This window comes from Cobetia sp. MC34 (assembly GCF_018340035.1).
In the GTDB taxonomy this organism is placed as follows: Bacteria; Pseudomonadota; Gammaproteobacteria; order Pseudomonadales; family Halomonadaceae; genus Cobetia; species Cobetia amphilecti.
Genome location: NZ_JADPPY010000004.1, coordinates 115,343 through 171,863, shown reverse-complemented (window position 1 = coordinate 171,863; position 56,521 = coordinate 115,343). Strand labels below are relative to the sequence as shown.

General features: G+C 64.3%; 52 protein-coding genes (2 of these 52 cut by a window edge). 18 read left to right on the top strand and 34 right to left on the bottom strand.

The features are described from left to right. The 12 genes from ligA to ccmA form a co-directional block, all read right to left on the bottom strand. Positions 1 to 982, bottom strand: the start of a protein-coding gene (ligA, locus tag IZU87_RS03935; protein WP_249330427.1) for an NAD-dependent DNA ligase LigA. Its footprint begins 1,133 nt before the window's first position; 982 of the gene's 2,115 nt are visible here — the first part of the coding sequence; it begins with the start codon at positions 980 to 982; its stop codon lies beyond the left edge, outside the window. 432 nt (positions 983 to 1,414) lie between these two features. Further along, a complete protein-coding gene (locus IZU87_RS03930) occupies positions 1,415 to 2,668 on the bottom strand; it encodes a cell division protein ZipA (protein WP_213113728.1) in 1,254 nt (417 codons plus the stop codon). Between the two features lie 260 nt (positions 2,669 to 2,928). Continuing rightward, entirely contained in the window at positions 2,929 to 6,450 is a 3,522-nt protein-coding gene (gene smc, locus IZU87_RS03925; RefSeq protein WP_213113727.1) for a chromosome segregation protein SMC, read from the bottom strand. Positions 6,451 to 6,745: 295 nt separating this feature from the next. Further along, on the bottom strand, positions 6,746 to 8,098 hold the full coding sequence (ccmI, locus tag IZU87_RS03920; RefSeq protein WP_213113726.1) for a c-type cytochrome biogenesis protein CcmI: 1,353 nt from the start codon (positions 8,096 to 8,098) through the stop codon (positions 6,746 to 6,748). After that, entirely contained in the window at positions 8,095 to 8,673 is a 579-nt protein-coding gene (locus tag IZU87_RS03915) for a cytochrome c-type biogenesis protein (protein WP_339926765.1), read from the bottom strand. Before IZU87_RS03915 ends, ccmI begins: the two co-directional genes overlap by 4 nt. After that, entirely contained in the window at positions 8,670 to 9,248 is a 579-nt protein-coding gene (locus tag IZU87_RS03910; protein ID WP_213113725.1) for a DsbE family thiol:disulfide interchange protein, read from the bottom strand. The genes IZU87_RS03915 and IZU87_RS03910 overlap by 4 nt, the downstream gene beginning before the upstream one ends. Continuing rightward, positions 9,245 to 11,245, bottom strand: a complete 2,001-nt coding sequence (locus tag IZU87_RS03905; protein WP_283248866.1) for a heme lyase CcmF/NrfE family subunit — start codon at positions 11,243 to 11,245, stop codon at positions 9,245 to 9,247. The genes IZU87_RS03910 and IZU87_RS03905 overlap by 4 nt, the downstream gene beginning before the upstream one ends. After that, the gene (gene ccmE / locus IZU87_RS03900; RefSeq protein ID WP_213113724.1) at positions 11,245 to 11,751 is read right to left on the bottom strand and encodes a cytochrome c maturation protein CcmE; all 507 of its coding nucleotides are present in this window, start codon (positions 11,749 to 11,751) and stop codon (positions 11,245 to 11,247) included. Before ccmE ends, IZU87_RS03905 begins: the two co-directional genes overlap by 1 nt. 81 nt (positions 11,752 to 11,832) lie before the next feature. After that, complete coding sequence (gene ccmD, locus IZU87_RS03895; protein WP_217485884.1) at positions 11,833 to 12,099, bottom strand: heme exporter protein CcmD; 267 nt, start codon at positions 12,097 to 12,099, stop codon at positions 11,833 to 11,835. Beyond that, on the bottom strand, positions 12,096 to 12,863 hold the full coding sequence (locus IZU87_RS03890; RefSeq protein ID WP_213113760.1) for a heme ABC transporter permease: 768 nt from the start codon (positions 12,861 to 12,863) through the stop codon (positions 12,096 to 12,098). The genes ccmD and IZU87_RS03890 overlap by 4 nt, the downstream gene beginning before the upstream one ends. A gap of 165 nt (positions 12,864 to 13,028) precedes the next feature. Beyond that, a complete protein-coding gene (ccmB, locus tag IZU87_RS03885) occupies positions 13,029 to 13,751 on the bottom strand; it encodes a heme exporter protein CcmB (RefSeq protein WP_043333704.1) in 723 nt (240 codons plus the stop codon). Next, positions 13,748 to 14,503 carry a cytochrome c biogenesis heme-transporting ATPase CcmA gene (gene ccmA, locus IZU87_RS03880; RefSeq protein WP_213113723.1) on the bottom strand — a complete coding sequence of 252 codons (756 nt, stop codon included), beginning with the start codon at positions 14,501 to 14,503 and terminating at the stop codon, positions 13,748 to 13,750. The genes ccmB and ccmA overlap by 4 nt, the downstream gene beginning before the upstream one ends. Before the next feature lie 474 nt (positions 14,504 to 14,977). Between ccmA and IZU87_RS03875 the strand changes: the two genes are divergently transcribed. Both IZU87_RS03875 and IZU87_RS03870 read left to right on the top strand, forming a co-directional pair. Further along, a complete protein-coding gene (locus IZU87_RS03875; protein WP_043333703.1) occupies positions 14,978 to 15,454 on the top strand; it encodes a LexA family protein in 477 nt (158 codons plus the stop codon). Positions 15,455 to 15,480: 26 nt separating this feature from the next. After that, positions 15,481 to 16,107 carry an IMPACT family protein gene (locus IZU87_RS03870; RefSeq protein ID WP_043333702.1) on the top strand — a complete coding sequence of 209 codons (627 nt, stop codon included), beginning with the start codon at positions 15,481 to 15,483 and terminating at the stop codon, positions 16,105 to 16,107. 110 nt (positions 16,108 to 16,217) lie between these two features. Here the strand turns inward: IZU87_RS03870 and IZU87_RS03865 are convergent, their stop codons facing one another. Beyond that, complete coding sequence (locus IZU87_RS03865) at positions 16,218 to 16,847, bottom strand: FMN-dependent NADH-azoreductase (RefSeq protein ID WP_213113722.1); 630 nt, start codon at positions 16,845 to 16,847, stop codon at positions 16,218 to 16,220. 153 nt (positions 16,848 to 17,000) lie between these two features. After that, on the bottom strand, positions 17,001 to 17,981 hold the full coding sequence (locus IZU87_RS03860; protein ID WP_213113721.1) for an MliC family protein: 981 nt from the start codon (positions 17,979 to 17,981) through the stop codon (positions 17,001 to 17,003). A 630-nt stretch (positions 17,982 to 18,611) separates the two neighbouring features. Here IZU87_RS03860 and IZU87_RS03855 point away from each other — a divergent pair. Then, positions 18,612 to 19,523, top strand: a complete 912-nt coding sequence (locus IZU87_RS03855) for a LysR family transcriptional regulator (protein ID WP_054555293.1) — start codon at positions 18,612 to 18,614, stop codon at positions 19,521 to 19,523. 239 nt (positions 19,524 to 19,762) lie between these two features. Here the strand turns inward: IZU87_RS03855 and IZU87_RS03850 are convergent, their stop codons facing one another. From IZU87_RS03850 to IZU87_RS03835, 4 genes are all read right to left on the bottom strand, one after another. Further along, positions 19,763 to 19,969 (bottom strand): cold-shock protein, encoded by a 207-nt coding sequence (locus tag IZU87_RS03850; RefSeq protein ID WP_043333698.1) that lies wholly within the window; start codon positions 19,967 to 19,969, stop codon positions 19,763 to 19,765. Between the two features lie 214 nt (positions 19,970 to 20,183). Further along, entirely contained in the window at positions 20,184 to 20,543 is a 360-nt protein-coding gene (locus tag IZU87_RS03845; RefSeq protein ID WP_474373081.1) for a lipocalin-like domain-containing protein, read from the bottom strand. Between the two features lie 114 nt (positions 20,544 to 20,657). Continuing rightward, on the bottom strand, positions 20,658 to 22,319 hold the full coding sequence (locus tag IZU87_RS03840) for an ATP-binding protein (protein ID WP_213113720.1): 1,662 nt from the start codon (positions 22,317 to 22,319) through the stop codon (positions 20,658 to 20,660). A gap of 3 nt (positions 22,320 to 22,322) precedes the next feature. Further along, entirely contained in the window at positions 22,323 to 23,033 is a 711-nt protein-coding gene (locus IZU87_RS03835) for a winged helix-turn-helix domain-containing protein (RefSeq protein ID WP_213113719.1), read from the bottom strand. Positions 23,034 to 23,632: 599 nt separating this feature from the next. Here IZU87_RS03835 and IZU87_RS03830 point away from each other — a divergent pair. The 3 genes from IZU87_RS03830 to gnd all read left to right on the top strand — a co-directional run bounded on the left by IZU87_RS03830 (position 23,633) and on the right by gnd (position 29,216). Then, on the top strand, positions 23,633 to 26,533 hold the full coding sequence (locus tag IZU87_RS03830; protein ID WP_054555290.1) for a ribonucleoside-diphosphate reductase subunit alpha: 2,901 nt from the start codon (positions 23,633 to 23,635) through the stop codon (positions 26,531 to 26,533). 277 nt (positions 26,534 to 26,810) lie between these two features. Continuing rightward, on the top strand, positions 26,811 to 28,064 hold the full coding sequence (locus IZU87_RS03825; protein ID WP_043334709.1) for a ribonucleotide-diphosphate reductase subunit beta: 1,254 nt from the start codon (positions 26,811 to 26,813) through the stop codon (positions 28,062 to 28,064). A 168-nt stretch (positions 28,065 to 28,232) separates the two neighbouring features. Continuing rightward, entirely contained in the window at positions 28,233 to 29,216 is a 984-nt protein-coding gene (gene gnd / locus IZU87_RS03820) for a phosphogluconate dehydrogenase (NAD(+)-dependent, decarboxylating) (RefSeq protein ID WP_043334711.1), read from the top strand. 133 nt (positions 29,217 to 29,349) lie between these two features. Here gnd and IZU87_RS03815 read toward each other — a convergent pair whose 3' ends face one another. The 6 genes from IZU87_RS03815 to IZU87_RS03790 form a co-directional block, all read right to left on the bottom strand. Then, the gene (locus IZU87_RS03815; RefSeq protein ID WP_213113718.1) at positions 29,350 to 29,892 is read right to left on the bottom strand and encodes a retropepsin-like aspartic protease family protein; all 543 of its coding nucleotides are present in this window, start codon (positions 29,890 to 29,892) and stop codon (positions 29,350 to 29,352) included. Then, positions 29,889 to 30,386 (bottom strand): hypothetical protein, encoded by a 498-nt coding sequence (locus IZU87_RS03810; protein WP_213113717.1) that lies wholly within the window; start codon positions 30,384 to 30,386, stop codon positions 29,889 to 29,891. The genes IZU87_RS03815 and IZU87_RS03810 overlap by 4 nt, the downstream gene beginning before the upstream one ends. Before the next feature lie 26 nt (positions 30,387 to 30,412). Next, on the bottom strand, positions 30,413 to 31,078 hold the full coding sequence (locus IZU87_RS03805) for an ankyrin repeat domain-containing protein (RefSeq protein WP_052384714.1): 666 nt from the start codon (positions 31,076 to 31,078) through the stop codon (positions 30,413 to 30,415). A 342-nt stretch (positions 31,079 to 31,420) separates the two neighbouring features. Beyond that, positions 31,421 to 32,785 (bottom strand): sensor histidine kinase, encoded by a 1,365-nt coding sequence (locus tag IZU87_RS03800; RefSeq protein WP_043334721.1) that lies wholly within the window; start codon positions 32,783 to 32,785, stop codon positions 31,421 to 31,423. Then, entirely contained in the window at positions 32,782 to 33,480 is a 699-nt protein-coding gene (locus IZU87_RS03795) for a response regulator transcription factor (RefSeq protein WP_043334723.1), read from the bottom strand. The genes IZU87_RS03800 and IZU87_RS03795 overlap by 4 nt, the downstream gene beginning before the upstream one ends. 136 nt (positions 33,481 to 33,616) lie before the next feature. Beyond that, positions 33,617 to 34,114 (bottom strand): PepSY domain-containing protein, encoded by a 498-nt coding sequence (locus tag IZU87_RS03790; RefSeq protein WP_213113716.1) that lies wholly within the window; start codon positions 34,112 to 34,114, stop codon positions 33,617 to 33,619. A gap of 471 nt (positions 34,115 to 34,585) precedes the next feature. On the opposite strand from IZU87_RS03790, the gene IZU87_RS03785 reads away from it, so the two are divergent. Further along, positions 34,586 to 35,209, top strand: a complete 624-nt coding sequence (locus IZU87_RS03785) for a hypothetical protein (RefSeq protein ID WP_213113715.1) — start codon at positions 34,586 to 34,588, stop codon at positions 35,207 to 35,209. A gap of 336 nt (positions 35,210 to 35,545) precedes the next feature. Then, complete coding sequence (locus tag IZU87_RS03780; protein ID WP_052384715.1) at positions 35,546 to 35,899, top strand: hypothetical protein; 354 nt, start codon at positions 35,546 to 35,548, stop codon at positions 35,897 to 35,899. A gap of 166 nt (positions 35,900 to 36,065) precedes the next feature. Here the strand turns inward: IZU87_RS03780 and coq7 are convergent, their stop codons facing one another. Both coq7 and IZU87_RS03770 read right to left on the bottom strand, forming a co-directional pair. Beyond that, positions 36,066 to 36,731: a 2-polyprenyl-3-methyl-6-methoxy-1,4-benzoquinone monooxygenase gene (gene coq7 / locus IZU87_RS03775; RefSeq protein ID WP_205700843.1), complete on the bottom strand. Its 666-nt coding sequence runs from the start codon at positions 36,729 to 36,731 to the stop codon at positions 36,066 to 36,068. A gap of 242 nt (positions 36,732 to 36,973) precedes the next feature. Beyond that, positions 36,974 to 37,315, bottom strand: a complete 342-nt coding sequence (locus IZU87_RS03770; protein ID WP_043334727.1) for a histidine triad nucleotide-binding protein — start codon at positions 37,313 to 37,315, stop codon at positions 36,974 to 36,976. 221 nt (positions 37,316 to 37,536) lie between these two features. On the opposite strand from IZU87_RS03770, the gene IZU87_RS03765 reads away from it, so the two are divergent. Then, the gene (locus IZU87_RS03765; RefSeq protein ID WP_213113714.1) at positions 37,537 to 38,367 is read left to right on the top strand and encodes an RIO1 family regulatory kinase/ATPase domain-containing protein; all 831 of its coding nucleotides are present in this window, start codon (positions 37,537 to 37,539) and stop codon (positions 38,365 to 38,367) included. A 34-nt stretch (positions 38,368 to 38,401) separates the two neighbouring features. On the opposite strand, the gene IZU87_RS03760 is transcribed toward IZU87_RS03765, so the two are convergent. From IZU87_RS03760 to phaR, 4 genes are all read right to left on the bottom strand, one after another. After that, positions 38,402 to 39,274, bottom strand: coding sequence for a phosphoribulokinase (locus IZU87_RS03760; protein ID WP_043334728.1), 873 nt, complete (start codon positions 39,272 to 39,274; stop codon positions 38,402 to 38,404). Beyond that, on the bottom strand, positions 39,274 to 39,729 hold the full coding sequence (locus IZU87_RS03755; RefSeq protein WP_192838638.1) for an acyl-CoA thioesterase: 456 nt from the start codon (positions 39,727 to 39,729) through the stop codon (positions 39,274 to 39,276). The genes IZU87_RS03760 and IZU87_RS03755 overlap by 1 nt, the downstream gene beginning before the upstream one ends. A gap of 259 nt (positions 39,730 to 39,988) precedes the next feature. Next, the gene (gene purD, locus IZU87_RS03750; RefSeq protein ID WP_213113713.1) at positions 39,989 to 41,281 is read right to left on the bottom strand and encodes a phosphoribosylamine--glycine ligase; all 1,293 of its coding nucleotides are present in this window, start codon (positions 41,279 to 41,281) and stop codon (positions 39,989 to 39,991) included. Positions 41,282 to 41,446: 165 nt separating this feature from the next. After that, complete coding sequence (phaR, locus tag IZU87_RS03745; RefSeq protein WP_043334733.1) at positions 41,447 to 41,965, bottom strand: polyhydroxyalkanoate synthesis repressor PhaR; 519 nt, start codon at positions 41,963 to 41,965, stop codon at positions 41,447 to 41,449. A 197-nt stretch (positions 41,966 to 42,162) separates the two neighbouring features. Between phaR and IZU87_RS03740 the strand changes: the two genes are divergently transcribed. Continuing rightward, positions 42,163 to 42,888, top strand: coding sequence for a 16S rRNA (uracil(1498)-N(3))-methyltransferase (locus IZU87_RS03740; RefSeq protein WP_213113712.1), 726 nt, complete (start codon positions 42,163 to 42,165; stop codon positions 42,886 to 42,888). Between the two features lie 91 nt (positions 42,889 to 42,979). Here the strand turns inward: IZU87_RS03740 and IZU87_RS03735 are convergent, their stop codons facing one another. Further along, entirely contained in the window at positions 42,980 to 44,623 is a 1,644-nt protein-coding gene (locus IZU87_RS03735) for a deoxyribodipyrimidine photo-lyase (protein ID WP_213113711.1), read from the bottom strand. A 715-nt stretch (positions 44,624 to 45,338) separates the two neighbouring features. Between IZU87_RS03735 and IZU87_RS03730 the strand changes: the two genes are divergently transcribed. Genes IZU87_RS03730 through IZU87_RS03705 form a run of 6 tightly spaced genes read left to right on the top strand, consistent with a single transcriptional unit; the run spans position 45,339 to position 51,208 of the window. Then, a complete protein-coding gene (locus tag IZU87_RS03730; protein WP_043334738.1) occupies positions 45,339 to 48,131 on the top strand; it encodes a monovalent cation/H+ antiporter subunit A in 2,793 nt (930 codons plus the stop codon). Next, complete coding sequence (locus IZU87_RS03725; RefSeq protein WP_043334740.1) at positions 48,131 to 48,487, top strand: Na+/H+ antiporter subunit C; 357 nt, start codon at positions 48,131 to 48,133, stop codon at positions 48,485 to 48,487. Before IZU87_RS03730 ends, IZU87_RS03725 begins: the two co-directional genes overlap by 1 nt. Further along, positions 48,487 to 50,028 carry a monovalent cation/H+ antiporter subunit D gene (locus IZU87_RS03720; RefSeq protein WP_052384719.1) on the top strand — a complete coding sequence of 514 codons (1,542 nt, stop codon included), beginning with the start codon at positions 48,487 to 48,489 and terminating at the stop codon, positions 50,026 to 50,028. Before IZU87_RS03725 ends, IZU87_RS03720 begins: the two co-directional genes overlap by 1 nt. Beyond that, positions 50,025 to 50,525, top strand: coding sequence for a Na+/H+ antiporter subunit E (locus tag IZU87_RS03715; protein ID WP_043334742.1), 501 nt, complete (start codon positions 50,025 to 50,027; stop codon positions 50,523 to 50,525). The genes IZU87_RS03720 and IZU87_RS03715 overlap by 4 nt, the downstream gene beginning before the upstream one ends. Further along, complete coding sequence (locus tag IZU87_RS03710; protein WP_043334744.1) at positions 50,519 to 50,788, top strand: K+/H+ antiporter subunit F; 270 nt, start codon at positions 50,519 to 50,521, stop codon at positions 50,786 to 50,788. The genes IZU87_RS03715 and IZU87_RS03710 overlap by 7 nt, the downstream gene beginning before the upstream one ends. 18 nt (positions 50,789 to 50,806) lie before the next feature. Continuing rightward, positions 50,807 to 51,208, top strand: a complete 402-nt coding sequence (locus tag IZU87_RS03705) for a Na+/H+ antiporter subunit G (RefSeq protein WP_213113710.1) — start codon at positions 50,807 to 50,809, stop codon at positions 51,206 to 51,208. A gap of 187 nt (positions 51,209 to 51,395) precedes the next feature. On the opposite strand, the gene hemH is transcribed toward IZU87_RS03705, so the two are convergent. Next, positions 51,396 to 52,385, bottom strand: a complete 990-nt coding sequence (gene hemH / locus IZU87_RS03700; RefSeq protein ID WP_054555275.1) for a ferrochelatase — start codon at positions 52,383 to 52,385, stop codon at positions 51,396 to 51,398. 195 nt (positions 52,386 to 52,580) lie between these two features. Here hemH and IZU87_RS03695 point away from each other — a divergent pair, with 195 nt between their 5' ends. Then, positions 52,581 to 54,257, top strand: coding sequence for a cryptochrome/photolyase family protein (locus tag IZU87_RS03695; RefSeq protein WP_339926976.1), 1,677 nt, complete (start codon positions 52,581 to 52,583; stop codon positions 54,255 to 54,257). Continuing rightward, positions 54,254 to 54,640, top strand: a complete 387-nt coding sequence (locus IZU87_RS03690) for a thiol-disulfide oxidoreductase DCC family protein (protein WP_213113709.1) — start codon at positions 54,254 to 54,256, stop codon at positions 54,638 to 54,640. Before IZU87_RS03695 ends, IZU87_RS03690 begins: the two co-directional genes overlap by 4 nt. A gap of 16 nt (positions 54,641 to 54,656) precedes the next feature. On the opposite strand, the gene IZU87_RS03685 is transcribed toward IZU87_RS03690, so the two are convergent. Continuing rightward, a complete protein-coding gene (locus IZU87_RS03685) occupies positions 54,657 to 55,013 on the bottom strand; it encodes a DUF6482 family protein (RefSeq protein ID WP_249330419.1) in 357 nt (118 codons plus the stop codon). A gap of 215 nt (positions 55,014 to 55,228) precedes the next feature. Beyond that, a protein-coding gene (locus tag IZU87_RS03680; RefSeq protein ID WP_213113708.1) for a bifunctional diguanylate cyclase/phosphodiesterase crosses the window boundary here: on the bottom strand, positions 55,229 to 56,521 show its 3' portion. The gene runs 582 nt beyond the window's last position; 1,293 of the gene's 1,875 nt are visible here — the last part of the coding sequence; its start codon lies off the right edge, out of view; it ends in the stop codon at positions 55,229 to 55,231.

Genomic DNA, 56,521 nt, shown 5'->3' with positions numbered 1-56,521 from the left:
TTTCCTGCTCCTGCGCCGGGTACTTGTAGGCGATGGCCCAGCGCGGTGCGCGCGCCACGAAGCCCAGTTCACGCTGCAGACGCAGTGCATCGAGCTTGATGACCGCGCCATCGATGTCGTGATCGAGGCCATCACGCTGCTCGCCGAGGCGGCGGGTGTAGTCGATGATGCCCTGAGCACCGCGCACCACCTCAAGCTGCGGGCTGGTGCGGAAGCCATAGTCGTTGAGCAGCGCCATCAGACCGGAATGATTCTGGCCGGCCTCGCTGGCGAGCAGCGCATCATCCACCCGCGCGACCTGATAGGCGCAGAATTCCAGCGGACGCGAGGCGGCGATGTTGGAATCCAGCTGGCGCAGGCTACCGGCGGCGGCATTGCGCGGGTTGGCGAACACCTTGCCATCCTCGTCGCGGCCGCGCGCGTTCAGCGCCTCGAAGCCAGCGTGGCTCATGTAGACCTCGCCGCGCACTTCCAGCAGATCCGGCAGATCATCACCCCGCAGCTTGAGCGGGATCGAGCGGATGGTGCGCAGATTGGTGGTAATGCCTTCGCCGGTGCGGCCATCGCCGCGCGTCACGCCCTGCACCAGCACGCCATTCTCGTAGATGAGCGACACGGCCAGGCCATCGAGCTTGGGCTCGCAGCAGAAGCTCAGCTCGTCACCCGCGTCCTGAGCGTCTCCCAGCTCCAGCGTTTTCGCCGCACGTTGCACGAAGGCGCGCAGCTCATCGTCATCGAAGGCGTTGTTGAGCGACAGCATCGGTACCGCATGCTGCACTTCTTCAAAGCCGCTGGCCGGCGCGGCTCCGACACGCTGGGTGGGTGATTCCGAGCTGATCAGCTGGGGATATTCGGCTTCCAGCGCCTCGAGGCGACGCAGGCGCGTGTCGTAGTCGGCATCGGTCAGCGTCGGATCATCCAGCACGTAATAGCGGTGGCTGGCCTCAAGCAGCTCGCGATGCAGCTGCGCGACCTCCTCCATCACCTTGGCAGGCACGCCTTCCACCACGGCCGGTTCAGCGGAGCGGGAAGCACTCGAGGCGTTGGAATCATCGGCAGGCGCCGAAAACAGATCATCCTGGGCTGACATGACACTCACTCGAAACAGTGGCTCGCCAGCACTGCCAGAAGGCAGCGCTGAGCGACCTGAAAACGGGTGGCGAACCCTCCGACCTGACGCACTTGCAAGAGCTTGCAAAGGCTTGCAGGCGGAGGGGTCGCCTTGATGCTGCCATTGTACTCAATGTGATCGACAGGCCACACATTCAAGCACTTCGGGCGACAGTCGGGGGCCGGCCCGGAACGTTAGAGGCTGCAAGAGGTCGGCAGGACACGCAAACGCCAACGGCGACCCGAAGGTCGCCGTTGGCGTTCTGGCATGACTGGTCGACTCAGAGAATGGCTGGGGAGTCGATCAGTTGGCCTGGTAGCGATGCAGACGATTGCGACGCTCGAACTCGTGCACCTGCTGGCGCTTGAACTCGATGGTCTGGGCCGTCATCACGCTGTGGTTCTCGTCTTTCAACTCACCGCCCAGACGACGCACCAGCAGCATGGCGATCTCGACCATGGTCTCGAAGGCGGCAGAGGTGTCATCCGCGCCCGGCAGCGGCATCAGGAAGGTGACGCCATCCAGCTGGCTGTCCACCATCTCGGCCGGCTTGAAGATGCCCGGCTTGACCACGTTGGCCATCGCGAACTGCAGCGGGCTGTCGTCGTCATCTTCCTCGTGGCGCAGGAACAGCCCCATCTCGGAATGACGCAGACCACAGGCCAGCGAGATGCCCAGCACGTCTTCACCGCTGAAGCCTTCATCGCCACGCGCCATCACCGAGATGATGATGACTTCACTGGCATCGGCCAGGGTGTCACGTGCGAGCTGGTCATCGACCTGATTGCGTTCGGCACGCAGCACCAGCGGATGACGATCATCCTCGGGCGCTGTGGCATCGGCAGCCGCTTCCAGTGAAGGTTCCTGGCGCTGGGAAGCACTGCCGGCGACATCGGCCGGCTTGCCAGCGGAGGACGCCTCAGTGCTGGCATCCTGACCTTCCTCGATCTCGGCCATCGGCTCGAGATCATCGGCCTGGGTGGAGGAGACGCTGATGCTGTCGTCCTCGGCGGTGATCACCGGCTTCTCATGGAAGTCGTCTTCGCGCGCCGTCTCGGCCTGCTCACTGGAGGCGCTGCCGAGCACGGGCTCACGATGCGCATCGTCGTGCTCGTGCTCGTCATCACGCCGTGCGCCCAGACTGGCCGTCACGTCGCGCATTGACTGGCTGGCACGTGCACCGAAGGCAGCCGCACGCTCGCCGAAGCCCTTGCGCTCCGGCGCTTCACGACGCTCCATGGGCTGCGCCGGACGACTCGGCTGAGTCACCCGCGAGGCCTTGATGCCGTGCGCATTGTCGAGCACGACATCTTCCTCGGCTTCGGCATGCGTCTCGGAATCGCCAACCACCCGGTAGCCGCCGTTCGGCAGCTCCCAGTTGTCACGTTCTTCCTCTTCTTCCACCGCGGGATTGCCCGCATCGTCGGTGGAATCCTCTATACCCGCTCGATCCAGTCGGGGTACTCGACGTTGACGTTGGAGCCTGCGCACACCGTCAACGACGATGATTGCGACCAGCACCAACCCCAACAAGATGAGCCACTCTCTCAATTCCATGGGTCATTAGCCTGTTTGCTTGGGCACCATGCACGTGAACAGCATAGCGCGATTGCAGAAAAAGGGGACATTTTTTCGAATGTCAATCCTGTGGTGGTGACCTGCGCAATCGCCCTTCAATTATCCCTGACTGACACTATGACGCAAACTCGTAGTGCTTTCGATCTCTAGATGCAACACGATCTTGCCAACTAGGCCGCCAAGGCGGCCACTGGCTACCGCGCCGGAGGATGACCTTGCCCTCCTGAACGGCTTTTCCCTCACGCTTCGGCAAGCACGGCAGCTTCTTCTATCCCTACAGAGACAAGGCGCGAGACGCCGGGTTCCTGCATGGTGACACCCATCAGCCGATCTGCCGCTTCCATGGCGATCTTGTTATGGGTGATATAGATGAACTGTACGCTTTCCGACATCTCCTTCACCAGCCTTGCATAGCGTCCGACGTTGGCATCATCCAGCGGTGCATCCACCTCATCGAGCATGCAGAACGGGGCCGGATTGAGCTGGAAGATGGCGAAGACCAGCGCCAGTGCCGTCAGTGCCTTCTCGCCGCCTGACAGCAGGTGAATGGTGGAGTTTTTCTTGCCCGGTGGCCGCGCCATAATCGCGACTCCCGTCTCCAGCAAATCATCACCAGTCAGCGTCAACCATGCGGTTCCGCCCCCGAAGATCTTGGGGAAAAGCGCCTGGATTCCGGCATTGACCTTGTCGAAGGTGTCCTTGAAGCGCACCCGTGTTTCCTGATCAATCTTGCGGATGGCGCGCTCGAGGGTCTCCAGCGCTTCGCTCAGCTCGGCATGCTGGGCTTCCAGATAGTTGCGACGCTCGGCCTGCTGGTCGTATTCCTCGATGGCCGCCAGGTTGATGGCCCCCAGCCGCTTGATGCGTTCGCCGATCTGCTCAAGGTTGTGGCTCCAGGCCGATTCGGTGGCATTGGGGTCCAGCTCGTCCTCGAGCTGCGCGATCGCCGCCTCGTCATAGCCCAGTTCCGCCAGCTGCTCGTCCTGCGCATCGCCCTTGAGGGTCAGCGCCTGCACCTGCATGCGGCCTTCCTCGAGGCGCTGGCGAATCCCCTCGAGATTGCGCTCATGAGTCTGACGCGACTGTTCCGCCTGACGCATCTGTTCGACCAATTCATGAGTCTTGTCACGACAGGCGTTGAGCTTGGTTTCCTGATACAGACGTGTCTCGAGCAGCATCTCGAGCTTTTCGCGCTCTTCTTCCTGCGGCAGTGAGGCTTCTTCGCGGCTGGCCTCGAGCATCTCGATGCGCTCGGCGAGCTTCTCGCGCTGCTCGACGGCTCGCATGCGCTGGCCCTGCATGCCGTCACGCTCGGTGGTCAGGCGCTGACGCTCCATGTCGAGACGGTTGACCTGCTCACGCGCGGGCGCCAGCTGGGCACGCAGCCCGGCCAGCGCCTCCTGATGTTCGCGCCGTGAACGCTCCAGCGACTCGCGCGACTTGGCATTGTTCTCGACCGCCTCCAATGCCTGCTGCCAGCGCTCACGCGCCTCCTCCAGCGTCAGGGCCTGAGTTTCGCGCGTTTCCGCCAGCTGCTCGAGCTCCTCATCCAGCTCACGAGCGCGGCCATCGACATGCTCCAGGCGGCTGGCGATGCCGGCCTCCTTGAGACTGAGTTCACGCTGGCGCTCGCCAAGCTCCCGCTCTTCGACGCGCAGATGCTCGAGCTGCTGCTCGGCGCCGGCAATCTGTTCGGCGGCTACGGCCAGACGCGTCTCGATCTCCTCGAGACGCTCATCCAGTGACTCGAGTTCCAGCACGACCTGCTCGAGGCGCGCCCGCTGGGAGATGACGCTATCGGCACGTTCACCGGCCACCTGACGGCGGCTCCAGCCCTGCCCCAACCACAGGCCGTCCGGGGTCAGCACGCTCTCGTGCGCGGCCAGAGAATCACGCCTGGCCCAGGCGGCTGCCTGCGACTCGACACAGTGGATGCTGGCCAGCCAGCCGGCCAAGGCATCCGCGCCACTCACCTGCGCCGCCAGGGTGCCAGCGGGTCGGTCTGCCGCGCTGGACGCCGGCGTGCCATCGACCAGCAACAGCTCGCCGCCGGGCAGCTCATCCATCAGCGTGGCCAGACGCGACGGCTCGCTCGCCGCCAGGCGCGCCTTGAGGAAGGGGCCCAGCACCCAGGCACTGGCCGATTCCCAGCCCTCGGCGACCTCGAGCCCCTCGGCCAGCGCCGGGGTCTCGGCGAGCCCGTGCTGCTCCAGGTGGCTCGCCAGGCTGTCATCGTCGTCACGCAGCGCCGCGTCGATCAGTGCCTCAAGCGAGGCCTTCTCGCCCTGCAAGACGTTGCGACGCTGGCGCAGCTGATCGCGCTCTCCATCCAGCGCCAGACGATCAGCCTGGGCCTGCTCACGGGCTTCACTGGCCTGCTCGCGACGCGACTCCAGCGATTCGCCGCTGAGCGACAATTCATCGAGCTGCTCGCGCAGCTCCTCGCGGGCTTCACGCAACTCGGCGACATCCGGCAGCTCCGCCAGCTGCTGGCGACGGCGCTCGCGCTGGCGCTCGGCATCGGCGATGGCATTCTCGAGCTGCTGGATCTCGCTCTGGGCCCGCTCGGCGCCACGCTGGGATTCGTTGTCGGCCTGACTGAAGCGCTCCCACTCGCTCTGGCTGTCCTGGCGGCGCTCTTCGGCCTCCTCCAATGCCAGCTCGAGCCCTTCGAGGGTCTCGCGGGCCAGCTCGAGTTCCGGGGCGATATCTTCCAGGCGCGCATCGATCATCTCGAGGCGCTCGCCGTCCTCACCCTCGACGCGCTGGATGTCGCTCAGCTCACGCCTGGCCATCTCGAGATCCGCCGCCAGCTGCTGCTCACGGGTGCGGGCATGCTCAAGACTCTGCTCGAGGCGCGCGATCTGGGCGCCGGTCTCATAGAAAGCGGCCTGATGGGTTTCCAGCTCTCCCGCCAGCTCGTCGTGCTGATAGCGCTGCTCTTCCAGCTGGCTCTCGCACTGACGCTGACCAAGAATCTCGCGCTCGACGCCGGTTTCCAGCTCCGCGACGCGTGACTGCTGCTCGCGCTGCTGCGCACGCAGGCCCCGCCGACGCAACACGGCCAGCTCGCCCTTGAGGCGATATTCGTCCTGTTTGAGGGTCTGATAGCGCTTGGCGGCCTCGGCCTGACGCTTGAGGCGCTCGAGCTGCTTGTCGAGCTCCTCACGCAGGTCATCCAGGCGCTCCATGTTCTCCTGGGTGCGCTTCATGCGGTTCTCGGTCTCGCGGCGGCGCTCCTTGTACTTGGAGATGCCCGCGGCTTCCTCGAGGGTACTACGCAGGTCATCCGGGCGCGCCTCGATCAGCTGCGAGATCATGCCCTGACCGATGATGGAGTAGGAGCGCGGCCCGAGGCCGGTGCCGAGGAAGACGTCGGCGATATCACGCCGGCGACATTTCTGGCCATTGAGGAAGTAGCCGGACTGGCCATCGCGCGTCACCAGACGCTTGACGGCGATCTCGGCGTACTCGGACCAGGCGCCCCCGAGGCTGCCATCGGCATTGTCGAAGGTCAGCTCGATGGAGGCCTGCCCCACCGGCTTGCGCCCGGTGGAGCCATTGAAGATGACGTCCGTCATCGACTCGCCACGCAGATTCTTGGCGCTGGACTCGCCCATCACCCAGCGCACAGCATCGATGACATTCGATTTCCCGCAGCCGTTGGGGCCGAGAATCGCCGTCATGTTGCTGTCGAAGGGCACGGTGACCGGATCGACGAAGGATTTGAAGCCGACCAGCTTGATCGATTTGAGCCGCATTGCGCCTGGCGCGTCCTTGAGTCTGGAGAAAGAAGGTCTGAAGAAATAAGTTCTGAAGAAATAAGTTCTAGAGAAAGAAGCTCTGACGCAGAAAAACCTGAAATACCGCGGCGTCGCAGGCCTTTCGATAGGAGCCCGCACCGCCGCAAGGTAAACATGTCCTTACGACGAGACAGCCGGTCATCGAGGGTATTTTCGAAAAACAAGCGCGCAGTCTACCCAAAAGCAGCGATGGCCCCAACCGGCGCAATGACAAACGAAGCCGTCATCGCGCGGGCCGGGGGCCAATCGCGGCTTACTGAGTGACGCGGTGATCGATGCGCAGTGCCAGCGGTGCCTGTGTCGCATCAGCGCCTTTCTCGCCGCCGGCGTCAGCACTGCGGGTGACGATGACATTCTCGAGCTTGCCTTCGAGATCCCCCGGCTGGGCCGTCGGCTGCCCGGAAGCGGAGATACGCGCCACGAGCGTGACGCGCTCGGCCATCGAGAGCCGCGCCATCGGGGCCATGGCGTTGTCGTCCGACAGAGTGAGCGTCAGCGGCAGCTTGTCCGCGGTGGTGCGCACCACTGCCAGCGGCGGCAGCTTGCCTTCGCCATCACGCGCCACGATGAACAGGGTCGCCGCTTCGGCACTGACCGGCAGCGCCGCCAGCTGCGCCTTGAGCGCCGGGTCCAGTGACACCTTGAGCGTCAGGCGTGCAGCGCCCTCCTTGCTGTCCTGATCAGCCGCCGCGCCTTGATCTGGCGCGACCGAGTTGGCCAGGGCGACCGAGGCATCGACATCACCGGCACTGGCCATGCGCTGGCGCGCGGCCTTGATGCCTTCGCGCAGCGCCTTGGCGGCATCGGGGTTCTCGAAGCCGGCAATCGCCTTGCGCCAGTAATCGATCGCCTCGGGATAGCGGGCATGATCGAAGGCCTCGATCCCGAGCAGGCCGAGTACCGTCGGCTGACGCGGATCGGCCGCCAGTGCTTCATCGACCAGCGCCTGGACCTCATCGGTCAGGGTGCGCTGGGCGGCGAAGAACTTGAGCTGCGCCAGCTGCGCGATCAGCGCAGGTACTCGGCCCTCGAGCGCGATCAACGCCTCGAGCGACTGCATGGCCTCATCGAGACGTCCGGCATCGCGGTAGAGCGGGAACAGCGCCATCCACACCTTGGCGTTGTCGGGCTGGGCCTCGGCCTCGGCGCGCAGCCGGGCGATGCGCGCCTCGAAGCTGGCGGCATCATGGATCGGCGTGGCGGCAATCACCTGCGCCAGCGCCAGGTCCCCGCTCGCGCCTTCGCGCTGATACCAGTAAAGCGAGCCCGCCACCATCGCCACCAGCAACACGGGCACCAGCACACGGCCACTGCTGGCCGCCTTGAGCGGAGAGCGCTTCAGGGATTCAGCGTCTTCCAGCAGGCTGCGTTCCAGCTCGACCCGCCCTTCCGCCAGCGCCGTGTCATCCAGCTCGCCGCGCGCATGGCCACGCTCCAGCGAGGCCAGTCGACGCCGATAGACACGCACGTTCTCGGCGCCGAGGCTGTCATTGTCCTCGAACGCCTGCTGATCGGCATGCACGCGACGCGCCCGCCGCAACGGCAGCAGCAGCAGCCAGCCGGCGGGAATCAACAGCACGGCAATCGCCAGCCATAACAGGATCATGAGCGCTCCTTGGCAGTGTGTTGCCCAGCGCCGGGTTGCTCATCTGCGCGCGGCTCATCACCTGTCTGCTCATCAACGGCCTGGCGGTGCGTGGCAAGCAGTGCCGACAGGCGCGCCTGCTCATCATCATCCAGCGCACGCACACGTGCACGCCGCCGGGCGCGCACGATCAGGGTCACGACCAGCAAACCGAGCAGAATCAAAACAGCGGGACCGCCCCACAGCAGCCAGGTACGCCCATCGAGGCGCGGGTTGTAGAGCACGTACTCGCCGAAGCGCGCGATCATGAAATTCTGGATCTCGCTGTCGCTGCGGCCGTCCTTGAGCAGGTCCGCCACGTTCTGGCGCATGTCACCGGCGATGGGGGAGTCCGAGTCACCGATCGCCTGGTTCTGACACTTGGGGCAGCGCAGCGCGGCGGTCAGGCTGTCGTAGCGCTTCTGCAGCACCGGGTTGTCGAACTGATGCATCTCGATGGCGGCATGCGCCTTGCCGGCTGACAGCCAGGCAAGAAACATCAGCACCACCAGCGCCTGCACCAGCGGGATGGCGAAACTCCTGAGCACGGATTTCATGAGCTGGCCTCCTCATCGGGCATGCTGGCAGCATCAGTCGCGGGCTCCGCAATGCGCTCCAGCGTCGGCAGGATGACGTCGCGGACATCTTCGGGGCGGATGTAGCCGGTGTGGTGATAGCGGATCACACCCTCGGCATCGACCAGGAAGGTTTCCGGTGCCCCATAGACGCCGAGATCAAAGCCCAGCGAGCCCTCGGGGTCGAACAGATTGACGCTGAACGGGTTGCCGAATTCCTCCAGGAACTGGCGGCCCTTGGCGCGGGTGTCCTTGTAGTCGACGCCGACCATGTGTACGCCGCGGCTGGCGAGATCCAGCAGCTGCGGCATCTCGTGCTTGCAGGTCGGGCACCACTCGCCCCAGACGTTGACGAGGCTGACCTGCCCCTTGAGCAGCGAAGCATCGAGGCGCGCCTGCGGCTCACTCAAGGTGCTGAGCGAGAATTCGGGGAAGGGCCGCGACAGCAGCGCGGAGTCCCGTGCATAGGGGTCATCATCGAGGCGCTGGTAGAGGAAGGCACCCAGCCCCACCACGACCACCAGCGGCACGAACAGCACCAGACGACGAACATTCATGGGTGAGCCTCCTGCGTGGCGAGGGAGCGGGTGTCAGAGGCCGTGCTGGCCTCGACACGGCGGCGATAACGGCGATCCAGCACGGCGATCACACCGCCCGCCCCCATCAGCAAGGCGCCCAGCCACAGCCAGCGCACGAAGGGTTTGACCTGGATGCGTACCGCCCAGCTATCGTCATCCAGCTTCTCGCCCATGGCGACGTAGAGGTCACGCGTGAAGCCGGCATCGAGCGCGGTCTCGGTCATCGGCATGCCGCTGGCCAGGAACAGACGCTTCTCGGGATGCAGTGTCGTCACCGCCTTGCCATCACGGCTGACTTCCACCGTGGCGCGGTCCGACAGGTAGTTGGGGCCGCGATATTCGCCAAGTTCTGTCATGCGGAACTGATAGCCGCCCACGCTGACTTCCTTGCCCTGCACCATGCGCACGTTCTCGGCGACCTCGGTATTGGAGACCAGCGTCACGCCGACGATGGTCACCGCCAGCCCCAGATGCGCCAGCTGCATGCCCCAGTAGCTGGGCGTGAGGCGCTTGAGCCCCGCCCAGCGCCCCGCCTTCGAGGCACTCTTGTCCCACAGGTCGCGCAGCAACGGCAGCACCACCCACAGCGCGATGACCAGTCCGAGCGCCACCGAGAAGCTCCACTCGATATCCAGCGTCAGTGGCAGCAGGCCGCCGATGACGAGTGCCGCGCAGCCGGCCAGCGCCAGACGACGCATAAGCTCGCGGCCCGGCATCTGCTTCCAGCGCGAGGCCGGCCCGAGGCCCATGAAGGCACACAGCAGCGTGGTCAGCGGCACGAACAGCGCATTGAAGTACGGCGGGCCCACCGAGATCTTGCCCAGCCCCAGCGAGTCCAGCACCAGCGGATAGAGGGTGCCCAGCAGCACGGTGACCATCATCACCAGCAGTACGAGATTGTTGACCAGCAGGAAGGCATCCCGCGACAGCCAGTGAAAGCCCAGCGTCGAACGCACGCGCGGCGCGCGCAGCGCGAACAGCAGCAGCGAGCCACCGACGGTAATGCCGAGCAGTACGAGAATGAACAGCCCGCGATCGGGGTCGCTGGCGAAGGCGTGCACCGAGGTCAGCACACCGGAGCGCACCAGGAAGGTGCCCAGCAGTGACAGCGAGAAGGCGAAGATCGACAGCAGTACCGTCCAGCTCTTGAAGGCGCCGCGCTTCTCGGTGACCGCTAGCGAGTGGATCAGGGCGGTACCGGCCAGCCACGGCATCAAGGAGGCGTTCTCCACCGGGTCCCAGAACCACCAGCCGCCCCAGCCGAGCTCGTAGTAGGCCCACCAGCTGCCCAGCGCGATGCCGACGGTGAGGAAGGCCCAGGCGATGTTGGTCCAGGGGCGCGCCCAGCGTGCCCAGGCCGCATCGAGACGCCCGCCCATCAGTGCCGCCATCGCGAACGCGAACGCCACCGAGAAGCCCACGTAGCCCATGTAGAGCATCGGCGGATGGATGATCAGCCCGATGTCCTGCAGCAGCGGATTGAGGTCCGCGCCGTCAGCCGGCATGTCCGGCAGCAGGCGCGCGAAGGGATTGGAGGTCAGCAGCACGAAGGCCATGAAGCCGGTGGAGATCAGCCCCATGATGCCCAGCACCCGTGCCAGCATGTCGCGCGGCAGATGGCGTGCGCCCAGCGAGACGGCAAAGCCCCAGCCGGCCAGTATCAGGCTCCACAGCAGCACCGAGCCCTCATGGCTGCCCCACACGGCGCTGAACTTGAAGTACCACGGCAACTGGCTGTTGGAGTTGTTGGCGATGTAGGCGACGCTGAAATCATCCAGCAGGAAGCTCGCGGTCAGGCAGGCATAGGCGATCAGCACGAACAGGAACTGCCCCCAGGCCATCGGCTGGGCGAAGCTCATCCACAGCGGACGGCGCGTACTGGCCCCCGCCAGCGGTACGACCGCCTGCACACAGGCCAGACAGGCACCCAGAATCAGCGCGAAGTGGCCGATTTCCGGCAACAGTTGCGTCACCATCACGGGGTCTCCTGCGGATCGAGCGCGGCCTTGGCAGCGCTGCTGTCGCTGGTCAGGTTGCCCGTCCTGTTACCAGACACATCACGCCCGGAGGCCTTGAGTGCATCGGTCACCTCCGGCGGCATGTACTTCTCGTCATGCTTGGCCAGCACCTCGCTGGCCTCGAGATGCTCACCATCGAAGGTGCCCATCACCACCACGCCCTGCCCTTCACGGAACAGGTCCGGCAGGATGCCCTGATAATGCACCGTCACGTCATGATCGAAATCCGTAACGGTGAAGATGGCATCCAGCGTCTCGTTGTCGCGCCTGACACTACCATCACGCACCATGCCGCCCGCACGGATCTGCCGCCCCTGAGGCGCTTCGCCACTGGCGATCTGCGTCGGGGTATAAAAGGCGTTGATGTTGGCGCGCAGGGCATAGAGGGTCAGGCCCACCGCGAGGGCGGCCAGCAGCACGATGGCCGTGACGATATACAGGCGCTGCTTGCGTTTGGGAGTCATGGTCAGGGCTCGATCAGGGCAAGGGACGGTCAAGCCTCTCGCGGCCGGCGGGACAACCGCCGCGGGAGGCAGAAAACAGGTTCAATCACGAGAGCTGTGGCGCGAAGCCTGATGTGACGAACGATGCGAAGCGCGGTGTGAAGCAGGGTGCGAAGAATGACGGGAAGCGTCACGGCGCAGGCGGCGACGGATATCCGCCTCCAGCGCGCGACGCGACAGCCGCGTGGCAATCACCAGCCCCACCAGACACGCCGCCGTCAGCCCCCAGGCCGACCACACATACAGCGCATGGCCGCCCATGGCGAAGAACTCGCTGACACTCGAGAAAGCGATGCCCGGCAGGTTCATGGCTTGTCCCCTTCTACCGCGACCACCGCAGCATCGGGGCGCGCACGCGAAGACGGACTCAGCAGATCACGCACCCACTGCTTGCGACTCTCGCGCCTCAGCACCTCGACCCGCGTGCGCATCAGCACCAGCGCGCCGAACAGGGCGTAGAAGCCGATCACCATCATCAGCAAGGGGATCCACATGCTGGCCGGCATCGGCGGCGCTTCGCTGAGCGTGAAGGTGGCCGGTTGATGCAGTGTGCTCCACCAGTCCACCGAATACTTGATGATCGGGATGTTGACCATGCCGACCAGCGCCAGGATCGAGGCCGCACGCGAACCGCTGTCACGGCTGGCGAAGGAGCCACGCAGCACGATCACGCCCAGATACAGGAACAGCTGGATCAGCATCGAGGTCAGCCGGGCATCCCAGATCCACCAGGTGCCCCAGGTGGGAATGCCCCACACCGAGCCGGAAAACAGTGCCAGCGCCGTCATCAGGGCTCCGACAGGCGCGGCGGCCGTGGCGACCATGTCCGCCAGCTTGATCTTCCACACCAGGAAGAGCAGCGCGCACACCGCCAGCAGCATGAAGCACGACTGGGCGAGAATCGCCGCCGGCACATGCACATAGATGATGCGGAAGCTGTTGCCCTGCTGGTAGTCGGCGGGCGCGAAGGCCAGCCCCCAGACACTGCCGGCCACCAGCGCGATGATGGCCAGGGCCCAGAGCCACGGCAGCCAGCGCTGGCTGGCCGCGAAGAAGGTCGCCGGTGCGCCCATGCGATGCAACCACGGCCATAGCCCGCCCTTGCGGGGGCGAACCTTGCGGGCAGGCGCTTGAGGAGAGTCGGAGTCGGCGGTCACACGGGCCTCTTGTCAGGGGCAATGAAGAGCCTTGCGAAAGCCCGAGAATGCTCGGGCAGCGTCATGCAGTTCTTGATCGGGCTAGCCATTGATGCTCAGCCTGAGTCCGGCGGCGATGGCAAGCGGCGCCAGCAGCAAGGCCAGCGCCAGCATCGCGCCCAGAATGGCCAGATGGGCCAGGCTGGGCATGCCATTGACGGCGCTCTGTACGGCGCCGGCACCGAAGATCAGCACCGGAATGTACAGCGGCAGGATGATCAGCGAGAGCAGCACCCCGCCACGCCGCAGCCCCACCGTGAGCGCCGCACCGATCGCGCCGATCAATGACAGACTCATGCTGCCCAGCGCCAGCGAGGCGATCAACACACCAAAGGCGCCGCTCGGCAGCCCCAGCATCACGCCCAGCAAGGGCGCCATCAGCGCCAGCGGCAGGCCGGTCAGCAGCCAGTGGCCCGCTACCTTGGCCAGCACCAGCAACGGCAATGGCTGCGGCGTCAGCAGCAGTTGCTCGAGACTGCCGTCCTCCAGATCCTGCCGGAACAGACCATCCAGTGACAGCAGCGTCGCCAGCAATGCCGCCACCCACAGCAGGCCCGGCGCCAGCGTCGCCAGCAGCGCCTTGTCCGGGGAGATGCCCAGCGGAAACAGCGTGATCACCAGGGCGAAGAACACCAGAGGATTGATCAGCTCACTGCGTCGGCGCAGCGCCTGACGCAGGTCGCGCGCGAGGGTCGCCTTGAAAGCCCCGGCCAGCGAACTGGTGGGCGGGGCCTCGGGCAATGCCGTCAGCAGCTCATGGTTCATGCCGAGGCGCCTTGTATCGAGGCTGTGTCTTTCCCGCCCACGCCCTGCTCTGAACCCTGTTCGGCCTTCTCCCCTTCCTTCGCGCCCAGGCACAGGCGGCGCAAGCGCGAGGCCTGTGAGAAGCGATGATGAGTCGTCATCACCACGCTGCCCCCACGCTGGGCGTGAGCCAGCAGCAGTGCCTCCAGCGCCTGAACGCCGTCGCGATCGATGGCGGTGAAGGGCTCATCGAGCACCCACAGCCGGCGTGGCGTCAGATGCAGCCGCGCCAGCGCGATACGCCGCTGCTGACCGGCGGACAGCTGCTGGGCAGGCACATCCTCGAAACCGGCCAGCCCCACGGCGTCCAGCGCTGCCCAGGCGAGCTCGCGGCGGGCCTCTGCCTTCGCCTGCGGTTGACCGCCCAGCGCCTGATACCAGGCAAGGTTTTCCAAGGCGGTCAGGGTGCCCTTGATGCCGGGCTGGTGACCCAGATAGAGCAGTGAGCCCAGAAAGTCGTCACGCACCCGCGAGGTGGGCTGGCCGCGCCACAGCACCTCGCCCTCGTAGTCATGGAACTGACCGGACAGAATCTTGAGCAGGGTCGTCTTGCCACTGCCATTGGGGCCCTCGACCTGCAGGATCTCTCCCGCATGCAGCGAAAGATCCAGCCCCTCGAACAGCCAGCGCTCATCACGCTCACAGCCGAGCGCCACGACCGCCAACAGAGGCGGCGCGCTACAGACTTCATCGCTGGCAGGCAGGCTGGGCATCCCGGATTCTCGCGGCTGAGCCGTCGCGGAGTGCGACATCAAAAGCAGACCCAAAGGGTCACTGCGAGCCATTCTACGAGCTGAGGTCGACACTGACCACCGAGCAGCCGATCGCCTGGCCTCGCAGCCCCGCCATGACGGGCAGTCAAGCACTCGAGAAATATATCAGCGACATGTGGTGCACATTCATACGACACACTTTCGCTGGATTGGCGCTGGTCGATCCGCTCACCTCTTGCCACTTCGCGAGAGCTTGCTATGATGCAGACACTGTATACAAAAACAGTATCCATACAGTACCTTCATCACACGCCTGCCGAGTGCAGGCACAGACTGATCGGGTCGGCTCAACGCGTTGTCAGCATGTTCGCGGAGCCTAGCAGGCGACAGATGAACTCAGCCTGACGACCCTCCACGCTGCACCGCAGGCCGACGCACCATCCGCGCCGACCGCACGGCATCAGGGGATAGCTCATGTCACGTCTTCACGCTCCGCACTACCTTCAGCGTCTTCACAACCTGCCGCTCAATGACCAGGCCTGGCAGGAAATCACCGCCAGCGACATGATGGATATCCCGCTGCTCGGCAACATCACGGCCGGCATGCCCATCGAAGCCATCGCCGACTGCGGTACTGTTGCCGTGCCGACGCGCATGGTGCGCCGCAATACCTACGCCCTGCGCGTGCGCGGCCATTCGATGATCAACTGCAATATCCATGATGGCGACATCATCATCATCGAACGCAGCGAAAGCGCCGAGAACGGCGAGACCGCCGTGGTGATGATCAACCAGCAGGAAGTGACGCTGAAGAAGCTGTATATCGAGAAGACCGGCGTGCGCCTGCAACCGGCCAACGACAGCATGGCCCCCATCTATCTCAAGAATGCCGATATCGAAGTGCTGGGCATGGTGATGGGCGTGGTGCGCGGCAATGCCGTCACTCACTGAGGGCGACGCTTTGGTAAGATGGTGCCATGACCTATCTGATACCGGCACTGGCGCCCGAGGCGCATCATGAACACAGCATCGAGATCGAGAAGAGCCGCTTCATCGCCTGGCTGGCCCATGCCCCGACGCCAGAAGGCATGACGCGGCTGCTGGCTCAGGCGCATCTCGCCCACCCCAACGCACGCCATCACTGCACGGCGTTCATCGCCGGGGCACCCAATGAGCAGAATGCCATCGGCTTCTCCGATGATGGCGAGCCGGGCGGCACTGCTGGCAGGCCGATGTATCAGGTGCTCGAAGGCAGTGGCGTCGGCCAGGTGGCCTGCGTGGTGATCCGCTACTTCGGCGGCATCAAGCTGGGCACCGGCGGCCTGGCGCGCGCATACAGCCGCGCGGTGCTCGAGGCGCTCGAGCACCTGCCCACCACGACCTTCACGCCGCGCACGCCCAGGCGCCTGAAGGTCGGCTTCGCCCATGAAGCCGATGTTCGCCACTGGTTGAGCGGCTACGATGTGCCGGTGGATGCAAGCGACTATGGTGCCGATGGCGTGGTGTTGACGGCGGGCTGGCCGCAAGGCGGCGCCCAGCCGCCGCTGGAAGAACTGCATGCGCGCCTCAAGGGAGCGCTGGAAGTGCTCGACTCCCGCGACTGATCTGCATCAGCGACTGACCGGCGCCAGCGATTCTCTTTGGCTGTGCACAAACACGAACGCCATCGCCGCCCCTTGTCCGGGCGGCGATGGCGTTCGTGTTTTCACTTTTCTCAGCTGAACTGCAGGGCTTCCACCTGATTGGCGATGGCAGCCTTGGCCTCGGCCAGCGAGGCGGCCCTGGGCTCATCGCCCATGCTGAGGCCTTCGGCATACACGAAGTGCTGATCCGTGATGCCCATCAGCCCGAGCATGGATTTCAGATGTGGTGTCTGGGAATCCATTTCAGTGCCCGCGTACATGCCGCCACGCGCCGCCAGTACCAGCGCCTGCTTGCCTTCCAGCAGGCCCACCGGCCCTTTCTCGGTATAGCGGAAGGTCTCGCCGGCGCGCAGCACCCGGTCGAACCACGCCTTCATCTGCGTCGGCAGGCCCAGATTGTAGAGCGGTGCCGCAACGACCAGCAGGTCTGCCGCTCTCAGCTCGGCCAGAAAACCATCGGAAAGTGCGGCGAGCTTGCGTTGCTCGGCGCTACGCTCATCCGCCGGCGTCATCCAGGCCTGCATTTCCGCGCCATCGAGATGCGGCAGGTCACGCTCGACCAGATCATGATGCGTCAGCTGAAATGGCTGCCCGGAGGCCTCGAGCGCACTGACGAAGGATGCGGCCAGCGCACGTGAATTGCCCTTGTCGGCGAACAGGGAAGCAGACACCAGCAGGACATTGAGCGAAGCTTTTGACATGTGGAGGGTCTCCATGAAAGTGAGGCGCGATCCTGTCGACGGTGTTCGACCCGATCCGCATGCACAGCATGATAAATGAACCATTCCACACGAAAAGCGACTTAAATCGCCCATATCATTCGAAAAAAGCGAACAATTAGTCAGTCATCACCCTTATTCGACTGCCGACTGATAACGGAACGCCTCGCCACAGCCCTTCAATTTCTGCCCTGCAATCGTCAAGGTCGCCGTCAGTGGATAGGGCGCGCCCTGCATGGAATCGAAGCAGGCGCCCGGCGCGACCACCAGCTGCAATGGCTCGCCCTGCTTGCCGTCAGCCGGGAGTTGCGCCTTGAGCACACGGCTATCGTTTGCCTCATGGGCGACCCGATAAGGCAGCTTCACCACCTGGACACCTGACGAGCGAGCACCAGCCTCCGTTTCTGCAGAGCGCTCGGATGCCTGCGCCTCGTGCGGCGACTCGAGCAAGCCCTGCATGGCCGTCAACGTCAGCAGGTTGTGCTCGCTGTCGAGACTGACCTGCCAGCCGGGCTCATTGCCCTGCGCCACCAACAGCGGCTTCTGCGTCGTCGGATGAATCACGCGCCGATCATCCTGCACACATTCCAGATTGCCGCGGGCATTCTGCAGCATCGCCTCGGAACCCTTGAACCACACCTCCAGCCCCTCTTCACCGGGCAACGCCTGCACATCACCAGACGCCTGCTCGGCCGGCGATGCACCGGCATTGGCCTGATAGCGCTCGCCGGAGGCACTGACGACCCGCTCCAGGGTATAGGCATGCCGCCGCGACCACAGTCGCAACCAGTCATGCGATGCCTCGGCGTCGCCTTCGCTGAAGGCCATCAGCAGATCCTGCGCCGGAGTACAGCGCCACACCTGATACTCACTCGCCCGGGGCGGTGGCAGAAAGCTGGAGGGCAAGGTCACCGCAGCGGCCTTGCCCAGCGATTCCGCACTGGGCGGCGCAGGTTTCTTCGCCACCTCATGCACCACGGGGCCCGGGTCCTGCGCGGGAGCCGGCACCTTGAGCGGCGGCTGGCCAGCATCCGTCCCTGACGCGGCATCCTGACTCCACGGCAGGGAGGTACATCCGGCCAGCAGCATGGGCACCGCCAGAGGCGACAGGCGCAAGCCCGCTCGACCGACAGCGATCATCCCTGGCGTGAGGCTCGCGGCCCACCTATGGGGCAACACACGGGAAATGGCAAAAAGACGACAGCAGTGACGTGACATGATGAACCCTCCCTGGGCATGTCGGACGACAAGATGCAGCGCAGCACTCTCGCGACGAGACACTGCGGCATGGCTGGACTTCAAGGCGGAGACGGCGGCCTTCCTGGCGCACCCTGCCAAAGTCTATCAAGCGCAGTGAGGCTTGTGGGGATGGGAATGCACTGAGGGTACAAGGCGCGTGCCCTGCCGGCCTTGCATGACACCCTCCTGGCACCTGACTCCGGCGCCCTTCGTGTTCCGCCGCCCCGAGTGATACGCGAATCGCCATGAATATGAGACAGTGTCATGAGCACCCTCGGGCAACCGCGCGCCACGATGGTGGCCTGGCGGGGAGAAAATCCCGCTGCCACTCCCCCCACTGATCCAGTCACGCGGGAGTGATTGACCCGCTCGCGGCTTGCACCAGGAGTTTCAACTTATCGTTCTCGACTTAACGTTCTCGGCTTGCCTGTCTCGACTGGCCTGTCTCAACTTGCCGTTCACAACGCACCTTTCTCACTCAACCTCTCAACATGAGCACCATTCATCATGCTTGAATTGCGCCATCTGCGTACCCTGCTGGCCCTGCGTGATGCTGGCTCGCTGGTCGAAGCCGCGGAGCGTGTCCACCTTACCCAGTCCGCCCTGTCCCATCAGCTGAAGGACCTCGAGGAGCGCCTGGGCGCGCCGCTGTTCATCCGCAAGACGCGCCCCGTGGAGTTCACCCGCGCCGGACAGCGCCTGTTGTCGCTGGCAGAGCAGGTACTGCCGCAGTTCCGCATGGCTGAGCGCGACATTGCTCGCATGGCGGGTAGCGAGCAGGGCCGGCTGCACATGGCCATCGAGTGCCATAGCTGTTTTCAGTGGCTGATGCCGACGGTGGATCGCTTCCGCGATCACTGGCCGGAGATTGAAGTCGATATCCCCTCGGGCCACAGCTTCGCTCCCCTGCAGGCATTGGGCCGCGAGCAGCTGGACCTGGTCATCACCGCCAACCCGGTGGAGATGACCGGCATCCAGTACATTCCGCTGTTCCGCTATGAGGTCATGCTGGCCGTGGCACGCCAGCATGCACTGGCCATCAAGGGCCATGTGGAGCCGCAGGACCTGTGCGACGAGACCTTGATCATCTATCCGGTCGAGCATGATCGCCTGGACGTCTTCACCCAGTTCCTCGAACCGGCCAACGTGAGCCCACGCGAGATCCGCAGTGCCGAGATGACGGTGATGATGATGCAGCTGGTCGCCAGCGGCCGCGGCGTCACGGCGCTCCCCAACTGGGCGCTGGCCGAGTATCTGACGCGCGATTACGTGCGTGGCCTGTCGCTGGGCGACGGTGTCTGGGCGACACTCTACGCCGCCGTCAGAGAAGACCTGCTCGGCACGCCGTGGATGGACGACTTCCTGCGTACCGCCCGTGAGACATCATTCGAGGTGCTGAGTGGCGTGAAGCCTGCCTGATACCCGAGCCTCAGCGCTTACGAGGGATAGATACACGAAAGCCCCACCACTCGACAGGCCGCAAGGCATCGATTGGTGGGGCTTTCGTGTATCTGCTGATCACTGCTTGTTCGCGCCATATCACTTCGGCTTGCGCGCAAGACTTTTTCTTCAGCACAAACAGAACCGCCCCAGCATGAGCTGGGGCGGTTCTTGACGCCTATCACCTCAAGCGGAAAGCATTCCGCAATGAGTGATGATCAGTCGATAGCCTTGACGTTGGCTGCCTGCAGGCCTTTCTGGCCCTGGGTCACGTCGAAGGAGACCTGCTGGCCGTCCTGCAGGGTCTTGAAGCCATCAGCCTGGACTTCGGAGAAGTGAACGAACAGATCGTCACCACCGTCAGCCGGAGCGATGAAACCAAAACCTTTAGCGTCGTTGAACCACTTAACTGTACCTGTAGCCATGAGAAATTCCTCTCTGATTAGCATGTTTGAAATAACGGGCATTACCCGAAGAGCGTGGGCAAAGCAAAACCATGCATCAAATCAGCGAGGCTTCTCGGGGCGCTCAAGGCGATTTACCGAGCAGCACAGGCGACTGAGTGGTGCGTCTTGCTATCCAACAGGAGCTACATTGCACGCTAACCCATGATCACGTCAAGCCTTTTCGACAATCACTTCACACAGTCGCCAATCGATGCCACTCCAGCCAGGTCAGAAATCTCCCTTCGGGCAGCTGCAGATTCGGCGCATCGGTCCCCAGCAGCAGGCGGTCTCCCTCGAGCGTGACGCGCCGCACAAGGGTGACTTCATCCCAATCGGCGATCGTGGCCAGCGACAGATGATGGCAGACCTCCTGCCGCTCACTGTCCCACTGCCAGCGCCCACAGTAGGCAAAGCCCTCACGAAAGGCGGCGACCAGCTGATCATCCGTCGGCGCCATCCCCAGAGGCTGACGCTCACAGGACACCAGCTGCACGCTCATATAGCCATTGGCCATGTAATGCAGCTGTCCCTTGCACTCGCCCAGCGGCTCCAGCTCGCGTCCATCCGGCCAGGCATATCAGAAACGCTCGAGCCGCCACGCGCCGATCAAGTCAGGATGCAGTGACAAGGGAGATTGCCGCATGGCCGATTCCTCAAACGGTCGTGATCAGGTGGCGTGCTCGTCCTGGAGTGACGGCGGCTTGACCGGCGGCAAGGGCACAGGCGCCTTGCGTTCCAGCTGGCTGGAGGTCAGTGGCAGCAACAGGCTGAAGCGCGCGCCCTTGAGCGACCTGCCCTTGTCCACCACCACGCTGCCGCCGTGGGAATGCAGGATCTTCTGCACGATGGAGAGCCCCAGCCCGTAGCCGCCGGAGGCACGCGTACGCGAATCATCCAGGCGCGCGAAGGGTTTGAAAACCTTCTTGCGATCTTCCTCGTTGATGCCGGGGCCATCGTCCTCGACATCGAGCCTGACCACCTGCGGGTCACTGGTGATGCGCACCAGTACCCGGGAATCCGCGTGCCGGCAGGCATTGGAGACCAGATTCTGCAGCGCCCGCTGCAGATAGCGTGCCTCGGCCTCGACCTCCAGCGCCTCGCCTTCGATGCTCAGCAGCAACTCAGGATGCAGCGGCGCCAGCGTCTCGCAGACCTGCTCCGCGATCTCGCGGCAATCCACCATGCCGAGGTCCAGCTGGATACCGGCGGCATTGTTGAGGCGTGCGTAGGTCAGGATCTCGTCGATCAGCTTGTCGAGCTCCTCGATGTCGCCGTCTGCGCCCTTTATCTGACGCTGGACGAAATCATCATCGACCATGTCCTCGATCATCTGCAGCGCGAAGCGGATACGCGCCACCGGCGTGCGCAATTCATGCGAGACCGCCCGAATCATGTCCTGCTGCGCGCCCAGCAACCCCTGCACCCGCTCGGCCATGCCATTGAAGGCCATGCCGAGACGCCCGAGAAAGTCATTGGACTCGATGCGCACCCGCGTATCGAGATAGCCGCCCGCGATGCGGGTCGCGGCCTTTTCCAGGCGCGTCAGGCGCGCCTCCAGTGAACGCACCACCAGATAGATGACGCCGCCCAGCAGACTGATGACCGCTAGTATCATGGCGATGATCAAGGCCGGCGGTGTCGTCTCGAAGCCACGGATGGGCCCGACCTTGAGCATGGCGCGGTCACCCAGTCGAGTATAGAGCGCCATCGCCTGACCGTGACTGGCCACGTTGAGCACCACCCGACCGGCCTCCAGGCGACTGGCCTGCTGTGCATCGAGATTCTGCGGAATGTCCGGCAACAGCGCGAAGGACAGACCGGAGGCCTGCTGCAGCTGGGCCAGCAAGTCGCTGCGCCGCTCGGCATTCATGGGTTGCAGGGTGTCATGCAGCGACACCATCAACCCGCGCAACTGCCGCTCCGCGAGATGCAGCAGCCGGAATTCCAGTACTCTCTCTTCGCCCGGCACCGCCATCAGCAGCTGCCAGCCGGCATCATCATGGGGCCGCACCAGCGGCCGCCCGGCCTCAAGGCGGCGCTGCTCCCACCAGCTGAGGTCAAAGACCGCCGCCGGTGCCAGCAACAACCGCCCATCCAGCAGGCGGGCGGTCCGATTGAGGAAGGCCCCGCGCTCAGCCTCCGGCGTGGCCGCGATCTGGCTCACCAGCAAGCGCATCGGCGCCGCGCCCAGACGCGTCTGGTAGGCCTCCAGCCGGACCATGTTGGTCAGCTGAAAGCCACCCAGCGCGATGCCCAGCGTGAGCACCAATGCCACCAGCAAGGCGACATAGACACGCAGGAAGATGCTGTCGGAGAGAGCCCGGCGCATCGTCTAGAGGTCCTTGACGAACAGGTATCCCTTGCTGCGCACCGTCTTGATCCGCTCAGGATGATTGGGGTCATCGCCAATCTTGGGGCGGATGCGCGAGACACGCACGTCGATGGAGCGGTCCTGGCCGTCGTACTTGATGCCGCGCAGCGCAGAGAAGATTTCCTCGCGCGTCAGCACGCGACCCGCGTTCGAGGACAGCAGCCACAGCAGGTCGAACTCGGCACTGGTCAGCTCGATGCGCTCGCGCGCCAACCATGCCTCACGGGTGGCGTTGTCGATCTCGAGATCATTGAACACCAGGCGCGTCTCACCGGCGGCCACTTCGGGGCCATCGGCGCGACGCAGCAAGGCCCGAATACGTGCAAGCAATACACGCGGCTGCACCGGCTTGGGCACGTAATCGTCGGCGCCCATCTCCAGGCCCAGCACCTGATCCATGTCATCGGTACGCGCCGTCAGCATCAGGATCGGCCCGGCGAACTGAGGCCGCACGCGGCGACAGATGGACAGGCCATCCTCGCCCGGCAGCATCAGGTCCAGAATCACGATGTCGGGGCGCAGACTGATGATCAGGTCCACCGCCCGCGCGCCCTCATTCTCGACGCTCACGCGGAAGTTGTTGGCTTCGAGGTATTCGCGCGTCAGTGTCGCCAGACGCTCGTCATCCTCAACAATCAATACATGTTCTTGCGCATTGGTATCCAAGGGCATTCCATCCGCATCGTTGGGTCAACGTGGCCAGCAGCTCACAAGCAGTTACTTTCCTGTGCCACGTCGTAACCTTTTCAGGGTGATTTGTCACGAATGATACGCCAATTTGGGCGTTTACGCGCCAGCAGCGCAGGCACCATCTGCATTGACGGAGCGCAGAAAATTTAACACCTGAACTCTTGACATCCCCCAGCGGCAAGGCCGGATTTTCAACCACACCTTACCCACAAGTTATCCACTTGCACGCCCCACCAAACAACACTATCTTGTGTCCAAAATCAGCTCACACCCCATATGTAGGGTTTTGGCGACATCGACACCCATAGATCATGGCGACGATTGTCAAGCCCCGAAAGCATGAATCAGCGTATGGGAAGGCAGTCACGCAAGGCTGCTGGAACCGTGTCTCATGAACGCTATCAGGCTCAGCCCGGGCGCCGATTGCCCCGCCTGAGCCTGATCGAGTTTCTCGACGACAAGGCTGACAACGACAGAATATCCCCGGGCGCAGGCAGGAATTTTCAGCCTGCGCCCCGATACGAATTGCCCTCGAGCCCTAACGGGCAACGATTCACCTTCAGACGATTCAGGAAGGCGTCATGGATTCCACTTTCAGCACCGATCAGGCGACAGTCGATGTGACTGCCCCCCAGCGCCTGCGCGTCATCAAGCGCAATGGCGATGTTGCGGCCTTCGACGCCAGCAAGATCTCCGTCGCTCTCTCCAAGGCGTTCATCGCCGTGGAAGGCGATCAGGTCGAGTCCAGCTCGCGCATCCGCGACCTGGTTCAGCAGCTGACCAGCCAGATCACCGACGCCTTCCAGCGTCGCATGCCTGACGGTGGCACCCTGCACATCGAAGACATCCAGGATCAGGTCGAGCTGGCGCTGATGCGTTCCGGCGAGCACAAGGTCGCCCGTGCCTATGTGCTGTACCGCGATGAGCACGCTCGTGCCCGCAGCGCCCAGAGCGAAGGCATCGCCAAGCCGCACCCGACCATCAACGTCACGCACCTCGACGGCAGCGTGCGCCCGCTGGATCTGGGCCGTATCGAGACCCTCGTCTTCGATGCCTGCGCAGAGCTTTCCAACGTCGATGCCCAGAAGATCGTCGATGACTCCCTGAAGAATCTGTACGACGGCGTGCCGGTCGATGGCGTGTCCACCGCGCTGATGATGACCGCGCGTACGCTGGTCGAGAAGGACCCGAACTACACCTACGTCACCGCCCGCCTGCTGCAGGACAACCTGCGCCGCGAAGCCCTGAGCTTCCTCAAGGTCGCTGACGAGGCCACCTTCGGCGAGATGAAGGACCACTACCCGGTCGCCTTCAAGGCCTACATCGAGAGCGGTATCGCCTTCGAGCAGCTGGACGAGCAACTGGCCACCTTCGATCTGGAGCGTCTCGGCGCGGCCATCGATCACACGCGTGACAACCAGTTCACCTACCTCGGCCTGCAGACCCTGTACGACCGCTACTTCCTGCACCAGAACGACGTGCGCTATGAGCTGCCGCAGGTCATGTTCATGCGTGTCGCCATGGGCCTGTCCCTGAACGAGGAAGACCGCGAAGGCCGTGCCATCGAGTTCTACGAGCTGCTGTCCAGCTTCGACTACATGGCTTCCACGCCGACGCTGTTCAACGCCGGTACCCGTCGCAGCCAGCTGTCCAGCTGCTACCTGACCACCGTGCCGGACGCCCTCGACGGCATCTACGGCGCCATCCGCGACAACGCCATGCTCTCCAAGTGGGCGGGTGGTCTCGGCAATGACTGGACGCCGGTGCGTGCGCTGGGCTCCTACATCAAGGGCACCAACGGCAAGTCCCAGGGCGTCGTGCCCTTCCTGAAGGTCGTCAACGACACCGCCGTTGCCGTCAATCAGGGTGGCAAGCGCAAGGGCGCCGTCTGTGCCTATCTGGAAACCTGGCACATGGACGTCGAGGAATTCCTCGACCTGCGCAAGAACACCGGTGATGACCGTCGTCGTACCCACGACATGAACACCGCCAACTGGGTGCCGGATCTCTTCATGAAGCGTGTCTTCGATGACACCGAGTGGACCCTGTTCTCGCCGTCCGACTGCCCGGACCTCCACGACCTGTACGGCGCGGCCTTCCAGGCGCGTTACGAGCAGTACGAGGAGATGACCCGTCAGGGCCAGCTGAAGCTGTTCAAGCGCGTCAAGGCGCGTGATCTGTGGCGCAAGATGCTCTCCATGCTGTTCGAGACCGGCCACCCGTGGATCACCTTCAAGGACCCGTGCAACCTGCGCAGCCCGCAGCAGCACGCCGGTGTCGTGCACTCGTCCAACCTGTGCACCGAGATCACCCTCAACACCTCCGAGGACGAGATCGCGGTCTGCAACCTGGGCTCGATCAACCTGGCGCAGCACGTCATCGACGGCAAGCTGGATGGCGACAAGCTCAAGAAGTCGGTGCGCACCGCCGTGCGCATGCTCGACAACGTCATCGACATCAACTACTACGCCGTACCGCAGGCACGTCGCTCCAACATGCGTCACCGCCCGGTCGGCCTCGGTATCATGGGCTTCCAGGATGCGCTCTACGCGCAGTCCATCGCCTATGCCTCCGAAGAAGCCGTGACCTTCGCCGACGAATCCATGGAACTCGTCAGCTATCACGCCATCGAAGCTTCCAGTGATCTGGCCGCCGAGCGTGGTCGTTACGAAAGCTTCGACGGTTCGCTGTGGAGTCAGGGCATCCTGCCGATCGATTCCATCGAGAAGCTCAAGACCGAGCGTGGCGCCGACTACATCGAGATGGACGAAAGCCAGACCCAGGACTGGGACTACATCCGCGAGAAGGTCCGCACCCAGGGCATGCGCAACTCCAACGTGATGGCGATCGCGCCGACCGCGACGATCTCCAACATCTGTGGCGTCTCGCAGTCCATCGAACCGACCTACCAGAACCTGTTCGTCAAATCGAACCTGTCTGGCGAGTTCACCGTGGTCAACGCCTACATGGTCAACGACCTCAAGGCGCGCGGCCTGTGGGACGAGGTCATGATCAACGACCTCAAGTACTACGATGGCAGCGTGCAGCCGATCGAGCGCATCCCGGAAGACCTCAAGGCGCTGTACGCCAACGCCTTCGAAGTCGAGCCGAAGTGGATCGTCGAAGCCGCCTCGCGTCGCCAGAAGTGGATCGATCAGGCCCAGTCCCTGAACCTGTACATCCAGGGCGTGTCCGGCAAGAAGCTGGACGTGACCTACCGCATGGCATGGTTCCGTGGCCTCAAGACCACCTATTACCTCCGTGCTCTGGGTGCGACCGCCGTGGAGAAATCCACTGTCGATCGCAGCAAGCACAACGCCGTCGGCAATGCACCGACTCCGGCACCGGCTCCCGCGCCGACCCCGGCACCGGAAGCCAAGCCGGAACCGCGCGGCATCGAAGATTTCCTGCAGGGCAAGAGCGGCCAGCGCGCCCCCTCCGCCAGCAACATCGATGAGTTGGGCTGTGAGGCCTGTCAGTAAGCGATTGCGCCAGACCCGAGTCCGCTGACGCTGACTCACCGCCTGCCAGGACACACCTTGCAGGCGGATTGCGGCAAATCCACAAGACCGAGCCCCGCTCGGTCTTGTGCCGCCACCCACAATCACTGCCTCCTGACATTCCCTCGAAACAAGCCCGGGCCTGACTCCCTGTGGGAGCCACGCCACTCGATGGCGCTCGCGTCGTAGAACGCACCGCCCCTGCCTTTTCGTCACGCTGACTGCCCGCGTGATCATCACCGAATACGAGGAACGCAACATGTTGAACTGGGACGATTTCCACGAAGACGAAGCCCCCGCTGCCGAGAAGCCGGCGACGGCCAAACCGGCGCCGCAGGCCGAAGCTCCCGCCGCTGCCCCGGCGGCTGACGCTGTCGTCGCGAGCGAGAACAGCGAAGGCTACGCGATCAGCGATGCCGAGCGCATCGCCCGCGCCCAGCAGGCGCTGGACGATCTCGACGTGGCCAAGGGTCTGGAAGAACTGGAAATGGGTGCCCAGCGCATTCAGGTCGACGAGAAGCGCATGATCAATGCGCGCGCCGACGTCAACCAGCTGGTGCCCTTCAAGTACGACTGGGCATGGCAGAAGTACCTCGACGGCTCCGCGAACCACTGGATGCCGCAGGAAGTGAACATGAACGCGGACATCGCGTTGTGGAAGAGCCAGGACGGCCTGACCGAAGACGAGCGCCTGATCGTGATGCGCTCGCTGGGCTACTTCTCCACTGCCGACTCGCTGGTCGCCAACAACCTGGTGCTGGCCGTCTACAAGAACATCACCAACCCGGAGTGCCGCCAGTACCTGCTGCGTCAGGCCTTCGAAGAGGCGATCCACACCCACGCCTACCAGTACTGCATCGAGTCACTGGGCATGGACGAAGGCGAAGTCTTCAACATGTACCGTGAAGTGGACTCCGTGGCGCGCAAGTCCGCCTGGAGCCTCAAGCACACCCAGGCGCTGGCACGTGCCGACTTCCACACCGGTACACCGGAAGCGGACCAGGAATTCCTGCGCAACCTGATCGGCTTCTACGCCGTCACCGAAGGCATCTTCTTCTACTGCGGCTTCTCCCAGATCCTGTCCATGGGCCGTCGCAACAAGATGACCGGCGTCGCCGAGCAGTTCCAGTACATCCTGCGTGACGAGTCCATGCACCTGAACTTCGGCATCGACGTGATCAACCAGATCAAGGTCGAGAACCCGCACCTGTGGACCGCCGAATTCCAGGACGAAGTCACCCAGATGATTCTGGAAGGCACCCAGCTCGAGATCGAATACGCGCGTGACACCATGCCGCGCGGCGTACTGGGCATGAACGCGGCCATCATGGAGGAATACCTCCACTTCATCTGCAACCGTCGCCTCGCGCAGCTGGGCCTCAAGGAGCAGTTCCCGGGCGCCAAGAACCCGTTCCCGTGGATGTCCGAGATCATCGACCTGCGCAAGGAGAAGAACTTCTTCGAGACGCGCGTCACCGAATATCAGGTCGGCGGTGCCCTGAGCTGGGATTGATCGCTGATCACTCCCTCTCCCAGAGACAGGCACGCGACTGACGCCTGCCTCTGCTGAGCACCCCAACGGGCCATGTCATTGATATGGCCCGTTTTTGCGTCCAGCGCCCGCACAGGGTAGGCTTCGCGCCGTCCCGACTCTCCCCGGCTTCACGTGAAAGGAACGAACATGCAACTCGGTATCATCGGACTCGGCCGCATGGGCGGCAATATCGCTCGTCGCTTGATGCGCAATGGCCACGAAGTGGTCGCCCATGATCGTGACGCGGCAATCGCCCAGTCACTGGTTGCCGACGGTGCGACGCACGTCGATAGCCTCGTGGAACTGGTTCAGCAGCTCGAGGCGCCGCGCGCCGTCTGGGTCATGCTGCCGGCTGGCGAGATCACCGAGCAGACCATCGCCACGCTTGCCGAGCTGATGGAAGCCGGCGACACCATCATCGATGGCGGCAACACCTTCTACAAGGACGACATCCGCCGTGCCACGGCCCTCAAGCTGAAGGGCCTGAACTACGTCGATGTGGGCACTTCCGGCGGCGTGTGGGGCCTGGAGCGCGGCTACTGCATGATGATCGGTGCCGAGAAGGCCGTGTTCGAGCATCTCGAGCCGCTGTTCGATACCCTCGCCCCGGGCTATGGCGATCTCGAGCGCACCAAGGGCCGCAACGCCCCGGATGAACGCGCCGAGCGCGGCTACATCCACGCCGGTCCGGTCGGTGCCGGTCACTACGTGAAGATGGTCCACAACGGCATCGAGTACGGCCTGATGCAGGCCTACGCCGAGGGCTTCGAGCTGATGCAGAGCAAGGGCTCCGACGCCCTGCCGGAAGATCAGCGCTTCGACCTCAATCTGGCCGATATCGCCGAGGTGTGGCGTCGTGGCAGCGTGGTGTCTTCCTGGCTGCTTGACCTGACCGCCCAGGCCCTGGCCGGTGACGAGCGTCTGGACCACTACAGCGGTGCCGTCTCCGACAGTGGCGAAGGCCGCTGGACCGTCGATGCCGCCGTCGAACAGGGTGTCGCGGTGCCGGTGCTGGCCAATGCGCTGTTCTCGCGCTTCAGCTCGCGCAAGGAAAACACCTACGCCAACCGCCTGCTGTCGGCGATGCGCTTCGGCTTCGGTGGCCATGTCGAGCCGCCCAGAAAAGACTGAGCACCTGCTCTGACACGCCAGACGTGAAACGCCCCGCTCCTGGAGATCATGAGCGGGGCGTTGTCGTTTGCGGGGCCTGCTGGCAGAGCGGTGGAGTGTCAGGAGCCCTCTGGGTCAGCGTCGGCCACTGGCGTTATCGGCCGCCGCCAGCGCCATCCACCGGCGTCAGCGTCATCTGCTGACCGCGCATGTTGATATCGAACTCCCCCAGGAAACTCATTCCCAGCAGCACCACCTCATCGTGCATGCCCGGCACGATGGCCCCGCGCACCTCGCGCTGGCTGAGTCCCGCCAGACTGACGGTATCCAGTGTGGTCAGGGCACCGTGACTGACGCCATTGGCGGTAGTGAAGCGCGCATCCCGCCCGCGTGGCAGCTGCAGGCGCTCGGCCAGCGCTTCGGACACCGAGACGTAGGTGGCGCCGGTATCGAGCAGGAAGGTCACCGGTTGATCATTGATCGTGCCGGGGGCCACGAAGTGCCCTGAGCGATTGCGCGACAGCGTCAGTGGCTCGCCAGATGACAGCGACTGGCCAGCCAGCGAGGCATTGGGCCGGGTACGCTCATCAAGCTGGCCCTGAAACCACCACACCAGCATGGCGAGAATCAGCGCCCAGCACAGCACCAGCATGCCGACACCATAACGGCGGGTCGCGCCGCCCCCTGAATCACTCATCCACCACCACCCCGCAACAGCAGACGCAGGCCGACGGCGCACAGTGCGAAGCCGAGAATCAACGGCACCCCGATCAGCCAGCCGCGCGTCCCCGGCAGGCTGGCCTCATGCGGGGCATCGAGGCGATAGACCAGCGCCACGCTCTCCCCCACGGCGGGTGTCGGCGAGGGCACCGCCAGTGGCGAGATGATCTCGTGCCAGCCATCACGCTGATCCTGATAGCGCACCACGGGCGCATACTGGATCGACTCGATATTGAAGCGCCCACCCGGCGGCAGACCCGCCATCGCCAGGGCCTCATCCTCGCTGAGTTTGCCACCCTTGGGCAGATGGATCGGGCTACGCCCTTCGACGTGCAGCGTGCGGTCGTGGTTGATGACCTCGCCCATCACCTGCGCGCTGTTGCGGGCGAAGGACTGCGCCTGCTGCCAGCGATAGCCGCCGAGCAGCAGCAAGGCGATACCGATGATGATCAGTCCCCAGGTCAACGCCATGCGATGCCTCCTTGTGGTCGGTGCCATCATGCACGACGCGGTGTCGAGGTACGGGCCTGGACGTCGTCGCTCACGTCATGGGCCACGCCCTGCTCATGTCCGCCGGCCGCTTCCAGCCTCTCGCTCAGCGCCTCGAACTGGCGCCAGCGCGCATGCGCCAGCGGCGTGACACCTTCGGCGTCCGCCAGATTGACGTCGGCACCGTGGGCCAGCAGCTGCTCGACGACCCGTTGATAGTCAACGCCGCCATCCCCCAGCAACACGGCCTCGATCAGTGCCGTCCAGCCGAGCGTATTCTGGTGATTGACGTCGACATCGGTCTCCTCGAGCAGCTGACGACAGATATCGGCATGACCACGCTCACTGGCCGACATCAGCGCAGTGGAAGAGAAGCGATTGAGCACCGTCGCCGAGGCGCCATGCGCCAGCAGCCGGCTCAGGCAGCGGCCATAGCCGAGTGCGGCCGCGGCCAGCAGGGGGGTGTCGTGCAGGGCATCGGTCTGCTCGCAATCGGCGCCGGCGGCCAGCAGGGCCTCCACCGCCTCCGGCTGATTGGCCTGCACCGCGACCAGCAATGGCGAGCGCCCACGATAATCCACGTCATTGACTCGCTCGTGCGCATCGGGAGCGGCCAATGCCTGTGCCAGGCCCTCCAGATCGCCATGCTGAGCACACATTGTCATGTCCTTCATCACCACCTCCTGACGCCCGGCAACGGATGCTTACTCTCTGACAGCCTATGCGATCCTGAGCGTGACCGTTAGCTCCGCCAGCGTTCAATTGGCGCCTTGAGCATCGCCGATCAGGCATGGCGCGACGAATGACAGGCCAAAAAAAAGCGCTCCCGAAGGAGCGCCAGTTCGTCATCACCGCAGGGCGCGGCAGACGAGACTCAGAAACGAAGCCCGTCCGGCTGCCAGCCGGACACCGTCAGAATACGGTGTCGTCCTAGCCGCGCCCAATCATCTCTCGGGATGGCTGTGATAGCGCTGAGCTATCAAGACAAGACCGCCGATAAACGAGGCGGCGCCCTGTCACTCCTTCGGCTGCGCCCCGACCAGCGGGGAGCTCGGCAGCCAGACGCGTGCCGCCAGGCCGCCCAGACTGGAGCGCTCCAGTGCCAGCTCGCCCCCGTAGAGCGCCATCAGATCATCGACGATCGCCAGCCCCAGACCGGAACCGGAGCGCCCTTCATCAAGACGCGCCCCACGCCCCAGCGCGGCAGCGCCCTCTTCTTCATTCATGCCGGGGCCATCGTCCTCGATGATCAACAGCACGCCGCCATCGCGGGTCTCGCTGCTGACGCGCACCTGCTGACGAGCCCACTGCAAGGCGTTCTCGAGCAGGTTGCCGACCATTTCCTGCAGATCCTGCGGGTCGACCCGCACGCTGGCGTCGTCCTCCAGCGCCAGACTGAGCGTGATGCCACGCCGGCTCGCCAAGCGCCCGAGTCCCTCGAAGACCGGCCCCGCCGCCTCACGCAGGCTGATGCGCCCGCTGAGGTGCGCGCCACCCGCGGCACTGGCACGCGCCAGGTGGTGGCGAACGGCTTCATCGATGCGCTTGAGCTCGGCGTCGATCCGCGCACGGTCCTCGCCGTCGAAGCGCTCGGACTGGGCCTTGAGCACGCTGACCGGCGTCTTGAGGGCATGCGCCAGATTGCCGGCCGCCGCACGACCGCGCTCGATCAAGCGCTGATCTCGCTCGAGCACGGCATTGATGGCGCGGGTCAGCTCGGTCAGTTCCGGCGGCAGGCGGGTCTCTTCCAGCCGTTCCGCCTCGCCGTCGGCGACCTTCTTGAGGCGAGCCCGCAGGCGCCGTAGAGGCGCCAACCCCCAGCTGATCTGCGCGGCAGAGCCGCACACCAACAGCGATGCCAGCGCGACCAGCGCGCCCGCCAGCAGCCACTCGAAGCGCGCGACCTCGGCGTCGACCTCACTACGACTGGCCGCCACCATCACGTGCAGTGGCTGGTTGCGGCCGGGCAGGCGGATATCGCGCTCGAGGGAGCGCAACACCTGATGGCGCGGGCCCTTGAGGTCACGACTGATGATGACGCCCTTGTCCATGTCTTCCAGCGGCGGCAGGCGTTGGTCCCACAGCGAGCGCGACGTCAGCACATTGCCGTTGCGATCGGAAATCTGCCAGTACCAGCCCGAATAGGCCTGATCGAAGCGCGGGTCGCCCAGCGAGCGTGTCAGGCCGGGGCGGCCCTTCTCGCGGTCGAACTGGATGGCGGCGATCAGCACCTTCGACAGCGACAGCAGGCGCTGGTCGAAGGCGGTAGTCACGGCGTCACGGAAGCTCCAGGCCAGACCGAGCCCGGTCAGCGGCATGACGATCAAGGCAATGACCAGCGAGCCGCCCAGCAAGCGGCGGCCGACGGACAGTGGCTTCATGCGTCGCTGCCATCCGCTGGCGTCTGTGTCTCGGCGTCCGGATCACGCAGACGATAGCCACGCCCGCGCAGCGTCTCGATGCGCTCGGCACCCAATTTGCGGCGCAGACGGCTGATCTGCACATCGATGACGTTGGAATCGGGTTCGTGGTCGCGGTCATAGACATGCTCGACCAGTTCAGAACGGCTGACCACGCCAGGCACGGCGTGCATCAGGTGCATCAGCAGGCGCGTCTCCTGAGCGGTCAGCGACACGGGGCGCCCCGCCAGGCTGACGGTACCGCCGTGGGTGTCGCAGGCCAGATCACCCAGCTTGAGCACGGGGTGGGCATGGCCGCGAGAGCGACGCACCAAGGCGCGCAGACGGAAGATGACCTCGGCGGTCTCGAAGGGCTTGGTGACGTAATCATCGGCGCCGGCAGAGAAGCCGGCGGCCTTGTCAGACCAGCGCTCGCGCGCGGTCAGCACCAGCACCGGCACCTCGATGCCGGCTTCCCGCCACTGGGCCAGCCAGCGCGTGCCATCACCGTCCGGCAGGCCGAGATCCAGCACTACGGCATCGTAGCTCTCGGTCTGGATCAAAAAGTCGGCGTCTCCCCCGGTGGTGGCATGCTCGACCAGTACATCGGCTTCCCCCAGGCGCGCCATCAGCGCTTCGGCCAACGGCATGTCATCTTCAACCAGCAATATCTTCATCGATTCTCGGGCTCCTGACGCAAGCGGCGTTCTACCTGTGGCGCAATGGACAATGGCACTAGCATACCGTTCCTCAGGGCCGCCAGGCACCCTCGGCGCCCTTGTCACAGCCTGCGCTGGCACTGCCTGCCTCGTCCTACTGACTCTCGGCCTCGGCATTGGCGCCGTCAGTCACGAGCGGCGCGTCGGTCGTCTCGGGCAGGGGCCTGGTCAGGGGCTCAGACAAGGAACCGCTGCCAGCGCGACGCATGGCATCCAGATTGACGCCGCGCACCTCACGCAGACTGCCATCCGAGGCACGCACGGTGAATCTGGCCATCTGGCCCTGTGGCCCGAGCATCTCGACCTCATAGATCAGCTCGCCATGCGTCTCTTCGAGTTCCACCTCAACCACCTGACCCAGCCAGTCGCGCTCGAGGCTATCGAGCAGCTCGGACAACGAAATGACACGTCCGGCGGCGACTTCGTCGTGCAGGCTGCGCCAGCGCTCGCTGTCACACAGCGCATGCGGCGGCAGTGCCAGTGCTCCGACCAGCAGGCTCCCGAGCCCGAGGCACAGCCAGACATAGCGTTGCCGCCATTGACTGCCACGCGCTGCACGGGCGTCTGGCTGAGCCTTGTGGGGAGTCTGCATGAAGAGGAACCTCGTGAATGACGGCGGGGCTGGTGTGCGCCCAAGGCGGGCGCTTGCGCGTGGCGCTCAATCTAGCAACGGAATGTGCAATCAAACCTGCGTTGGAACAACGCGGACCAACGCGAGAGCAACCACTGACCCTGTGATGCAGAGACTGACAGGAGGCAATGAACCTCAGATGAATTCACGTCTCAGCGTCGCGCAAGGTCGCCTGGCCCACAGTGAGCGCCATGCCCAGCCATCCTTGAGGAGGGTGTCATGTCCCCATCAGCCGCGTCCCGTATTGCTCCGGTTCGTGAATCAGACTCCGCATCCCGACAGCCGCCATCCTCGGCCGCAGGCGCCGCCCCGTCACGCTTCTGGCTCGCCAGCCGCGCAGTCCAGCACTGGCGACACGGCCTGGGCGTCAGCGCACTCGGCTTGATGCTGGGCTCGGCTCCCGCCTATGCCAATGGCATCGAGGACCTGCCGGTGCGCCATCAGCTGTCGGCGGCAGAACTCTCGACCGCAGGGCTCTCTGCAAAAGGGCCCTCGACCAGCGAGCACTCAGATGACGGCAAGGCGCACGCCACGCTCGGCGATGATGCCGAGGATAGCGCGCTGGACACGGCCGCCACCCGCACAGCCGGAAAGCCTGCGACAGATATCTCTGACGCCGCGTCTCCCCAGGGGCTCGCGCCAGAGCTGCTCACGCAGATGATGATCCACGCCAGTCGCAAGGGCATGATGGAATTCAGCACGATGGATATCCGCGACGATCATGTTCAGTTCACGGGCTGGGGGCATAATGGGTGGCAGATGGAACTGGCCATCAATCTCGCCGATGGAGAATTCATCAGCGAAGCGCTGCGCCAGAGTGATTCCGCGCCCGGCGACAAGGCCATCGATGGCGACAGCATGCGCCAGACCTTGAATTTTGCCGCTGTCGACGGCATCAAGAGTGTACAGAGCGTCGAAGTCGCTGCGCACGCCATCCAGATTCACGGGCGCGATGCGCAAGGCAGGCCGCAACGGATGACATTGAACATGCCGCTGCCGGGCAACGCTTTCAACCTCGCCGCCAGCGTGTCCATGAATCCGGATTACCGGCCGTGAACTGATCGACCCGCTTGTCCAGCCGCCGTGCCTTGAAGTGGTTCGAGGACTGAACCCGACATCCAGCGCTGGATCAACGCCGAAGCCGCTTGACGGCAACGATGCCAACTTCGATGCTGAACGAGTCAACCGGCCGCCCGATGCCATCAAGCGCCTCATGCAAAAGTGCGTCGCATCGAGCCCCACTTACCCATCCCCCGGCCCAGAGCACGAATACCCGTTGCGCCGGGAGGGCAATACCCCTGTTTCCTGACCCGATATCCCCGACCACCCACTTTCACCTATCGGGTCATCCTCGCCCGGCCTGACGGCCCGGCTCTATCGTGGAGAAGACACATGCAAGGCCAACAGCACAACACTCTGTGGAACCAGGCTCGCCAATGGCAGGCCAATGCAGGCAACCAACGCCCCTCCAATGGCCTGTCCGGCCTCAAGCTGGTCGCCGCCTGGCTGATCGGTGGCGTGGTCATGATCTTCAGCCTGTTCGCGGCGCTGGTGATGATGGTACTCGGCATCATCATGCTGCCCTTCATCCGCCGTCGCATGAAAAAGCGCATGAGCGAGATGCAGCAGCGCATGCAGGAGGCCCAGGACAAGGCCAGTGGCCGCCAGAACTACTCGCGTGATGCCACGCGTGAAGACGGCAGCAGCACCGAGACGCTGGACGGTGAGTATCAGGTCAAGGAATAAGCCCTGACGCCAGAGACCGCTGAGCGTCTCACACTGACCGACTCGCAATGATCGTCTCGTATTGATCATCACGACGTTCGCCCAAAACACAAAGGCCGCCCCATGGGGCGGCCTTTGTGCGTTGCAGCGTCCTGAAGCTGCCAAGGCAAGCTCCGGCGTCTGACCATCACACCCGATAGACGCTGGCCGTCATCACCTTGGACATCAGGCGCATCGCGCTCTTCAGCGGCCCAGGGAAGCGATGACCACCGGCTTCCAGCGCCCACTGCTCATGATGGGCTTCGTCGATTTCCATCTGGCGCAACACGGCACGTGAGCGCTGATCACCCTCGGGCAGCGTCTGCTGGTGCTTCGACAGGTGCTCGCCGACCAGCTCTTCGGTCGCAGCCACGAACCCGAGGCTGACCTTGTCGTTGATGGCACCCGCTGCTGCCCCGAGCGCGAAGCTCGTCATGTAGAACAGCGGATTGAGCAGGCTGGTATTGGCATCCAGCTCGACGAGTCGTGCATCGCACCAGGCCAGGTGGTCGATCTCTTCCTGAGCGGCCAGCTCCATCTGCGTGCGCGTTTCGGGCAGACGCGCCGTGAAACCCTGGCCCTGATAGAGCGCCTGGGCACACACCTCGCCAGTGTGATTGATGCGCATCAGGCCAGCGGCGTGCTGACGCTCTTCGTCGCTGATCGCTTCGTCATGGATGTCGCCCGCCGGAGAGGGACGCGACGGCTGGGCGGCATGTGGCACCAGGGTACGCAGTACGGTGTCGAACTGATGGATCAACTGATCGGCGCGGCTATGATGACGTTGCGCCGAAATGGCATCGGAATGCGGCATGGGAAGACTCCTGCACGGCGTGAGCAATGAGGCCATCTTACGCAAGCCAGCCCGCGACGGTAAGGGGCAGAGTGTCGCCGGGCGAGGCCTGACCGGCTCCCTTGCGCCGTGGCTTCCCCAATGAAAAACCGGCAATGCCGTTTTCACGACATTGCCGGTATGCGCCTGTGTGCCGCGCGCTTGTTATCGCTAGCCGCTACCTGCCCGCGAACCGCCGGTACAGGCGCCTGCTCTATGCCGGCTCAGCCAGCCGGCCATGTGAAGCGGCGACCACCCATCAGGTGCATATGAATATGATAGACCGTCTGGCCGCCATCTTCATTGCAGTTCATCACCACGCGATAACCGCCCTCGGCAAAACCGTAGTCCTTCGCCAGTCTGGCGGCGGTGTACTGCAGGCGCCCTACCGTGGCCAGCTGATGCTCCTCGATATCGTTGAGCGTGGCGATGTGCTGCTTGGGGATGATCAACACATGGGTCGGCGCCTGCGGATTGATGTCATTGAAGGCCAGCACCTCATCATCCTCATAGACGATATCGGCGGGAATCTCGCGATTGATGATCTTGCAGAACAGACAGTCCATGACACCTTCTCCCTTGAAGTGAGGCTACCCACGGCAGCGTGGCCTGCCAGCGTAGCGCCAGCCGGGCAACAGGCCAAGGGCAGACGCAGGAAAACGCGGGCCAGCTTGTGAACAGAGCAATGTCGCCTTTAGGGAAACAGACTGATTCACCGCTGCCAGTGGGCGAATGAGGAAAGCAGTAGGATAATCATTGTTATCCCGCTAACGAGAAGCCGACCGTCATGCTCGTGTTCACTCGCCAAGATTCCTCCCTGCGCAAGGCCAACCACGAACTGGAGGCCGGCCTTGGTGCTCACGGCGAGACACGACCGGCCACTGTCGGCGCCCCCGCCGTCGATCGCGCTGAGCCCACGCGCGCCGAGAAGGCGCGGGCGGCACTGCGTGCCGCGCCCAGGATCACGCGTGTTGACGGCGAGCAGGTCCCGGGCGAGTTCCTGCAGCGTGCCAAGGGCTTTCTCAAGGCCGAGGTCTATATCACGCACCTCAATGGCCAGCCGGTGGTCTGCAAGGATTATCGCCGCTATGCCGGCACGCCGGCGGCATTGGTGGCACGCTGGCTGGTACGCCACGAGCTGAAGATGCTCGAGCGTCTGGGCGACTGGACACACGCCCCCCGCGCCGTGGCGCGCCTGTCACCGCTGTCGCTGGCGATGGAGTACATCCCAGGACCGTTGCTGAGTGACGCCGCCCTGGATGACGTGACGGATGCCCGCCTCAGTCAGCAGCTGATTCTCGTCGTGCAGCAACTCCATCAGCGCCAGATGGCCCACAACGACATCCGTGGCTCCAACATCGTGCTGCGCGATGGCGTGCCGGTCCTGATCGACTTCACCTCTGCCATTCGCCTGCCGCGCCTGCCGGGCACGGCCACCCTCGCGCGCATGATGCGCCGCTTCGACCTGCGTCACTCGCTGAAGCTCAAGCAACGAACCCTCGGCCTGCCGTTGAGCACCCGCGAGGCGCACCTGCTGATCCGCAGTAGCCGCCTGAATCGCACCCTGCATATCTGGAAGAAAGGCATCCTGCCACGCCTCAAGGGCCGCAAGCACTGAGCCAGCCCGAGCCCAGAGCCCTTCATGTCTCCCGCTAGCGAAACCGCCGCTGTGCCAGCAGGCTCTTGACCAGCGGCGTGATGATCAGCTCGATGGCCAGTGCCATCAGCGCGCCGGGCACCACCAGCGTATGCGGGCGCGACATGAACGAGCCCTGGATCATCGCGAGCAGGAACGGGAAGTCGACACTGCCGGGATCGCGGAAATGGATGACGACCATCGACTCGGCATCCGTCGGGATATCCTGCGGCTCGAAGGGGTTGGAGGTATCCACCGTCGGCACGCGCTGGAAGTTGATGTGCGTGCGTGAGAATTGCGGCTGGATATAGCGCACGTAGTCATCCATGCGGCTCAGGATGGTGTCCACCACCGCTTCCTGGGAGTGCCCGCGCAGCTTGGTGTCGCGATCGATCTTCTGGATCCACTCCAGATTCATGGTCGGTGCCACCCCGATCAGCAGATCGACATGACGCGCGATGTCATGCTCCGGCGTCACCAGCCCGCCATGCAGCCCCTCGTAGAACAGCAGGTCCGTACAGTCCGGCAGCGACTGCCATTCGGTGAAGGTGCCGACCTTGTAGCCGGCCTCGATCATGCGCTTGTCTTCGGCATGGATGTAGTGGCGATGCGTGCCGGAGCCCTGCTCGCCATATTCGACGAACAGCGCTTCCAGACGATCCAGCTGGTTGGCCTCGACGGCGAAGTGAGACAGCTCGCGCTTGCGCTCCGGCGCCTCCTGAAACATGCGCACCAGCTCGTCACGGGTGTAACGGTGAAAGGCATCCCCATCCACGTAGGCGGCATGAATCGCCTCACGTGAGAACATGCGCTCGAAGGTGCGCATGACGGTGGTGGTGCCCGCGCCGGAAGACCCCGTCACGGCGATGATCGGATATTCCCGCGACATCAGTTGGCTACCCGGGACGACATGGCAGAGACAGCCTGCTCGATGGCGGCACTGGCGCGCGCACTCGGTTCCGCCAGCCCCTGCTCGCCAGCGAACACCAGCCCGACGCGCAGCGTCGCCAGTACCGCGTCATCGCTGACACGCAGCAGGCGGTGATGGACACCAAGCCCCTTGCCGGACACGCTGTCGATGGCCGTTTCCACCATGAGGGCGTCGCCCAGCCTGCCCTCGCCCTGATACTGCACGGCGAGATCCGCGACGATGCTCATCAGCCCATCGATGTTCCATTCGGGGAAGCCCAGCGCCTGCCAGGCCTGGCCCCGCGCCTCGTGCGCCAGACTGACCACGCTGTCGTGACCCAGGTGCTGGCCATAGTTGATGTCGCTGACCCGAATCGTCATCGGGTGGCGATGTACCAGGCGGGAAACCGGAAATTCAAGCCGGATACGGTCCATGCAGACTCCTTGTCGGCGAGACAGGAAAAGGGTTCAGGGCGGACGGCGACGCCATCTTTCGACGCCGGCCAGCCTCAAGAAGGAATATAGGATGACTAGGGTTATCGCATGCCCGACACCGACATGACCAGACCCCGACACGATGGTCGTAGGCGCTCAGGGCGTCGAGAGAGACCCCAACGACAAGACCCGGCCTGAGGCCGGGTCTTGTCGTGAAGCAGGCATGTCGCGGGGCGATGGCCCGTGCGACTCAGCGCTTTCAGCTATCGCCGCGCTCGCGAGCGATGGCACGCCAGGCGATGTCGCGACGCACCAGCATGTCCTGCCAGCTGATGGCATCGACGCCTTCATAGGCACGCTCGGTGGCCGCCGCGACGCTGTCGCCCAGTGCGGTGACGCACAGCACGCGACCCCCGCTGGTGACGACCTGGCCGTCCTGCTCGGCGGTGCCGGCATGGAAGACCTTGCAGCCGGTCGCTTCGGCAGCGTCGAAGCCGCTGATGACATCGCCCTTGCGGTAGCTGGCCGGGTAGCCGCCAGCTGCCAGCACCACGCCGACCGCCGCGCGGGAATCCCACTCGCAGGCCTGGGTGTCGAGACGCCCGTCTTCGGCGGCCAGACACAGCGCGACCAGATCGGACTTCAGACGCACCATGATCGGCTGGGTTTCCGGGTCACCGAAGCGGCAGTTGTATTCGATGATCTTCGGCGCGCCCTGGGCATCGATCATCAGGCCGGCATACAGGAAGCCGGTATAGGGATGGCCTTCAGCCGCCATGCCACGCACGGTGGGCAGGATGATCTCGTCCATCACGCGCTGGTGAACGTCAGCCGTCACCACCGGCGCCGGAGAGTAGGCCCCCATGCCGCCGGTGTTGGGGCCGGTATCGCCTTCGCCGACGCGCTTGTGATCCTGACTGGTGGCCATCGGCAGTACGTTCTCGCCGTCGACCATCACGATGAAGCTGGCTTCCTCGCCGTCGAGGAATTCCTCGATCACCACACGTGCGCCGGCATCGCCGAAGGCGTTGTCCTCGAGCATGTCACGCACCGCGGCGCGGGCTTCCTCGTCGCTCATCGCGACCACGACACCCTTGCCCGCCGCCAGGCCATCGGCCTTGATGACGATGGGCGCCGGATGGGCCGCCAGATACTCAAGCGCCGCATCGACCTCCGCGAAGGTCGCGTAGTCGCCGGTCGGGATGGCGTGACGCGCCAAGAAGTCCTTGGTGAAGGCCTTGGAGCCTTCCAGCTGGGCGGCACCGGCCGTCGGGCCGAAGCACTTGAGCCCCGCCTCGCGGAAGCGATCGACCACGCCGATCACCAGCGGCGCTTCCGGGCCGACGATGGTCAGCTCGATGGCGTTGTCACGCGCGAAGGCGACCAGCGCATCGAGATCGTCAGCGGCAATCGCCAGATTGGTCAGCTTGGACTCGCGCGCCGTACCCGCATTGCCGGGCGCCACGAAGACCTCCTCGACACGGGATGACTGGGCGGCCTTCCAGGCCAGCGCATGTTCGCGGCCACCGCCGCCGATGATCAGGACCTTCATCTTTTCAACCTTCATGAGCCAGTGAGGATCAGGGCTACCCGCATGGCGCGAGCTACCGAGGAAATATCAGGCTGCGCATTATGGCAGAAAGGCGCCCTGCTCGGGGCGCCCCTTTTCACATCACGATTAATTTATGTGAAAGCTGGATCTGACACGGCGTCACACTCAGCGTCGCTCATCGTCCGGCGGCGTGTCCGACTCATCAGGCGCCGCATCCGCATCACTCGGCTGTGAGCGTGAGGCATTCTTGCCAGCGCCCATGCCAGCGCCCATGGCCTGCTGCCAGAAGCGCAGGTTCTCTTCGGCGACCTCGCGCATCATCTCCATCGGCGAGTGACGCATGGCCTGGGACCACTGCTCCTGCATGCGCTGCTGCTGTTCCATCATCAGGCGCGTGCCCTGCTCCAGATAACCGGCCAGCGGCAATGGCTTGGCCATCGCGTAGATGCGGATGAACTGCTCCAGCAGCTCGTTGGAGAAGACCTCGGCCTCGCCCTCGCCCTGCTCCTGCTCGATGATGATGGTCAGCAGGATGGTGCGCGTGAGGTCCTCACCGCTCTTGGCGTCCTCGACCTTGAAGACCTCTTCCGCCAGCACCAGGCTGCGCAGGTCTTCCAGGGTCACGTAGCGGCTCTGCTCGGTGTCGTATAGGCGCCGATTGGCATATTTGCGGATCACTCGCACGTGTCAGGCTCCTGTCGATTTTTCTTCATTGTGCACTCAAGGGGGGGGACTGCAAGAAAAGGCGTCTCCACGCGTCAGCCATTGACGCCATGCCAACGCTGTCCCCGTCGGGTCAGCATGCACGACATGCTAGAATAACGCCCGCTTGCCGCTGTCTGTAAGCGATGCATCCTGCCCTCCACTGCCCCGGTATTGCCATGAATCTGATTTTGCTCGGCGCTGACGACCTGACCGCTCAGGACCATGCACGTGTCACGGACCCGCGCCGCCTGCGCCATCTGCGTGAGGTGCATCGTGCCAGCGTCGGCGACGAGATGACGCTGGGAGTGGAGGGCGGCCTGATCGGCCGTGGCCGTCTGGAGCGACTGGACGCGGACAGCGCCGAATTCAGCCTGACGCTGGACCGTCAGCCGCCGGCGCCACTCGACGTGCATCTGCTGCTGGCGCTGCCGCGCCCGCGCATGCTGGCACGCTCGCTGGAACACGTCACGGCATTGGGCGTGAAGCACATCACCCTGCTGCATACGCGACGGGTCGAGAAGAGCTATTGGCAATCGCCAGAGCTCAAGGAAGACAAGATTCGCCAGCATCTGGTGCTGGGACTGGAGCAGGCGCGTGACACCATCATGCCGACAGTGACCCACGAGAAACTGTTCAAACCCTTCGTGGAAGACCGCCTGCCGGCACTGATGATGCCAGCATCAGGCACGCCTCCGCGTGGCATCATCGCCCATCCGGGCATGCCGGATGAATGCCCACGCGCCGTCCGCGAGCCGGTGATGCTGGCCATCGGCCCGGAAGGCGGCTTCGTGGACTATGAGGTCGAGAAATTCATGGCGGCAGGCTTTGAAGGGGTACATCTGGGTGAGCGCATCCTGCGCGTCGAGACGGCCGTCACGGCGCTATTGGCACGTCTGGGCTGAAGAGCGCCAGTTCATAAAAGCAGGTCATAGATGAGGTGCCACCAGGGCCTGGATCTTCCTAGACGACTCGCGTGATATCGACACCGTCCGATCACACATCGAAGCCCGCCAGATGCCGCCATTCGCCCCAGTGGATGGCGGCGTCGTAATCAAGCAGGCAACGCTCGAACCAGCGCGCGCCCAACCGCCAGTCGCCGCCGCCCTCCAGCCAGGCACCGGCCAGATACTTGCGCTCGGACCACGGCAACCAGCCTTCACGTACCAGCACCTGCATGGCCTTGTCGGCCCGGGCATCGCCGGTTCGCCCTTCGCTCCAGCGCGCAAAGGCGGCGTCATTTGCGGCGTCTTCCCGCAACGCGGCGCCATACCAGGCCGCGCGAGCCTCCTCATCCTTGTCACGCAGCATGCGCTGCCAGCACTCACGCTGCAGCACGATGGCCAGCAGCTGCTGATTGATCGCCTCATCACCCGCCTCGCGGCGGCGCGCATCCAGCACCTGCAGGATGCGGCGCGGACTGATGCAACCCAGCGCCAGCCATGCTGCCAGTGGCCATGCATCCGCCGGGCGCGCCATCGATTGCATATCGTCCAGCGTCTTCCCCGCCTCCCGCTGAGGTGCCAGCCCCGTCGGCACACCAGCGCCTTCGCCATCGACAGAGTGCGATCGCTGATAGGACGCTCCTTCGATCGAGTCGTCATCGCCCTTGCCGCCATCTCCCTTCGCCCAGGCCTTGCCCCACAGCAAGGTCGACAGGTATGCGCGGGCGGGTTCCTCGCCACCCAGCAGCTCCGCAAGCCTGGCAGTCGCCGGCTGCCAGGCTTGCGCCGAGCCACAGATGGCATCCAGCGGCGGAAAGCCACGCGAGGCAGAGTCGGGCCACGGCGGCAGGGAATAGGGCAGTCCCTGCAAGGGCGACTGCGCCTCGCACAGCGCGCGCCACTGCTCATCGTTCAGCCCTGTCGGCAAAGCCTCGCGCTGAGGGCGTGCCTGCAAGGTGCCGGGCGTTGGCGTCAGCACAGCGGAAGGCGGCAGCATCAGGTCGGCCATTCCAGAATCATCGCCACCACTGGCCCGCAGCACCTGCGAGGCAAGCTCGGCGCAGGTCGCCAGGGCGTCATGATCGCCTGATGCGCCTGTGTCAGCAGAGGCTGTGTCACGCAGAGTGAGATCACTGGAGGGAGTCGCACGCTCATCTACAACGCGGGACGCTTCATGCGCCACACGCAGGCGAGCCGTCTCTTCGCGGGGGAGTCTGCCCGGCAGCGGGCCATCCAGCAGCTGGCTGTCGAAGGCAATCTGGTCAGCGGGATGACAGTGGAGCCGGGTCGAGGCCGGCAGGCGCCGTGAGAGCTGCCGCAAGGCGCGGCTGTCTTCCGGCGCGGCGGCGAGACTGACCTCCAGACACTGGACATCATGCTGGGCGACCTGCGTCAGCACTTCCTCGACGGGGTCCCCGACGCGCACCAGCAGGTCACTGCCACGGCGCAACAGCATGCCACGCAGATTCATCAGGCTCTGCCACAGCAGGCGCAGACGCGCTGGCCCCAAGCGTGGCAAGCCGTCGCTCGGCGTCAGCCAGCGACGGTCGAAGACATACATCACCAGCATCTGATGCGGGCGACGTGACAGGGGCAGCGCGAACAGCGGGTTGTCTTCCAGCCGCAGGTCGTGACGCAACCACACCAGAGAGGTTTCCGGTGCGTTGCCCGAATTCATGCTGGCGACCTCGTGCATGATGACTCCGTGGAACGTATGGCGTGCAATATTTGTACAAGAAAATTGACATCTTGTACAACACTTCACACGGTACATGTCGCGTTCCGGCGGGTCGGGCATGCGCTGGCGAGGGGTGCAAGTGCGTGATACATTCGAGAGGTTAGGTCACGTTCCATCAATGTTTTCAACAAGATCGCGCAAGTGTCTCCACTCGAACACACACTTGTCATCCAGGGGCTTCAGGAGGAATACGGCCATGCTCGCAAGACATGACATGACCGCACCAACCCGGCATATTCGCCGTCTGCCCGTTGCGGGCAGCCGGGGACGCGCTGCGGACCTCATCCCATCCTGGATGCTGGCACCCCGTGCCGTGCGACTCCCCTTCCTGACGGATCCGCCCCTTGCGACGGTAACGTCATGCCCGAAGCGATTGACGCGCTGAACCCGCGCCAGATCCTCCGTGCAGCCTGAGCCAGCCACTGCCAACCCTTGCTGCCGCGTGACGCATGTCGTGTCTCGCATGGCTCCATGAGAACGTCTTCCTGACAGAGTCTCGTGTGTCCGGCACTTCATCGCGGCAACCTGCAGTGCGCTCGCCTATTCTGTCGGCACCCAGTGGCCGAAACTCCGCCTCCCGATCTCGAAGCTGGCAGTCCGGCCCTGAGCCTGTGTCTGCGCTGCCCACGAATGACGGACTACGTACTACAACAACGACTGGAGCGAGTCTTCCATGACCCTGCTGTTGATCGTGCTATTGCCGTTACTCGGTGCCCTGGTGCCCTTGATGGCCAGAAACCTGCCCCGTGCACGCCTTGCCTGGCTGACCGCGGTGGCACCTGCCCTAGCACTCGGTATCGCCGTCTTCCACCTCGGAGACGTCTTCTCGGGCATGGTGCCCCAGTTCCATCTGCCCTGGATCGCGGAGCTGGGACTCAACCTGTCGCTGCGCTTCGATGGTCTGTCGGGGCTGTTCGTGCTGCTGATTCTCGGCATTGGCCTGCTGATCATCCTCTATTCCCGCTATTACCTGTCGGGCGAGGATTCGCTGGCACGCCTCTACAGCTTCCTGATGCTGTTCATGACCGCGATGCTCGGCATCGTGATGGCAGACAACCTGCTGCTGATGTGGGTGTTCTGGGAGCTGACCAGTCTGAGCTCCTTCCTGCTGATCGGTTACTGGTACCAGCTGAGCGAGGCGCGCAAGGGCGCCCGCATGGCCCTGACCGTCACCGGCGCCGGGGGTCTGGCACTGCTGGCCGGTATCCTGGTCATCGGGCATATCGTCGGCAGCTACCAGTTCGATGACGTGCTGGCCGCGGCGGACCAGATCCGCTCCCACGAGCTCTATCCGGTCGCGCTGGTGCTGGTACTGCTGGGCGCCTTTACCAAGTCGGCCCAGTTCCCGTTCCAGTTCTGGCTGCCCCATGCGATGTCGGCACCGACGCCGGTGTCCGCCTTCCTGCACTCCGCCACCATGGTCAAGGCCGGTGTCTTCCTGCTGGCGCGCATGCACCCGGTGCTCGCGGGGACAGACCTGTGGTTCTACATCGTCAGCCTGACCGGCCTGGCCACCCTGCTGTATGGCGCCTGGTTCGCGCTGATGAAGCAGGACCTCAAGGGCGTGCTGGCCTTCTCGACCATCAGTCACCTGGGCCTGATCACGCTGCTGTTCGGCTTCAACAGCCAGATGGCCGCCGTCGCGGGCCTGCTGCACATCATCAACCACGCCACCTTCAAGGCCTCGCTGTTCATGGCCGCCGGCATCGTCGATCACGAGTGCGGCACGCGTGACATTCGCAAGCTCAACGGCCTGTATCGCTACATGCCGCATACCACGGTGCTGGCGATGGTCGCCTCGGCCTCGATGGCCGGTGTGCCGCTGCTCAACGGCTTCCTGTCCAAGGAAATGTTCTTCGCCGAGAGCCTCGATGCCCAGCTGCTGGGCGGCCTGTCGTGGCTGATTCCGGCGCTGGCGACCCTCGGTGGCATCCTGTCGGTGGCCTACTCGCTGCGCTTCATCCACGACGTCTTCTTCAATGGCGAGCCGAAGGATCTGCCCAAGACTCCGCATGAGCCGCCGCGCTACATGAAGCTGCCCATCGAGGTGCTGGTGCTGATCTGTCTGCTGGTCGGTATCCTGCCGTCGCTGGTGATCAAGGACCTGCTGGTCAGTGCCTCCGCCAGCGTGCTGGCCGGACCGGTACCGGACTTCAGTCTCGCCATCTGGCACGGCTTCAATCTGCCGCTGCTGATGAGCGGTATCGCGCTGGCGGGCGGCGTCGCCGTCTATGCCCTGCGCCACCACCTCTATTCCTTCCAGCGTCAGTTCCGCGCGCGCAATGCCCTGCTGGTGTTCGAGGCCAACGTGCAACGTCTCGTCAAGCTTTCCGAGCGCAGCATGGACAGCTTCGAGAATGGCTCGCTGCAGCGCTACATGCTGTGGCTGCTGCTGACCGCGCTGCTGTTCGTCGGCATCGGCCTGCTGGCCGTGCCGCAACTGGGCGGGGAGCTTGAGCAACAGCCCTTCGATGGCATGCTGCTGACCGGCGCCGTGATCACCGGTCTGGCCGGCCTCGGCACCGCGATCACCCACCGCAAGCGTCTGATCTCGCTGCTGATGCTGTCCGTGGTCGGCCTGATGACCTCGCTGGCCTTCGCGCGCTTCGCCGCACCTGACCTGGCACTGACCCAGCTGGCGGTCGAGGTGGTGACGATGATCCTGCTGATGCTGGCGCTGTTCTTCCTGCCCCAGCGCACGCCCAAGGAATCCAGCGCACGCCGCATCATGCGCGACGTGCTGCTGGCCAGCGCCTTCGGCGTGGTGGTGGCGAGCCTCAACTTCGCCATCCTGACCCGCCCGGTGGAGTCGATCTCCGACTTCTTCATGGCCAATGCGGTCTCCGGTGGCGGTGGCCATAACGTGGTCAACGTGATTCTGGTCGACTTCCGTGGCTTCGATACGCTGGGTGAGATCACCGTACTGGGCATCGCGGGCCTGGCGATCTTCAAGCTGCTCAACCGCCTGCGCCTGTTCATGCCGTCCAGTGACCTGGATGGCCGTGGCTGGTCGCCGGATCGCCATCCGATGATCCTGGCCACCGTCTCCCAGACGCTGCTGCCGCTGGCACTGCTGGTCTCGGTCTACATCTTCCTGCGGGGCCACAATGCGCCGGGCGGCGGCTTCATCGCCGGTCTGGTGACGGCAGTGGCCATCATCCTGCTCTACATCGCGCGTGGCGTGGACTGGACGCAGCGCTGGCTGCGCTTCCCCTATCAGCCCGTCGCGGCGGCCGGGGTGTTGATCGCCGGCCTGACCGGCGCCGGCAGCTGGGTGTTCGGCTATCCGTTCCTGACATCCTCCTTCGGCCACTTCACTCTGCCCGTCATCGGGGAAATCGAGCTGGCCACCGCGCTGCTGTTCGACCTCGGCGTCTACCTGACCGTGGTCGGCGCGACCCTGATGATTCTCGCCAATCTGGGCAAGCTGACGACTCCGCATCGCCCGACCAAGGAGAAGATGTGATGGAAGCTCTCTACGCCACTACCACCGGCCTGCTGGCCGCCTGCGGTGTCTACCTCACCCTGCGCGGCCGCACCTTCCCCGTCGTGGTCGGCCTGACGCTGCTGTCCTACGCCGTCAACCTGTTCCTGTTCTCCATGGGTGGCCTTGCGATGCACGGCAATCCAGCCGTGGTCGGTGCCGGCTCACCAGCGGCTGACCCGCTGCCCCAGGCGCTGGTGCTGACCGCCATCGTGATCGGCTTCGCCATGACGGCCTTCGTGGTCATTCTGGCGATGCGCGCGCGCGGCGACCTGGGCAGTGACCACGTCAACGGCAATCGCCTGGATGATTCGAAAGAGAAAGAGGACACCAAGTGATGCTGCAACACCTGATTGTCCTTCCGATTGTCCTGCCGCTGCTGGTGGGGGCGGGCCTGCTGCTGAGTCGTGCCACCTCACCGACCCTGCGCCGCACGGTCAGCCTGGTGGCCCAGGCATTGATGGTGGCCATCGCCATCGCGCTGGTGGTGCAGGCCGGTGATGGCACCATCCGCTACTACGCGCTGGGCGACTGGCAGCCGCCGTTCGGGATCGTGCTGGTGCTGGATCGCCTGTCGGCGACCATGGTGCTGCTCAGCTCGCTGCTGGGACTGCTGGCCTGTCTGTACGCCACGGCGGGCATCGATGAGACCGGCTCCAACTTCCATGGCCTGTTCCTGCTGCAGCTGATGGGCATCAATGGCGCCTTCCTGACCGGCGACCTGTTCAACCTGTTCGTGTTCTTCGAGGTGCTGTTGATCGCCTCCTACGCCCTGCTGCTGCATGGCGGCAGCAAGGCACGCACGCTGTCGGCGCTGCACTATGTGGTGCTGAACCTGATGGGCTCGGCGTTCTTCCTGATCGCGCTGGGTATCCTGTACGGCGTGACCGGCACCCTGAACATGGCCGACATGGCGGTCATCGTCACCACGCTGGACCCGGGCCGTGCCGGCCTGATGGAAGCCGGTGGCCTGCTGTTGCTGGTGGTGTTCGGCCTCAAGGCGGCGATGCTGCCGCTGTACTTCTGGCTGCCACGCGCCTATGCCGCGGCTTCGGCACCGGTGGCGGCGCTGTTCGCGATCATGACCAAGGTCGGCATCTACTCCATCCTGCGCGTCTACTCGCTGATCTTCACCGACAACGCTGGCGCACTGGCGGACCTCGGTCGTGACTGGCTGTGGTGGGCGGGACTCGCCACCCTGGTGGTGGCGATGCTGGGCGTGCTCTCGGCGCGTGATCTGCGCACCCTGGTGGCCTATCTGGTGATGGTGTCGGTGGGCACGCTGCTGACGGCGCTGGGCATGAACACGATCGAGGCAGACAGCGCGCTGCTGTTCTACCTGATCCACTCGACGCTGGTCACCGGCGGCCTCTTCCTGCTGGTCGACGTGGTCGCCGGTCAGCGCGGCAAGGCCGGGGCACGCATCGTGCGCTCGCGCCCGCTGCTGCAGGCAGGCCTGCTGGGCGGCCTCTTCCTGATCGGCACCGCCGCTGCCGCCGGGCTGCCACCGTTCTCGGGCGCCATCGGCAAGGCGCTGATTCTCGCCTCGGCGACGCCGGAGCAGCAGATCTGGCTGTGGCCGCTGCTGCTGCTGGCCGGTCTGTGCTCGCTGGTCGCCTGCTCACGCGCCGGTTCCAGCGTGTTCTGGCGCACCAGCAAGGCCGAGCCCAGCGGCGAGCGCATCGGCGTAGCCCGTGGCATCGCCACTGGCGGGCTGATCTCGGCCGCGCTGATGCTGGTCATCTTCGCGGGGCCGCTGGCGAACTGGACCAAGGCCACCGCCGAGCAGCTGTCCAACCCGGCCCCCTATCTTGAATCCTTGCTCGGCAAGGACGCGGCACCCGAAACCGCGCCGCCGCTGAAGGGAGATGTCTCATGATCAAGCCTCGTTCCCGTCTCTTGCCCACGCCGATGCTGTCGGTGCTGCTGCTGATCGTCTGGCTGATGCTGCAGAACAGCGTCGCGCCCGGTCAGATCCTGCTCGGGGCAGTACTGGCCATCGCGATTCCCATCCTGACCTACCGCTTCTGGGAGCCGCAGCCCGACCTCCAGAAGCCCTGGCGACTGATCAGCTACTTCCTGCGCGTGATCATGGACATCATCATCGCCAACCTGCAGGTGTCCTACCTGATCCTCAATCCGCGCGCCAAGTTCCGTCCGGCCTTCGTGCGCTACCCGCTGGAGCTTGAGGAGAAGTTCCCGATCACCCTGCTGTCGAGCACCATCACGCTGACGCCGGGCACGGTCTCGGCCTATCTGACGCTGGATGGCCGCCATCTGATCATCCACGCGCTGGATGTCGAGGATGAGCAGGAGTTGATCGACGAGATCCGCCAGCGCTACGAGCGTCCGCTCAAGGAGATCTTCGAATGCTAGACATCGCCCTGTGGATCAGCATCGCGCTGTTCGCCGCCTCGCTGGTGCTCAACGTCTTCCGGCTCGCCATCGGGCCGGACCTGCCGGACCGCATTCTGGCGGTGGACACCATGTACGTGAACTCCATCGCCCTGATCGTGCTGTTCGGCATCCAGCTCAACAGCAAGTCCTACTTCGAGGCGGCGCTGTTGATCGCCATGCTCGGTTTCGTCAGCACCGTGGCAGTCTGCAAGTACCTGCTGCGCGGCGACATCATCGAATGACCTGAGCGGAGACTCCCCATGCCCACCTGGTTCTATCCTGTCCTCGAAGGCGTGATCGCCTTCTTCCTGGTTGCCGGCGGCCTGTTTGCCTTCATCGGCTCTCTGGGACTGACGCACCTCAAGGACTTCTACATGCGCCTGCACGGCCCCAGCAAGACCACCACGCTGGGGGTCGGCTGCGTGCTGATGGCGTCGATGATCTATTTCCGCGCCACCACCGGCCACTTCAGCTTTCAGGAAATGCTGGTGTCCATCTTCCTGTTCATCACCGCCCCCGTGACCGCTCACCTGCTGTCCAAGGCGGCGCTGCACCAGAAGCTGGTGGCGGACAACCGCACACGCAACGTGCCGGAGCGACTCGAAGTCGCCGAGGAGCCGGACGAGGTCAACGCCGAGGCCAGCGAATCCCGCCTGCCGTGATCGTCACTCGGCTCTCATCAGGCAGGCCCTCATCAAGCGGGGCCAAGCCACGAGAGCGGATTCACGAGCGCTGATTCGCAGGAGCGGATTCACGAACAGCAGGCCAGCAACATGAAAACGCCCCACCAGTGATGACTGGTGGGGCGTTTTCATTTCGCGGGCAATGGCAGTATGACGGGCTTGCTCGTTACCAGCCCTGAGTATGCTGGCGACACAGCGCCTCGAGCAGATCGATATGGTCACTGCGGTCATTGAGCGCCGGGATGTAGCGGAAGTCGCCACCACCGGATTCGGTGAAGTAGCCGCGGTTCTCTTCCTCCAGCTCTTCCAGCGTCTCGAGACAGTCAGCCGCGAAGGCCGGCGAGATGACATCGACGCTTTCCAGCCCTTCACCGCCCCACGCCTTCAGCGTTTCATCGGTGTACGGCTTGAGCCACTCGGCCTTGCCGAAGCGCGACTGATAGGTCATCGCCCACTCATCGTCACCAAGCCCCAGCGCCTCGGCCAGCAACTGGCTGGTGCGCTCGCATTGCGTCGGGTAGGGGTCACCTGCGGTGGCATAGCGCTTGGGAATGCCGTGATAGCTCATCAGCAGGCGCTTGCCGCGCCGGCCTTCCTTCTCCCAGTGCTCACGCACGCTGGTGGCCAGCGCCGCGATGTAATCCGGGTGGTCGTGATAGTCGCGCACGAAACGCAGCTCCGGCAGATGCGGGCACGGCTTGAGTGCACGCGCCAGGCGATCGAAGACCGCGGCGGTGGTCGTGCGCGAGAACTGCGGATAGAGCGGCAGGATCAGCATGCGGTCGGCACCGCGGCTGGCGAGCTTGCGCCCCACCTCTTCCATGGTCGGCTTGCCGTAGGTCATCGCCAGTTCGACGGGAATGTCCTCGCCCAGCGACTCGGCCAGACGTGCTTCCAGCGCGGCGCGCTGACGCTTGCCGATCGCCATCAGCGGTGAGCCGTCTTCCGTCCACACCGAGGCGTAGGCCTCGGCCACCTTCTTGGGACGCGTCGTCAACACCAGGCCATGCAGAATCGGCAGCCAGAGCAGACGCGGCAGGTCTATCACGCGCACATCACCGAGAAACTCCGCGAGGTAACGGCGCACCGCCTTGGGGGTCGGGGCATCGGGGGTGCCGAGATTGACCAGCATGACGCCAAAACGCGGGGTACTCATGGATGATGGACTCCTGACTAGGGGCAAGAAGAGAGGTGAAGCGGCAGCGCAGCCACTTTCACCGCAGCGCAGCCACCTTCACCGACAGCGCAGCCATATTACCAGCTTGCCCTGTGCGTGAGGGATGAAGTTATACTATCATCACTATTTGTATAGCTTTAAGACAATTATTGTCACAACCCTCCCGGAGTCCTCGTGCCCGAACCCTCCACTCTGCAACTTGCCACTCGTCACGACTTCGCGCGGCCATTGGTGCTGATCCTCGGCGACCAGCTCAGCCATGACCTGGCAAGTCTCAAGCAGGCACCCGCCGACAGCGTGATCGCCTTCTGCGAGGCCGAGGAGGAAGGCCGCTACGTGCCGCACCACCCGCACAAGATCGCGATGATGCTGGCCGCGATGCGCCATCACGCCCAGGAACTCAGGGAGTGTGGCTGGCAGGTACATGAAAGCCGACTGGATGACCCGGACAACCTCCAGCGTCTGGCCAGCGAGGCAGAGCGTCTGGCCGCCCTGTATCAATGTGATGGCGTGCTGGTGACCCGCCCCGGCGAGTGGCGGCTGCTGGACGACTTTCTGGCGCGGCGCGAGGCCGGCAGCGTGCGTTGGGAAGTCCTCGAGGACACACGCTTCTTCACCACGCCGGCAGCCTTCGCCGGCTGGGCCGAGGGCCGCAAGCAACTGCGCATGGAATACTTCTATCGTGAGCAACGCCGTGACACCGACCTGCTGATGGAAGGCAGCGAACCCGCCGGCGGCAAGTTCAACCACGACCACGACAACCGCGAACCGATTCCAGACGACTTCCACGCCCCACCGCCGCCGGTGCATGCCCATCACGAGGATGCGACCACCCGCGAGGTGCTGGCGCTGGTCGCGGCGCGCTTCGGGGAGCAGGCCAGTGACGAGGAGCGCCACTTCGGCAGCCTCGAGAACTTCAACTGGGCCGTCACCCGCGCCCAGGCCCGCTCTGACCTTACGCATTTTCTCGATCATTGCCTGGCAGACTTCGGCCGCTATCAGGATGCCATCGAGGACAGCGATCCCTTCCTGTTCCATTCACGCCTGTCTGCCGCGCTCAATATGGGGCTCTTGAGCCCGCAGGAAGTCTGCAACGCCGTGGACGCCGCCTGGCGGCGTGGCGATGTACCGATCAACTCGGCGGAGGGGTTCATTCGTCAGATACTCGGCTGGCGCGAATATGTGCGCGGCATCTACTGGACGCGCATGCCCGGCTACAAGCGCGAGAACCGGCTGGAAGCCAGCCGCAACCTGCCGGAATTCTTCTGGACGGGGGACAGCGGCATGCGCTGTCTGGATCAGGCCATCGCCAGCACCCGCGAGCATGCCTACGCCCACCATATTCGTCGCCTGATGGTCACAGGCAACTTCGCGCTGCTGTGCGGCGTGAAGCCCGAGGCGCTATGCGACTGGTATCTGGCGGTCTATGTGGACGCCTGTGAGTGGGTCGAGCTGCCCAATACGCTGGGCATGGTGCTGCATGCCGATGGCGGCCTGATGGGCTCCAAGCCTTACTGTGCCTCGGGCAAATACATCGACCGCATGTCCAATCACTGCGCCAGGTGCCAGTACTCGCCGAAGAAGGTCACCGGCACGCATGCCTGCCCGTTCAACAGCCTCTATTGGCACTTCATCGAGCGCCATCGCGAGGCATTGTCACGCAATCCGCGCATGTCACTGGTCTATGGCAGCTGGCGACGCATGAAGGACGACAAGCGCGAAGCCCTGCTGCAACAGGCCGACGCCTTTCTGGCTCGCCTCGACAGCGCCGCGGACTATGGCAGTGATGCCCATCGCGCCGGTTACTACGCCGCGCCCTCCAGTCTCACGACCGACAAGGAATCCTCATGAGTCGCATCTGGCAAGCCAGCGCACCGGTCACGCTCTATCACGATGGCAAGTGCCCCCTGTGCCAGCGCGAGGTCGCCTGGCTGGCCAGGCATCCCGGGCGGGAGCGGATCAGAACGGTGGATATCCGTGCATCAGATTTCTCGCCTCAGGCGCTGGGCTTGAGCTTCGAGACGATGATGGGACGCCTGCATGTGCAGGACGCACGCGGGGAGTGGTATGTCGGCATGGATGCCAGCCGAGCACTCTATGCGGTACTCGGCTATCGGCGTCTGGTGCGCCTGTCGCTGCTGCCGGGCCTACGCCCGCTGATGGACTTGAGTTACCGCTTCTTCGCCCGCCATCGCGAGCGCATTGGCCGCTGGGTGCCTCAAAAGCACACCTGAGCCAGGAGGCGCGGACTTAGAAGCTCAACGGGATACGCGAGCTCAAGGGTTGATGGTACTGCGGCGGGCGGCCGATCATCTCGTCGTTGGCGACCTGCGAGACCAGCCACGCCCGTGACATCCCGCCCCGCTTGAGCTCGCTGTAGACATCCTCCAGCGAGCGGAACAGCATCGGCTTGCCGCGCTTCATCAGCAGCTCACTGCGCTCCTCCTCTTCCTCGCCGGCGGCTTTCAGCACCAGCTGGACCTGATAGAAACGACTGGCGGCATGACTGATCACGCGTGCCTCCAGTGCAGGGTAATCGGCCATCAAGGATTGCAGATTGCTGGTAAAGATGGCGGACGGCGTGAAGATGCTGGCGGTTCTGGACATGTAAAGACTCCTGCGCATCCAGGGGACTGCGCATGGTAAGGCCGTAAGACGACGACGTGGTACAAGGATAGCCCGTGAAAACAGGGGCTGGGCGACTCAGACATCCCAGCAGCCCGACACTTCAGGATGAACTTCAAGGCTTCACGCCAGACTGATGACCAGCGATGACAGTCATGGGGCAGGCGGATGACGATTGAGTGACTCGCAGGCGGAGATCACTGCACTGGTGAGGCGCACGCCTCGATGACACGCCCGGAGTCCCGCGCCTTGGCCTCGCTCTTGAGCTCGCTCCAGCGCGCGGCGATCCAGGTCGTCTCGCACCCGGCAAGGCCATGCAGCGCCACCAGCGACAGTCGCGTCAGCGGGAAGAAGCGCGTGGTGCCGAAGCGGTCGTGGCCCTGAAAGCCTCCCGCTGCCAGCACATCGGCCGGATACAGGCTGGCGACCGCATGCTGGAATGCCGACTGCAGGCCGGCCAGGCGTTGCTCGAGCGCTGTCAGGCGCAGTGCCCGGTGAGATTCGGTCATGCACAGCGTCATCACGAAATCATCGCCGCCGACATGGCCGAGAAAGTCACCCTCCTGCAGCGCATCGCGCAATACCGTCGCCAGCGCCAGCAGCATGCGGTCACCCTGCGCGTGGCCGAAGCGGTCATTGAAGGGCTTGAAGTTGTCGAGATCCAGATAGATCGCCGCCCACTCGGCACTGCGCGCGTTGCTGTTCTCTCGCAAGTCCTCGCTCAAGCCCTCACCCATGCACGCGACCTCGCCAGCCACGCACTCGAGCAACTGACGCTCGATCGGCCCGTTGCCCGGCAGGCGCGTCAGTGGGTTGGCCTCCTCGGCGCTCGCCACCTGCAGCTCCGTGATGATGCGCAGCAGATCCAGGGTGCGCCCCAGCCCCTGATAGCGCCCGCCCCGCGTGATGATGAAATCCTCATCGCGATCGCTGCCTTCGCGGCCGGTCACCTTGGCCGATACGCGCTCCAGCGTCTCATCCGCCTCGACGCGCAGCGGACTGCTCTGCATGACCTCATGGATCATACGACGCGCATGCAGCTCCGGCCCGAAGCGCTGGCTCAGCAGCCCCAGCAGGCGATGGCGAATGATCAGGCCCACCGGTCGTTGTTGCTCGTCCACCACGGCCAGCGACATCACCTCCTGCTCGGCATGCAGACGCTGGGCGACCTCATTGACGGTGACATCCTGCTGCACCGGCGTCACGGCGCGCGCCAGACTGCCGATGCTGCGGCCAGGCGGCGGGCGCTGTTGCAGCCTGCGACTCAGCTGGCGCAGATGCCGGTCGAGCACGGCGCGCTGGCCAAGCGGGTCGGCCTCGGCCGGCGCGAACAACCAGCCTTGCAGATAGTCGGCCCCCAGCTGGCGCACGCATTCCATTTCCGCCTCATGCTCGATTCCCTCGGCGATCACCTGACTGCCACTGCCGTGGGCGATATCGATGATCGAGCGCACGAAGCGCCGCTTGAGCGGGTCGGCATGGATACCACT

What these genes read in the sequence shown, in the direction of transcription:
- IZU87_RS03770 (WP_043334727.1), bottom strand. Translation starts at nt 37,315, where the DNA reads ATGGACTGTCTGTTCTGCAAGATCATCAATCGCGAGATTCCCGCCGAT.
- ccmE (WP_213113724.1), bottom strand. Translation starts at nt 11,751, where the DNA reads ATGACTCCCAAACGCAAGCAGCGCCTGTATATCGTCACGGCCATCGTG.
- IZU87_RS03910 (WP_213113725.1), bottom strand. Translation starts at nt 9,248, where the DNA reads ATGAATGTTCGTCGTCTGGTGCTGTTCGTGCCGCTGGTGGTCGTGGTG.
- smc (WP_213113727.1), bottom strand. Translation starts at nt 6,450, where the DNA reads ATGCGGCTCAAATCGATCAAGCTGGTCGGCTTCAAATCCTTCGTCGAT.
- IZU87_RS03815 (WP_213113718.1), bottom strand. Translation starts at nt 29,892, where the DNA reads ATGAGTGATTCAGGGGGCGGCGCGACCCGCCGTTATGGTGTCGGCATG.
- gnd (WP_043334711.1), top strand. Translation starts at nt 28,233, where the DNA reads ATGCAACTCGGTATCATCGGACTCGGCCGCATGGGCGGCAATATCGCT.
- IZU87_RS03685 (WP_249330419.1), bottom strand. Translation starts at nt 55,013, where the DNA reads ATGTCCAGAACCGCCAGCATCTTCACGCCGTCCGCCATCTTTACCAGC.
- IZU87_RS03690 (WP_213113709.1), top strand. Translation starts at nt 54,254, where the DNA reads ATGAGTCGCATCTGGCAAGCCAGCGCACCGGTCACGCTCTATCACGAT.
- IZU87_RS03850 (WP_043333698.1), bottom strand. Translation starts at nt 19,969, where the DNA reads ATGGCTACAGGTACAGTTAAGTGGTTCAACGACGCTAAAGGTTTTGGT.
- coq7 (WP_205700843.1), bottom strand. Translation starts at nt 36,731, where the DNA reads ATGCCGCATTCCGATGCCATTTCGGCGCAACGTCATCATAGCCGCGCC.
- IZU87_RS03915 (WP_339926765.1), bottom strand. Translation starts at nt 8,673, where the DNA reads ATGAAATCCGTGCTCAGGAGTTTCGCCATCCCGCTGGTGCAGGCGCTG.
- ccmB (WP_043333704.1), bottom strand. Translation starts at nt 13,751, where the DNA reads ATGAACCATGAGCTGCTGACGGCATTGCCCGAGGCCCCGCCCACCAGT.
- ccmD (WP_217485884.1), bottom strand. Translation starts at nt 12,099, where the DNA reads ATGAACCTGCCGGGCATCGCTTTCTCGAGTGTCAGCGAGTTCTTCGCC.
- IZU87_RS03865 (WP_213113722.1), bottom strand. Translation starts at nt 16,847, where the DNA reads ATGTCAAAAGCTTCGCTCAATGTCCTGCTGGTGTCTGCTTCCCTGTTC.
- ccmA (WP_213113723.1), bottom strand. Translation starts at nt 14,503, where the DNA reads ATGCCCAGCCTGCCTGCCAGCGATGAAGTCTGTAGCGCGCCGCCTCTG.
- IZU87_RS03840 (WP_213113720.1), bottom strand. Translation starts at nt 22,319, where the DNA reads ATGCGCCGGGCTCTCTCCGACAGCATCTTCCTGCGTGTCTATGTCGCC.
- IZU87_RS03825 (WP_043334709.1), top strand. Translation starts at nt 26,811, where the DNA reads ATGTTGAACTGGGACGATTTCCACGAAGACGAAGCCCCCGCTGCCGAG.
- IZU87_RS03870 (WP_043333702.1), top strand. Translation starts at nt 15,481, where the DNA reads ATGACCTATCTGATACCGGCACTGGCGCCCGAGGCGCATCATGAACAC.
- IZU87_RS03710 (WP_043334744.1), top strand. Translation starts at nt 50,519, where the DNA reads ATGCTAGACATCGCCCTGTGGATCAGCATCGCGCTGTTCGCCGCCTCG.
- ccmI (WP_213113726.1), bottom strand. Translation starts at nt 8,098, where the DNA reads ATGATCCTGTTATGGCTGGCGATTGCCGTGCTGTTGATTCCCGCCGGC.
- IZU87_RS03730 (WP_043334738.1), top strand. Translation starts at nt 45,339, where the DNA reads ATGACCCTGCTGTTGATCGTGCTATTGCCGTTACTCGGTGCCCTGGTG.
- IZU87_RS03795 (WP_043334723.1), bottom strand. Translation starts at nt 33,480, where the DNA reads ATGAAGATATTGCTGGTTGAAGATGACATGCCGTTGGCCGAAGCGCTG.
- IZU87_RS03725 (WP_043334740.1), top strand. Translation starts at nt 48,131, where the DNA reads ATGGAAGCTCTCTACGCCACTACCACCGGCCTGCTGGCCGCCTGCGGT.
- IZU87_RS03805 (WP_052384714.1), bottom strand. Translation starts at nt 31,078, where the DNA reads ATGAAGGACATGACAATGTGTGCTCAGCATGGCGATCTGGAGGGCCTG.
- IZU87_RS03800 (WP_043334721.1), bottom strand. Translation starts at nt 32,785, where the DNA reads ATGAAGCCACTGTCCGTCGGCCGCCGCTTGCTGGGCGGCTCGCTGGTC.
- IZU87_RS03760 (WP_043334728.1), bottom strand. Translation starts at nt 39,274, where the DNA reads ATGTCGCGGGAATATCCGATCATCGCCGTGACGGGGTCTTCCGGCGCG.
- IZU87_RS03930 (WP_213113728.1), bottom strand. Translation starts at nt 2,668, where the DNA reads ATGGAATTGAGAGAGTGGCTCATCTTGTTGGGGTTGGTGCTGGTCGCA.
- IZU87_RS03905 (WP_283248866.1), bottom strand. Translation starts at nt 11,245, where the DNA reads ATGGTGACGCAACTGTTGCCGGAAATCGGCCACTTCGCGCTGATTCTG.
- IZU87_RS03720 (WP_052384719.1), top strand. Translation starts at nt 48,487, where the DNA reads ATGCTGCAACACCTGATTGTCCTTCCGATTGTCCTGCCGCTGCTGGTG.
- IZU87_RS03755 (WP_192838638.1), bottom strand. Translation starts at nt 39,729, where the DNA reads ATGGACCGTATCCGGCTTGAATTTCCGGTTTCCCGCCTGGTACATCGC.
- IZU87_RS03830 (WP_054555290.1), top strand. Translation starts at nt 23,633, where the DNA reads ATGGATTCCACTTTCAGCACCGATCAGGCGACAGTCGATGTGACTGCC.
- IZU87_RS03890 (WP_213113760.1), bottom strand. Translation starts at nt 12,863, where the DNA reads ATGGGCGCACCGGCGACCTTCTTCGCGGCCAGCCAGCGCTGGCTGCCG.
- IZU87_RS03765 (WP_213113714.1), top strand. Translation starts at nt 37,537, where the DNA reads ATGCTCGTGTTCACTCGCCAAGATTCCTCCCTGCGCAAGGCCAACCAC.
- IZU87_RS03790 (WP_213113716.1), bottom strand. Translation starts at nt 34,114, where the DNA reads ATGCAGACTCCCCACAAGGCTCAGCCAGACGCCCGTGCAGCGCGTGGC.
- IZU87_RS03835 (WP_213113719.1), bottom strand. Translation starts at nt 23,033, where the DNA reads ATGCCCTTGGATACCAATGCGCAAGAACATGTATTGATTGTTGAGGAT.
- IZU87_RS03740 (WP_213113712.1), top strand. Translation starts at nt 42,163, where the DNA reads ATGAATCTGATTTTGCTCGGCGCTGACGACCTGACCGCTCAGGACCAT.
- IZU87_RS03855 (WP_054555293.1), top strand. Translation starts at nt 18,612, where the DNA reads ATGCTTGAATTGCGCCATCTGCGTACCCTGCTGGCCCTGCGTGATGCT.
- IZU87_RS03810 (WP_213113717.1), bottom strand. Translation starts at nt 30,386, where the DNA reads ATGGCGTTGACCTGGGGACTGATCATCATCGGTATCGCCTTGCTGCTG.
- IZU87_RS03875 (WP_043333703.1), top strand. Translation starts at nt 14,978, where the DNA reads ATGTCACGTCTTCACGCTCCGCACTACCTTCAGCGTCTTCACAACCTG.
- purD (WP_213113713.1), bottom strand. Translation starts at nt 41,281, where the DNA reads ATGAAGGTCCTGATCATCGGCGGCGGTGGCCGCGAACATGCGCTGGCC.
- IZU87_RS03780 (WP_052384715.1), top strand. Translation starts at nt 35,546, where the DNA reads ATGCAAGGCCAACAGCACAACACTCTGTGGAACCAGGCTCGCCAATGG.
- IZU87_RS03705 (WP_213113710.1), top strand. Translation starts at nt 50,807, where the DNA reads ATGCCCACCTGGTTCTATCCTGTCCTCGAAGGCGTGATCGCCTTCTTC.
- hemH (WP_054555275.1), bottom strand. Translation starts at nt 52,385, where the DNA reads ATGAGTACCCCGCGTTTTGGCGTCATGCTGGTCAATCTCGGCACCCCC.
- IZU87_RS03715 (WP_043334742.1), top strand. Translation starts at nt 50,025, where the DNA reads ATGATCAAGCCTCGTTCCCGTCTCTTGCCCACGCCGATGCTGTCGGTG.
- IZU87_RS03735 (WP_213113711.1), bottom strand. Translation starts at nt 44,623, where the DNA reads ATGCACGAGGTCGCCAGCATGAATTCGGGCAACGCACCGGAAACCTCT.